At 65.5% G+C, this 55,954-nt stretch carries 52 protein-coding genes, 2 tRNA genes and 1 riboswitch (1 of these 55 running past the window's edge); of the genes, 30 read left to right on the top strand and 24 right to left on the bottom strand.

Annotated features, from left to right (window positions below; all coding sequences use genetic code 11):
- The first annotated feature begins 27 nt into the window (after positions 1–27).
- Together N2605_RS34460 and N2605_RS34455 are read left to right on the top strand one after the other, a co-directional pair.
- Positions 28–1,302 (top strand): PQQ-dependent sugar dehydrogenase, encoded by a 1,275-nt coding sequence (locus tag N2605_RS34460; protein ID WP_036024254.1) that lies wholly within the window; start codon positions 28–30, stop codon positions 1,300–1,302.
- Positions 1,303–1,494: 192 nt separating this feature from the next.
- Entirely contained in the window at positions 1,495–2,088 is a 594-nt protein-coding gene (locus tag N2605_RS34455; RefSeq protein ID WP_036024264.1) for a c-type cytochrome, read from the top strand.
- A gap of 86 nt (positions 2,089–2,174) precedes the next feature.
- On the opposite strand, the gene panE is transcribed toward N2605_RS34455, so the two are convergent.
- From panE to N2605_RS34435, 4 genes are all read right to left on the bottom strand, one after another.
- On the bottom strand, positions 2,175–3,098 hold the full coding sequence (panE, locus tag N2605_RS34450; RefSeq protein WP_260345152.1) for a 2-dehydropantoate 2-reductase: 924 nt from the start codon (positions 3,096–3,098) through the stop codon (positions 2,175–2,177).
- Positions 3,099–3,197: 99 nt separating this feature from the next.
- A complete protein-coding gene (locus N2605_RS34445; RefSeq protein ID WP_193374950.1) occupies positions 3,198–3,806 on the bottom strand; it encodes a 2-hydroxychromene-2-carboxylate isomerase in 609 nt (202 codons plus the stop codon).
- Positions 3,807–3,907: 101 nt separating this feature from the next.
- Positions 3,908–5,257, bottom strand: coding sequence for an MATE family efflux transporter (locus N2605_RS34440; protein WP_260345151.1), 1,350 nt, complete (start codon positions 5,255–5,257; stop codon positions 3,908–3,910).
- An 88-nt stretch (positions 5,258–5,345) separates the two neighbouring features.
- Positions 5,346–5,942 (bottom strand): DUF2239 family protein, encoded by a 597-nt coding sequence (locus N2605_RS34435; RefSeq protein ID WP_260345150.1) that lies wholly within the window; start codon positions 5,940–5,942, stop codon positions 5,346–5,348.
- Positions 5,943–6,093: 151 nt separating this feature from the next.
- Here N2605_RS34435 and N2605_RS34430 point away from each other — a divergent pair, with 151 nt between their 5' ends.
- A complete protein-coding gene (locus N2605_RS34430; RefSeq protein ID WP_036002974.1) occupies positions 6,094–6,759 on the top strand; it encodes a glutathione S-transferase family protein in 666 nt (221 codons plus the stop codon).
- 30 nt (positions 6,760–6,789) lie between these two features.
- Here the strand turns inward: N2605_RS34430 and ggt are convergent, their stop codons facing one another.
- Positions 6,790–8,541 (bottom strand): gamma-glutamyltransferase, encoded by a 1,752-nt coding sequence (gene ggt / locus N2605_RS34425; RefSeq protein WP_260345148.1) that lies wholly within the window; start codon positions 8,539–8,541, stop codon positions 6,790–6,792.
- 100 nt (positions 8,542–8,641) lie between these two features.
- Here ggt and N2605_RS34420 point away from each other — a divergent pair, with 100 nt between their 5' ends.
- Complete coding sequence (locus N2605_RS34420) at positions 8,642–10,027, top strand: MFS transporter (RefSeq protein WP_260345147.1); 1,386 nt, start codon at positions 8,642–8,644, stop codon at positions 10,025–10,027.
- A 121-nt stretch (positions 10,028–10,148) separates the two neighbouring features.
- Here N2605_RS34420 and purH read toward each other — a convergent pair whose 3' ends face one another.
- The 3 genes from purH to N2605_RS34405 form a co-directional block, all read right to left on the bottom strand.
- Complete coding sequence (gene purH / locus N2605_RS34415; protein ID WP_260345145.1) at positions 10,149–11,741, bottom strand: bifunctional phosphoribosylaminoimidazolecarboxamide formyltransferase/IMP cyclohydrolase; 1,593 nt, start codon at positions 11,739–11,741, stop codon at positions 10,149–10,151.
- Positions 11,742–11,765: 24 nt separating this feature from the next.
- A riboswitch (ZMP/ZTP riboswitch) is annotated at positions 11,766–11,847 on the bottom strand.
- A gap of 59 nt (positions 11,848–11,906) precedes the next feature.
- Positions 11,907–13,625 (bottom strand): heparinase II/III family protein, encoded by a 1,719-nt coding sequence (locus tag N2605_RS34410; protein ID WP_036002964.1) that lies wholly within the window; start codon positions 13,623–13,625, stop codon positions 11,907–11,909.
- 157 nt (positions 13,626–13,782) lie between these two features.
- Positions 13,783–15,129, bottom strand: a complete 1,347-nt coding sequence (locus N2605_RS34405) for an RsmB/NOP family class I SAM-dependent RNA methyltransferase (protein WP_109141989.1) — start codon at positions 15,127–15,129, stop codon at positions 13,783–13,785.
- Between the two features lie 188 nt (positions 15,130–15,317).
- On the opposite strand from N2605_RS34405, the gene N2605_RS34400 reads away from it, so the two are divergent.
- Entirely contained in the window at positions 15,318–15,527 is a 210-nt protein-coding gene (locus N2605_RS34400; protein ID WP_036024240.1) for a DUF1674 domain-containing protein, read from the top strand.
- A gap of 49 nt (positions 15,528–15,576) precedes the next feature.
- On the opposite strand, the gene cysN is transcribed toward N2605_RS34400, so the two are convergent.
- From cysN to N2605_RS34380, 4 genes are all read right to left on the bottom strand, one after another.
- A complete protein-coding gene (gene cysN / locus N2605_RS34395) occupies positions 15,577–17,472 on the bottom strand; it encodes a sulfate adenylyltransferase subunit CysN (RefSeq protein ID WP_260345144.1) in 1,896 nt (631 codons plus the stop codon).
- Positions 17,472–18,434 (bottom strand): sulfate adenylyltransferase subunit CysD, encoded by a 963-nt coding sequence (gene cysD / locus N2605_RS34390; protein WP_036024260.1) that lies wholly within the window; start codon positions 18,432–18,434, stop codon positions 17,472–17,474. Before cysD ends, cysN begins: the two co-directional genes overlap by 1 nt.
- Before the next feature lie 5 nt (positions 18,435–18,439).
- Positions 18,440–19,459 (bottom strand): sulfotransferase family protein, encoded by a 1,020-nt coding sequence (locus tag N2605_RS34385; protein WP_260345143.1) that lies wholly within the window; start codon positions 19,457–19,459, stop codon positions 18,440–18,442.
- 155 nt (positions 19,460–19,614) lie between these two features.
- The gene (locus tag N2605_RS34380) at positions 19,615–21,333 is read right to left on the bottom strand and encodes a methyl-accepting chemotaxis protein (RefSeq protein ID WP_057025815.1); all 1,719 of its coding nucleotides are present in this window, start codon (positions 21,331–21,333) and stop codon (positions 19,615–19,617) included.
- A 202-nt stretch (positions 21,334–21,535) separates the two neighbouring features.
- Here N2605_RS34380 and N2605_RS34375 point away from each other — a divergent pair, with 202 nt between their 5' ends.
- A complete protein-coding gene (locus N2605_RS34375) occupies positions 21,536–22,120 on the top strand; it encodes a thermonuclease family protein (RefSeq protein ID WP_260345142.1) in 585 nt (194 codons plus the stop codon).
- A gap of 53 nt (positions 22,121–22,173) precedes the next feature.
- On the opposite strand, the gene N2605_RS34370 is transcribed toward N2605_RS34375, so the two are convergent.
- The gene (locus N2605_RS34370) at positions 22,174–22,689 is read right to left on the bottom strand and encodes a L,D-transpeptidase (protein ID WP_036024233.1); all 516 of its coding nucleotides are present in this window, start codon (positions 22,687–22,689) and stop codon (positions 22,174–22,176) included.
- A 436-nt stretch (positions 22,690–23,125) separates the two neighbouring features.
- Positions 23,126–25,072 carry an acetate--CoA ligase gene (acs, locus tag N2605_RS34365; protein WP_225186444.1) on the bottom strand — a complete coding sequence of 649 codons (1,947 nt, stop codon included), beginning with the start codon at positions 25,070–25,072 and terminating at the stop codon, positions 23,126–23,128.
- A 392-nt stretch (positions 25,073–25,464) separates the two neighbouring features.
- Here acs and N2605_RS34360 point away from each other — a divergent pair, with 392 nt between their 5' ends.
- Positions 25,465–26,634: a DNA topoisomerase IB gene (locus N2605_RS34360; protein WP_225144193.1), complete on the top strand. Its 1,170-nt coding sequence runs from the start codon at positions 25,465–25,467 to the stop codon at positions 26,632–26,634.
- Between the two features lie 110 nt (positions 26,635–26,744).
- Here N2605_RS34360 and N2605_RS34355 read toward each other — a convergent pair whose 3' ends face one another.
- Entirely contained in the window at positions 26,745–27,200 is a 456-nt protein-coding gene (locus tag N2605_RS34355; RefSeq protein WP_036024228.1) for an SRPBCC family protein, read from the bottom strand.
- A gap of 101 nt (positions 27,201–27,301) precedes the next feature.
- Here N2605_RS34355 and N2605_RS34350 point away from each other — a divergent pair, with 101 nt between their 5' ends.
- The gene (locus N2605_RS34350; RefSeq protein WP_036002982.1) at positions 27,302–28,396 is read left to right on the top strand and encodes an adenylate/guanylate cyclase domain-containing protein; all 1,095 of its coding nucleotides are present in this window, start codon (positions 27,302–27,304) and stop codon (positions 28,394–28,396) included.
- Between the two features lie 92 nt (positions 28,397–28,488).
- On the opposite strand, the gene N2605_RS34345 is transcribed toward N2605_RS34350, so the two are convergent.
- The 3 genes from N2605_RS34345 to tsaD are packed head-to-tail and all read right to left on the bottom strand — an operon-like array spanning position 28,489 to position 30,955.
- On the bottom strand, positions 28,489–28,902 hold the full coding sequence (locus tag N2605_RS34345) for an EVE domain-containing protein (RefSeq protein WP_036002930.1): 414 nt from the start codon (positions 28,900–28,902) through the stop codon (positions 28,489–28,491).
- Between the two features lie 2 nt (positions 28,903–28,904).
- Positions 28,905–29,885: an NAD(P)H-dependent glycerol-3-phosphate dehydrogenase gene (locus N2605_RS34340; protein WP_225127928.1), complete on the bottom strand. Its 981-nt coding sequence runs from the start codon at positions 29,883–29,885 to the stop codon at positions 28,905–28,907.
- Positions 29,886–29,887: 2 nt separating this feature from the next.
- Positions 29,888–30,955, bottom strand: a complete 1,068-nt coding sequence (gene tsaD / locus N2605_RS34335) for a tRNA (adenosine(37)-N6)-threonylcarbamoyltransferase complex transferase subunit TsaD (RefSeq protein WP_193375182.1) — start codon at positions 30,953–30,955, stop codon at positions 29,888–29,890.
- 156 nt (positions 30,956–31,111) lie between these two features.
- On the opposite strand from tsaD, the gene N2605_RS34330 reads away from it, so the two are divergent.
- From N2605_RS34330 to N2605_RS34305, 6 genes are all read left to right on the top strand, one after another.
- Entirely contained in the window at positions 31,112–31,858 is a 747-nt protein-coding gene (locus tag N2605_RS34330) for a uroporphyrinogen-III synthase (RefSeq protein ID WP_225127927.1), read from the top strand.
- A 64-nt stretch (positions 31,859–31,922) separates the two neighbouring features.
- Positions 31,923–33,143 (top strand): COG4223 family protein, encoded by a 1,221-nt coding sequence (locus N2605_RS34325; RefSeq protein ID WP_036002917.1) that lies wholly within the window; start codon positions 31,923–31,925, stop codon positions 33,141–33,143.
- A 35-nt stretch (positions 33,144–33,178) separates the two neighbouring features.
- Complete coding sequence (locus tag N2605_RS34320; RefSeq protein WP_260345141.1) at positions 33,179–34,978, top strand: heme biosynthesis protein HemY; 1,800 nt, start codon at positions 33,179–33,181, stop codon at positions 34,976–34,978.
- A gap of 99 nt (positions 34,979–35,077) precedes the next feature.
- Positions 35,078–35,153: transfer RNA gene (locus tag N2605_RS34315), tRNA-Thr, on the top strand.
- A 143-nt stretch (positions 35,154–35,296) separates the two neighbouring features.
- Positions 35,297–35,689, top strand: a complete 393-nt coding sequence (locus N2605_RS34310) for a hypothetical protein (RefSeq protein ID WP_225142332.1) — start codon at positions 35,297–35,299, stop codon at positions 35,687–35,689.
- 149 nt (positions 35,690–35,838) lie between these two features.
- The gene (locus N2605_RS34305; RefSeq protein WP_036046927.1) at positions 35,839–36,993 is read left to right on the top strand and encodes an IS4 family transposase; all 1,155 of its coding nucleotides are present in this window, start codon (positions 35,839–35,841) and stop codon (positions 36,991–36,993) included.
- A 109-nt stretch (positions 36,994–37,102) separates the two neighbouring features.
- Here the strand turns inward: N2605_RS34305 and N2605_RS34300 are convergent, their stop codons facing one another.
- Entirely contained in the window at positions 37,103–38,158 is a 1,056-nt protein-coding gene (locus N2605_RS34300; RefSeq protein WP_036002909.1) for a polysaccharide deacetylase family protein, read from the bottom strand.
- Positions 38,159–38,410: 252 nt separating this feature from the next.
- On the opposite strand from N2605_RS34300, the gene N2605_RS34295 reads away from it, so the two are divergent.
- Positions 38,411–38,704, top strand: a complete 294-nt coding sequence (locus tag N2605_RS34295) for a hypothetical protein (protein WP_036002906.1) — start codon at positions 38,411–38,413, stop codon at positions 38,702–38,704.
- A gap of 166 nt (positions 38,705–38,870) precedes the next feature.
- Positions 38,871–39,086, top strand: coding sequence for a hypothetical protein (locus N2605_RS34290; RefSeq protein ID WP_036002903.1), 216 nt, complete (start codon positions 38,871–38,873; stop codon positions 39,084–39,086).
- A 134-nt stretch (positions 39,087–39,220) separates the two neighbouring features.
- Here N2605_RS34290 and N2605_RS34285 read toward each other — a convergent pair whose 3' ends face one another.
- Positions 39,221–40,909: an MFS transporter gene (locus tag N2605_RS34285; RefSeq protein WP_036024258.1), complete on the bottom strand. Its 1,689-nt coding sequence runs from the start codon at positions 40,907–40,909 to the stop codon at positions 39,221–39,223.
- Between the two features lie 137 nt (positions 40,910–41,046).
- Here N2605_RS34285 and N2605_RS34280 point away from each other — a divergent pair, with 137 nt between their 5' ends.
- The 7 genes from N2605_RS34280 to N2605_RS34250 all read left to right on the top strand — a co-directional run bounded on the left by N2605_RS34280 (position 41,047) and on the right by N2605_RS34250 (position 48,802).
- Positions 41,047–42,408 (top strand): hydrolase, encoded by a 1,362-nt coding sequence (locus tag N2605_RS34280; protein WP_260345140.1) that lies wholly within the window; start codon positions 41,047–41,049, stop codon positions 42,406–42,408.
- A 35-nt stretch (positions 42,409–42,443) separates the two neighbouring features.
- Positions 42,444–43,814, top strand: a complete 1,371-nt coding sequence (locus tag N2605_RS34275; protein WP_036002897.1) for a cytochrome P450 — start codon at positions 42,444–42,446, stop codon at positions 43,812–43,814.
- 49 nt (positions 43,815–43,863) lie between these two features.
- A complete protein-coding gene (locus N2605_RS34270; RefSeq protein ID WP_260345139.1) occupies positions 43,864–45,273 on the top strand; it encodes an adenylate/guanylate cyclase domain-containing protein in 1,410 nt (469 codons plus the stop codon).
- Between the two features lie 178 nt (positions 45,274–45,451).
- Complete coding sequence (locus N2605_RS34265; protein ID WP_036002890.1) at positions 45,452–45,973, top strand: tellurite resistance TerB family protein; 522 nt, start codon at positions 45,452–45,454, stop codon at positions 45,971–45,973.
- 188 nt (positions 45,974–46,161) lie between these two features.
- Positions 46,162–46,941 (top strand): SDR family NAD(P)-dependent oxidoreductase, encoded by a 780-nt coding sequence (locus N2605_RS34260; RefSeq protein ID WP_260345138.1) that lies wholly within the window; start codon positions 46,162–46,164, stop codon positions 46,939–46,941.
- 129 nt (positions 46,942–47,070) lie between these two features.
- Positions 47,071–47,865: a glutamine amidotransferase gene (locus N2605_RS34255; protein WP_260345137.1), complete on the top strand. Its 795-nt coding sequence runs from the start codon at positions 47,071–47,073 to the stop codon at positions 47,863–47,865.
- A gap of 124 nt (positions 47,866–47,989) precedes the next feature.
- A complete protein-coding gene (locus N2605_RS34250) occupies positions 47,990–48,802 on the top strand; it encodes an enoyl-CoA hydratase (RefSeq protein WP_225183568.1) in 813 nt (270 codons plus the stop codon).
- Between the two features lie 122 nt (positions 48,803–48,924).
- Here N2605_RS34250 and N2605_RS34245 read toward each other — a convergent pair.
- Positions 48,925–49,000 (bottom strand) — tRNA-Ala (locus N2605_RS34245).
- Positions 49,001–49,204: 204 nt separating this feature from the next.
- On the opposite strand from N2605_RS34245, the gene N2605_RS34240 reads away from it, so the two are divergent.
- Genes N2605_RS34240 through folD form a run of 3 tightly spaced genes read left to right on the top strand, consistent with a single transcriptional unit; the run spans position 49,205 to position 50,774 of the window.
- Entirely contained in the window at positions 49,205–49,495 is a 291-nt protein-coding gene (locus N2605_RS34240; protein WP_036002872.1) for a YggT family protein, read from the top strand.
- A 15-nt stretch (positions 49,496–49,510) separates the two neighbouring features.
- Positions 49,511–49,879 (top strand): DUF167 domain-containing protein, encoded by a 369-nt coding sequence (locus N2605_RS34235; protein WP_260345136.1) that lies wholly within the window; start codon positions 49,511–49,513, stop codon positions 49,877–49,879.
- Between the two features lie 10 nt (positions 49,880–49,889).
- The gene (folD, locus tag N2605_RS34230; RefSeq protein WP_260345135.1) at positions 49,890–50,774 is read left to right on the top strand and encodes a bifunctional methylenetetrahydrofolate dehydrogenase/methenyltetrahydrofolate cyclohydrolase FolD; all 885 of its coding nucleotides are present in this window, start codon (positions 49,890–49,892) and stop codon (positions 50,772–50,774) included.
- Between the two features lie 104 nt (positions 50,775–50,878).
- Here the strand turns inward: folD and ppa are convergent, their stop codons facing one another.
- Together ppa and N2605_RS34220 are read right to left on the bottom strand one after the other, a co-directional pair.
- Positions 50,879–51,415 carry an inorganic diphosphatase gene (ppa, locus tag N2605_RS34225; protein WP_036002867.1) on the bottom strand — a complete coding sequence of 179 codons (537 nt, stop codon included), beginning with the start codon at positions 51,413–51,415 and terminating at the stop codon, positions 50,879–50,881.
- A 179-nt stretch (positions 51,416–51,594) separates the two neighbouring features.
- Positions 51,595–52,104 (bottom strand): GNAT family N-acetyltransferase, encoded by a 510-nt coding sequence (locus N2605_RS34220; RefSeq protein WP_024338772.1) that lies wholly within the window; start codon positions 52,102–52,104, stop codon positions 51,595–51,597.
- Positions 52,105–52,377: 273 nt separating this feature from the next.
- On the opposite strand from N2605_RS34220, the gene N2605_RS34215 reads away from it, so the two are divergent.
- Genes N2605_RS34215 through N2605_RS34200 form a run of 4 tightly spaced genes read left to right on the top strand, consistent with a single transcriptional unit; the run spans position 52,378 to position 55,537 of the window.
- Positions 52,378–53,277 carry an alpha/beta hydrolase family protein gene (locus N2605_RS34215; RefSeq protein ID WP_225142340.1) on the top strand — a complete coding sequence of 300 codons (900 nt, stop codon included), beginning with the start codon at positions 52,378–52,380 and terminating at the stop codon, positions 53,275–53,277.
- On the top strand, positions 53,274–53,741 hold the full coding sequence (locus N2605_RS34210; protein WP_057025834.1) for a DUF2269 family protein: 468 nt from the start codon (positions 53,274–53,276) through the stop codon (positions 53,739–53,741). The genes N2605_RS34215 and N2605_RS34210 overlap by 4 nt, the downstream gene beginning before the upstream one ends.
- 8 nt (positions 53,742–53,749) lie before the next feature.
- The gene (locus tag N2605_RS34205; RefSeq protein ID WP_036002855.1) at positions 53,750–55,069 is read left to right on the top strand and encodes an SDR family oxidoreductase; all 1,320 of its coding nucleotides are present in this window, start codon (positions 53,750–53,752) and stop codon (positions 55,067–55,069) included.
- Positions 55,070–55,129: 60 nt separating this feature from the next.
- The gene (locus N2605_RS34200) at positions 55,130–55,537 is read left to right on the top strand and encodes a thiol-disulfide oxidoreductase DCC family protein (RefSeq protein ID WP_036024199.1); all 408 of its coding nucleotides are present in this window, start codon (positions 55,130–55,132) and stop codon (positions 55,535–55,537) included.
- 22 nt (positions 55,538–55,559) lie between these two features.
- Here the strand turns inward: N2605_RS34200 and N2605_RS34195 are convergent, their stop codons facing one another.
- Positions 55,560–55,954, bottom strand: the 3' portion of a protein-coding gene (locus N2605_RS34195) for a flavin monoamine oxidase family protein (protein ID WP_225148235.1). The gene runs 853 nt beyond the window's last position; 395 of the gene's 1,248 nt are visible here — the last part of the coding sequence; its start codon lies beyond the right edge, outside the window — the gene reads right to left on this strand; its stop codon occupies positions 55,560–55,562.

Raw genomic sequence — 55,954 nt, 5'->3', positions numbered from 1 at the left:
TGATGGCTGCCTTAGGGGAGTGATGCGATGACATCGATGTTCCATCGATCCGTGTTGGCGCTTGCAGCCGTGGCCCTTCTCGCGGGGACCGGCGCCGGCAACGCGCAGCAGCAGGACAAGAACAAGCCGCTGAAGAAATACGATTCCAGCACCAAGGAGTTCTGGACCCATCCGCCGGATGACTGGTTCCTCGGTGACGAGACCGAGGCGCAGAAGGGCCTCGCGCCGCCGTCGGGCCCGCCGACCGGCGCCTCCGACGCCGAGCTCGCCAACATCGTCAAGAAGATCAAGCTGCCGCCGGGCTTCAAGATCGAGGTCTACGCCTCCGGCGTGCTGGCCGCGCGGCAGATGGCCTGGGGTGACAAGGGCACGTTGTTCGTCGGCTCGTTCGGTCTCGGCAACGTCTATGCCATCAAGGACAACAACGGAAAGAAAGAGGTCAAGACCGTCCTCAAGGGCCTCAACATGCCCACCGGTCTCGCCTTCAAGGACGGCGCGCTCTATGTCATCGCCGTCGACAAGCTGATCCGCTACGACAACGCCGAAGCCAATCTCGACAATCTCGGCCAGGGCAAGGTCGTTTATGACGACATGCCGTCCTATGCCGCGCATGGCTGGAAGTACATCGCGGTCGACAAGGAAGGCTGGTTCTTCCTGCCGTTCGGCCCGCCCTTCAACATCGGCATTCCGCCGACCAGCGTGTCGCAGATCCGGCGCGTCGATCCCAAGACCGGCAACGCCGAAATCTGGGCGCTCGGCGTCCGCAACTCGGTCGGCGGCGACGTCGATCCGCGCACCGGCAAGCTCTGGTTCACGGAGAATGCCCGCGACTGGGTCAGCGATGATCTGCCCTCGGACAAGCTGAACATGATCAACCGGATCGGCGAGCATTTCGGCTATCCCTATTGCCATCAGGGCAATCTGCCTGACGACAAGTTCGCGATGGGCCACAAATGCTCCGAGTTCACGCCGCCCGTACTGAACCTCGGTGCCCATGTCGCACCGCTCGGCATGAAGTTCTACACCGGCGACCAGTTCCCCGCCGACTACAAGAACAACATCCTGATCGCGGAGCACGGCTCCTGGAATCGCCACAAGTACCAGGGCGCGCGCATCGTGCGGGTGATCGTCGGGCCTGACGGCAAGAACCCGAAGCGGGAGGTCTTCGCCTCCGGCTGGCTCGAGGGTGACCAGGGCTATCTCGGCCGTCCCAACGACATCATCATCGCCAAGGACGGATCAATCCTTGTGGCCGACGATTGGGCCGGCGCGATCTATCGCATCAGCTACAGCAAGAAGTAGCGCGATCGGACGCAGAGGCTGCGGCGGCCGGGAGGTGCCGCAGCCTCCTTAATTCTAAAATCTCATGCTGTCGTTCCGGATTGCGCGGTAGCGCAAGTCCGGAACCCATAACCCCGGCTCGTGGTTATGGATTCCGGGCTCGTGCTCCGCACGCCCCGGAATGACGAGCTCGATAGATCGGAATCCTTCCCCATGCGCCGGCAGTTCATTTCGCACGCAATCAGCGTGTTTGCGCTCCTGACGCTCGGCGCCTTCCCAGCCGAAGCCGCCGACAATGCCGCGATCAAGGAGAAGGCCGCCGCCTGCTCCGGCTGCCACGGCGAGAACGGCATTTCGCAGACCGAGAACATCCCCTCGCTCGCCGGCCAGCCCGATCAATTCCTGCAATGGCAGCTCGTGTTCTTCCGCGCCGGCGCGCGCAAGAACGATCAGATGCAGCCGATCGTGGAAGGGATCACCAACGAGGACATCCGCAATTTTGGCGCTTACTTCGCCTCGCTGGCGCCGCCGAAGGGACCCGAAGACGGGGATCCCGACCTGTCGAAGAAGGGGGCGCAGGTGGCCGCCGGCCGCCGCTGCGCCTCATGCCATACCGACAGCTATGCCGGCACCAAGGCGGTGGCGCGGCTCGCGGGGCAACGTGAGGAATATCTCGTCAAGGCGCTGCACGATTACAAGGCCGGCCAGCGCGTCGGCGGCGGCGTCGCCGCGATGGCCGACGTCGCCTATCACATGAGCGATGAGGAAATTACCGCCGTGTCGCACTATCTCGCGCATTTGAAATAGCGCTGAGCTGTTTCGGCAATCGCAGCTCGTCATCCCGGGCTCGCGCGGCGCGCGCCCCGGGACGACACCGAATGTGTGGTTACGCCCTAACCCGCCCGCTGCCTCTCATATGCCTTCAGATGCGTATACGCGATGCGCAGCTTCGGCACCGGCACCTTGGCCGCGTCGGCGCGCGCGATGAGATCGCCGATGACGTGGTCGGCCTCGACAGGCAGGCCCGCCTTGATGTCGCGGAACATCGATGCCGTCAGCGGCGAGCCCTCGGTGGTGAGATTGCCTTTGACGCGATCGAAGAACGGGCCGCCCGGCGGATAGCCGGACGCCGTGGCAATCGCGCTGGTCTCATCCAGCATGCCGAGCAGGAAATCGCGGCCGCCGGGCGCGGCGAGGATATTGCCGACGGACGTCCGCATCAGACTGGTGCTTGCTGCGAGCGAGGACAGGAACACCCACTTCTCCCACATGTCCTGCATGATGTTCTGGCTGGCGCTGGCGCCATTGATGCCGCTCTTGAAGGCCTCGTCGATCGCCTTCACCCGGTCCGACATCCCGCCGTCGCGCTCGCCGTAGCTGAGCGACTGCATCGGCTGGAGCTGCACCACCTCGCGCTTCTCGTTCAGCGTGGCCGCAATGGCGCAGAGGCCGCCGAGCACGCGCTCCTTGCCGAACCTCGTGTCCAGCGTGTCGAGATGCTTCATGCCGTTGAGCATCGGGATGATCGCGGTGTTCGGCCCCACCGCGGGGGCGAACGACTTGATGGCATCGTCGAGGTCGAATGCCTTGCAGCTGAGCAGCACGACGTCGAACGTGTCCTTGATTGCGTCGGCCTGAACCGCCGGCGGGTTCTTCAAGGTCACATCGCCGTTCGGGCTCTTGATAACGAGGCCGGCGCTCGCGAGCTCGTCGGCGCGGCGAGGCCTAACCAGGAAGGTCACGTCGCGGCCGGCCTGCAACAGCCTGCCACCGAAATAGCCGCCGATGGCGCCGGCGCCGACCACGAGGATGCGCATGGGAGAACTCCGCTTTTACTATTGGCGAATGGCGAATAGGGAGTAGCGAATAGTGGGCGCGATTTCCACTCGCTATTCGCTACTCGCCATTCGCGCGCTTCACTTTCCCGACACCATCTCCTCGACCTCGCGCAACTGCTCCTTGCCGAAGAACATTTCATTGCCGACGAAGAAGGTCGGCGAGCCGAAGGCGCCGCGGGCGACCGCCTCCTCGGTGTTCTTGATCAGCTTGGCCTTCACCTCGGGTTCCCCGGCGCGGGCGAACAGCTTTTGCGCATCGAGACCAGACGACGCCAGCGCCTTCGCCGCGATCTCGGGATCGTCCATCTTCTTCGGCTCGCGCCACATGTGGTGGAAGGTGGCCTCGACATATGTCTCGAACACGCCCTCGAGCTGCGCTGCGATCGCTGCGCGCATCAGGTTCAGCGTGTTGACGGGAAAGTGCGGATTCCAGACATAGGGCTGGACATGGAAGCGTTTGATGAAGCGCTCGGTCTCGACCTGCTGGAACTCCCGCTTGTTCTTGATGCCGGCGAGCGTCTCGGCCGGCGACTTGTTGTTGGTCGACTTGAAGATGCCGCCGAGCAGGATCGGCACATATTCGAACTTGACGCCGATCCGCTGTTCGATGGCTGGAATCGCCAGATGGCTGAGATAGGCGTTGGGGCTACCGAAATCGAACAGGAATTGCGGGGCGGTGCGGGTCAAAATCATTCTCCCTGGCCTGGCTTTCTGAGCGGCTTTTTCTCATTGTGGCGCAGGCCGCGCCACAGGTCTATCGTTTAATGACGGTCATAATACTTTGACCGTCAGATCAGGCGCTGCATCGCCCGCTTGCGCCACACCAGATGGTAATAGCCCATCTGCAGAATCAACATGGCGCAGAACACGATGGGATAGGCGGCCCACACGCCGGTCAGGCCGACCGTGTGGCTGAGGATGATTGCAGCCGGCAGCTCGATTGCGGCGATCGCGAAGATCGACAGCAGCATCGGCGTCAACGCGACGCCGGCGCCGCGCATTGCGCCCGAGAACACCGTGGCGAGCCCGAACGGCACCGAGCTCCACAAGGCGATGTTGAGCAATCCCTTCGCCAGATCCAGCACGGCGCCGTCGGTGATGAAGATACCGAGCACCGCGCGTGGCGCGAGGTAGATCAGCGCCGCCAACCCGCCGGTCAGGACGATATTGAACGCAAGGCCCATCCGCACGATGCCGTCAAGCTGGGCCCGGTCGCCGCCGCCGACGGCCTGCGCGCCGAGGATCGAGACCGCGATCGAAATCGACATCGCCGTGAACTGGGTGTAGCCCATCACCTGGTTGACGGCGCCATAGGCCGCGGTGGCGTTCGAGCCGAAGCCGTTGACGAGGCCGAGCAGCACAAGCTCGGCGATCGCCATCACCACCATGCCGATCGCGCTCGGCAGGCCGATGCCGAGGACTTTGCCGAGCACGGCGCCGTTTAGTCGGAGGTGACGCAGCAGCGTCGCATCCGGCGCGAGCGCGTGCTTTCTCCGCAGCAGATAGGCAGCCAGCACGATCAGCGTCAGCGTGTTCGAGATCGCAGCCGCCCAGGCAGCACTGGTGATGCCGACGGCCGGCAATCCGAACGTGCCGCGGATCAGCATCGGCGTCAGGATCAGGCCGATCGCCGTCGACAAGGCCAGCGCCAGCAGCGGCGTCAGTCCATCGCCGACGCCGCGGATCATCGCCGTCATCAGCAGGAAGATGAAGCCGAGCGGCATCGTCAACAGCATGATGCGCGCATAGGCGCTGGCTTCATCGAGAATGTCCGCGGGCGTGGCGAGCATCACCATCAGGGGCCGGCTGAAGATCCCGCCAACGAGTGCAATCGCTATCGAGAGCAGCAGGCCGACGGCGAGTGTCGTGCCGACGATGATCTTGATCCGGCCATGCTCGCCGGCGCCGAAGGCCTGGCCGATCAGCACGGTGGCGCCGGTGCTGAGGCCCATGACGAAGGCGAACAGGAAGAACATCACCGGGAAGAACGCCGAGACCGCGGCGAGCGCGCCGACGCCGACCATCTGGCCGAGATAGACGTTGCTGACGGTGCCGAACAGCGATTGCAGCGCGTTGCTCAGCATCAGGGGTGCGAGAAAGCGGAGGAATGTGGTCCAGAGCGGCTTTGCGGCAGACATGGCATTGGCCTTTCATCAGGGCGTGCGAAGCCGTTGCCGCGCAATGCGCGGCTCGGCCGTCGATGGGGCGTGAGAAGCGGCGCGCGGTTTAAGCGCGGTCGCTGTAGGCGAGCTTGACGATGTGGTCGCGGATGTCGGTCGGCCAGTCGGCGATCAGGCCGGTGAAGCGTCGCCGGTCATCCGCGAACAGGGCGCGCGAGGCTTCCTCGAACTGCGGCAGATCGCCGGCCATGGTCGACATGAAGTGGTAGGCCGCATCGCGCGCCTGCCGCTCGCGGTCCTTGTCGCCGCTGGCGCGCCTGGCTTCGTCGACGAGCTTGCGCAGCGCGACCGAAGCGCCGCCGGCCTGTGCGTTGAGCCACTCCCAGTGCCGCGGCAGCAAGGTCACCTCGCGCGCGACCACGCCGAGCTTCGGCCGGCCGCGACCGCGCGGCTCTGCGGGTGCTTCGGTCGCCTCAGCCGACGGCGGGACAAGCTTCGCCAAGCGCGCCAACACCTCGCGATCTCCACCACGCAGATCGAAGTCGATCGATCGGCCCGTGGCGTCCTCGAAGATGATGATTGGCTCGTCCGGCTGTGACGCCACCCGCTTGACGACCAGCGCAACCTCTCCAGCCGGCCCGGACACCAGGCGGCGTTGTCCCTGGAAAGCGGTGAAAAATTTCTGCATTGGAATCAGCGCCATTTTGACGATGCTGGGTTTCTTAATACCCGGGTAAATTACTCGCGTCAATATACCCGGATAAAAATATCAGCAGCGACGGCTCGACAATGTGTTCCCGGGCTGGCACCAACGGCGCGGCCGATGACCACGACCAAGCCTTGAGGACCCCGCGATGCTGACCGTTCACCACCTCAACAATTCCCGCTCGCAGCGCGTGCTGTGGCTGCTCGAGGAGCTGGGCGTTCCCTACGAGATCGTGCGCTATCAGCGTCAGCCGGACATGCGCGCGCCGAAGGAGCTGCGCGCCATCCATCCGCTCGGCAAATCGCCCGTCATCACCGACAACGGCAACACCATCGCCGAATCAGGCGCGATCATCGAATATCTCATCGCCACCTACGGCAACGGGCGGCTGATCCCGCCGCCGAACACGCCGGAGCGGCTGCGCTACACCTATTGGCTGCACTATGCGGAAGGATCCGCGATGCAGCCGCTGCTGCTCAAGCTGCTGTTCACGCTGATGCCGAAACGTGCGCCGGCCTTGCTGCGCCCGCTGGTGCGCAAAGTCTCCAACCAGGCGCTGACCGCGCTGGTCAATCCGCAGCTGAAGCAGCACATGGACTATTGGGAAGGCGAGCTCGGCAAGAGCGAATGGTTCGCCGGCAGCGAGTTCACCGCGGCTGACATCCAGATGAGCTTTCCGCTCGAAGCCGCCCAAGCTCGCGGCGGCCTCGAGCAGGGCCATCCCAAGGCGATGGCGTTCCTGGAGCGCATCCACGCCCGGCCTGCATATGCGCGCGCGCTGGAGAAGGGCGGGCCGTATCAGGTCGGGCGGTAAGCTCCCTTACCCCGTCATTCCGGGAGCAGGTTACTGCGCCGCCGCCTCCGCGCCGCGCGTGCGCGGATCGGCTGCGCCCAGCGTTCCGTTCGGCGTCACCAGAATCGAGTTGGCAGATGTCTGGCCCATCGGCTCGACGACGAGGTGCCCCATCGCCTTCAGCTCGAGCAGCACGCCCTCGGGAAAGCCGCGCTCGACGCGCACTTCATCCGGCAGCCATTGATGGTGCAGCCGCGGCGCTGCGACCGCGGCTGCAACATCCATCTCGTAGTCGAGCACGTTCACGATCACCTGCAGCACGGTCGAGATGATGCGGCTGCCGCCGGGCGAGCCCGTCACCAGCACCGGCTTGCCGTCCCTCAGCACGATGGTCGGTGACATCGACGACAGCGGCCGCTTGCCGGGTCCGGGAAGGTTCGCTTCGAAGCCGACGAGGCCATAGGCATTGGAGGCGCCGATTGCCGCGGTGAAATCGTCGAGCTCGTTGTTGAGCAGCACGCCGGTGCCGTCGGCGACGAGGCCGACGCCGTAGCTGAAGTTCAGCGTGTAGGTGTTGCTGACGGCATTGCCGCGGGTGTCGACGACGGAAAAATGCGTGGTGTTGCTGCCCTCACGTGGCGCGGCAGGAGAGGCCACGAGCTCTTTTGACGGCGTGGCGCGTTCGGGGGAAATGTGCGCGCGCAGCTTCGCGGCATAGTCCTTCGCAATGAGGGTCTCGATCGGCGCGTTGACGAAGGCGGGATCACCGAGATAGCGGGCGCGATCGGCATAAGCGCGCTTCATGGCTTCGATCAAGAGATGCAGCGACGCCGCCGATCCCTGCTTCAGATCGGCCAGAGGGAAGCCCTCGAGGATGTTGAGCGTCTCCATCAGCACGACGCCGCCGGATGAGGGTAGCGGCATCGACACGATGTCATAGCCGCGGTAGCTGCCACGCACCGGCGTGCGGATGACCGGCTGATAGGCCTTGAGGTCCGCCGGCGTCATGATGCCGCCGGCATCGGTCACGGCCTTGGCGAGTTTCTCGGCGACCGGCCCCTCGTAGAATCCCCGCGGCCCCTGTGCAGCGACGGCCGCCAGCGTTTCGGCGAGATCGCCCTGCACCAGCCGATCGCCTTCGCCCAGCGGCGTGCCGTCCGGTCGCGAGAAGATCCTGGCCGAAGAAGGCCAGCGTGCCAGCCGCCGGTGCCAGCTCGGCAACGTATCGGCCATGTCGTCGCTGACGATGAAGCCATCGCGTGCGAGCCCGATCGCGGGCGCCAGCAATTGCGCCAGCGTGAACTGACCCGAGCCGTATTTCTCGAGCGCGAGCGCAAGGCCGGCGACGGTGCCGGGCACGCCGATGCCGAGCGCGGAATCCCGTGACTTCGTCGCGTCGGGCTTGCCGTCGGCGCCGAGGAAGATCTGCGGCGTGGTCGCGGCCGGCGCGGTTTCGCGATAGTCGATCGTGATGTCTTCATTGCGATCGGCGGAATGGATCACCATGAAGCCGCCGCCGCCGATATTGCCGGCACGCGGATAGGTCACGGCCATCGCGAAGCCGGTCGCGACCGCAGCGTCGATGGCATTGCCGCCGCGCCGCAGGATGTCGGCGCCGATCTGCGCGGAGATCTTCTCCTGCGCCACCACCATGCCGTGCTCGGCGGCGACGGCGCGCACTGCCTCGCGTGCGGGCGGAACATAGCCCTGCCGTGCATCCTGAGCGGTCGCAGGGGCGAGACCGAGCACCAGGACGGCAATGGCGGCTAAAAATCTCCGCCGTGTCGAATATGACGACATCATCGAATTCCCGCCGTGGCGTTGCACCGGTTCACACCCGTCACTGTAATGCTATACCGTTTGCTCTAAGAGAGGCAAAACTGTTCGTGATGGGTGCTGCGTGATGACGACAATCGCTCCGGATGCGCGCATGGCCGGCGTGGCGCGGACCTATCCGCCGCGCGCCGCCGTCGTGAGTTGGATCTTCTTCGATTGGGCCGCGCAGCCATATTTCACGCTGATCACGACCTTCGTGTTCGCGCCCTATTTCGCGACGGCCATTGCGCCAAATCCCGCCGCCGGTCAATCCTTGTGGGGCTTTGCGATGGCGGCCGCGGGCCTTGCGATCGCGCTGTTGTCGCCGGTGCTCGGCGCCATCGCCGACGCTTCGGGCCGCAGGAAACCGTGGATCGCAGGTTTCGGTACGGTGCTTGTGCTGGCGTCCTGCACGCTCTGGATCGGCAAGCCCGGCGATCATGCCGTCATTCCGCTGGTGCTCACCGCAGTTGCGCTCGCCAGCGTCGGTGCGGAATTTGCCACGCTCTTCAACAACGCGATGATGCCGACGCTGGTGCCGCCGGAGCGGATCGGTCGTCTCTCCGGCACCGGCTGGGCCACGGGCTACATTGGCGGCATCGTCAGCCTGATCATCGTGCTCGGCCTGCTCGCCGCCAATCCCGAGACCGGCCGCACGCTGCTCGGCGTCACGCCGCTCTTCGGCCTCGATCCCCTCACACGTCAGGGCGATCGTGCCGCGGGGCCGCTGACTGCGCTGTGGTTCATCATCTTCGTGACGCCGATGTTCCTGTTCACGCCGGATTATCCGGCGAAGCGCCCGCTGGGCGAGGCGTTGCGCGAAGGCCTGTCGGAGCTGAAGCAGTCGATCAAGAGTCTGCCGAGGCAGAAATCGCTCGCGGCATTCCTGCTCGCCAACATGATCTACACCGATGGTCTGGTGTCGCTGTTCGCCTTCGGCGGCATCTATGCCGCGGGCACCTTCGGCTGGCACACCATCCAGATCGGGACGTTCGGCATCATGCTCGCGATCGCCGGCGCGCTCGGCGCCTGGTTCGGCGGCAAGCTGGATGATCGTCTCGGGCCGAAGCGCGTCATCGCCGGCAGCCTGCTGGTCCTGCTGCTGTCGGTGGCCGCGATTCTCCTCGTCGACAAGGACAGCGTCCTGTTCGTCAAGACCGCGCCGCCGCAAGCGGGCGCTGCCCTGTTCTCGAGTACGGCCGAGCGCGCCTATCTCGTGCTGGGCTGCCTGATCGGTGCAGCCGGCGGCCCGCTCCAGGCCGCTTCCCGCACGCTGCTGATCCATCTCGCGCCGGAGGATCGCATCGCGCAATATTTCGGCCTGTTTGCGCTGACGGGAAAGGTGACGTCCTTCATCGGCCCGCTCCTGATCGGCCTGGTCACCGCGCTGACCGCCAGCCAGAAGGCCGGCATGGCCGTGCTGGTGGTGTTCTTCGTTGCGGGATTGGGGCTGTTGATGCGGGTGCGGGATTAGCCCGCATCATGCAACTCTATCCTCGTCATTGCGAGGAGCACTTGCGACGAAGCAATCTAGACCTTCCTTGCGGAGACAGACTGGATTGCTTCGCTTCGCTCGCAATGACGAGTCAATGGACTCAATGCCTGAAGTGCCGCGTTCCCGTGAACACCATGGCGATACCGTGCTCGTCGGCGGCCTTGATCACCTCGTCGTCGCGCATGGAGCCGCCGGGCTGCACCACGGCGGTGGCGCCGGCTTCGATGCAGGCAAGCATGCCGTCGGCGAACGGGAAGAACGCATCCGAGGCCACCACCGAACCCTTGGTGAGCGGTTCGGCGAGCTTCAGCTCGGCCGCCGCATCCTGCGCCTTGCGTGCGGCGATCCGCGCTGAATCCACCCGGCTCATCTGACCCGCGCCGATACCGACGGTGGCGAGATCCTTGGCGTAGATGATGGTGTTGGACTTGACGTGTTTTGCCACCCGGAACGCAAACTTCAGATCACGCATCTCCGCATCCGTCGGCGCGCGCTTGGTGACGACCTTGAACGTCATGTCGTCGACAACGGCGTTGTCGCGGCTTTGCACCAGCAGGCCCCCGGCCACCGTCTTGGCGGTCAGGCCCGGCGCACGCGGATCGGGCAGGCTGCCGGCGAGCAGCAGGCGCAGGTTCTTCTTGCCGCCGATGATGGCGATCGCCTCTTCGCTGGCGTCGGGCGCGATGATGACCTCAGTGAAGATCTTGGTAATCTCGCGCGCGGTATCGGCATCGAGGGCGCGGTTCATCGCGATGATGCCGCCGAAGGCCGAGGTGGAATCGCAGGCCAGCGCCCTGCGATAGGCCTCGACGAGGTTCGGCCCTTCGGCGACGCCGCAGGGATTGGCATGCTTGACGATGACGCAGGCCGCGGTGCGCTTGGCGTCGAACTCGCCGATGCATTCATAGGCGGCATCGGTGTCGTTGATGTTGTTGTAGGAGAGCTCCTTGCCCTGGAGCTGCCGCGCGGTCGAGACGCCAGGGCGCTTGTCCGGCGTCGCATAGAATGCGGCGGTCTGGTGCGGGTTCTCGCCGTAGCGCAACGACTGGATCAGCCTGCCGCCGAAAGCGCGGAAGTCGGGCGCGTCGATCTCGAGCTGACGGTTGAACCAGTTCGAGATCGCGGCGTCATAGGCCGCAGTGCGGGCATAGGCCTTCGCGGCGAGCCGCCGGCGCAGCTTTAGCGTGGTCGCGCCCTTGTTGGCGGCAAGCTCGTCGAGCACGGCCTGATAGTCCTGCGCCTCGACCACGACGACAACGTCGTCGTGATTCTTGGCGGCGGCGCGGATCATCGCGGGGCCGCCGATGTCGATGTTCTCGATGCAATCCTCGAAGCCCGCGCCTTTGTCGACGGTCGCCTCGAACGGATAGAGATTGACGACGAGCAGGTCGATCGGCGCGATGCCGTGCGCTTTCATCGCCTCCGCATGGTCCTTATTGTCGCGGATCGCGAGCAGGCCGCCATGCACCTTCGGATGCAGCGTCTTGACGCGGCCGTCCATCATCTCGGGGAATCCGGTGAGGTCGGAGACGTCCTTCACCTTAAGGCCGGCCGCGGCGATTGCTTTCGCGGTGCCGCCGGTCGAGACCAGCTCGACATCGTGCGCGGCGAGCGCCTTGGCGAACTCGATCAGGCCGGTCTTGTCGGAGACGGAGAGAAGGGCGCGGGTGACGCGGCGGGGACGGTCAGTCATGAGCAAGATCCTCTGTTCAGGGAGTGTCTATGCCCAGGCGCGCGGCTTATATGTCCCGCGCTTCCCGATGGTGCTCCATCCAAGGTCGCCAGTCGCGCGAGCGAGCGCTCGATAGCAGCTTTTGGCGTCGCTCTCAACGGGTAGATAGGGCCGGATCGCGCCTGTTTACAACGGAAGTTCCGGCTCGCGCCGGGCGTTGCGGCGGGCATTGGTCACTGCGGGCGAGGCGGTGGAGCGGACAAAGCTCCAGCGGATCGACGGCGCCTGGCGGGCGTTCTGACGGATCACGATCTGGGCGGTGCGGCGCGGGCCGTCATTGCCGGCCAGGAACACGCTGTCCTCGAGATCGACCTTGTCGTCCAATGCCTCGAAGGTCCAGACGTCGCGGTTCGGCAGCACCAGCATGACGCCGCGCGCATCCGACAGCCGGCTTGCCTTCACTGCGGGATGCAGATGGAAGCGCAGCGCGAAATCGGCATCGGCGCCCTTGAAGCGTCCGCCCTGCGGCGGCGACAGCGCGTCCTCGCCGTCGATGCGCGCGCCGTCATTGGCGATCATCAGCACGCGGCGGTGGATCGCGCCGAACTTGGCGAGATAGCCGTCATGTGAGGTCGTGAGCAGCGTGCCGTTCTGCACGACCTCGCGATAGCTCTCGACCTCGACCGGGCCGCTGGTGACGGGCGCGCCGTGCAGGAGCCGCTTCATCGCCGACATCTCGACGAACTGGCATGACGACGACTCATGATAGGTCAGCGTCGAATGCGCCGCCGTGCTGCGCGCGAACGGCCGCCAATTGTCGCGGCCGGTGGTCGGCATGCCGCAATTGGTGACGATGCGGCTGATGCCGGACGACAATTCGAACGAGAGGCAGCCGGCATGGGCGTCGTGACTGACGCCGGCCGGCGGCGGCGGGCCGGTGTCGATGATCACAGTGGTCTGGCCGGCATCAAGGCGCTGAAAGCCGGTATGCGGCATGTTCGCCATCGGTGCGCCGTGGGTGTCGTCATAGGCAAGCAGCGTGGCGAGCAGGTCGGACGAGGTCGCGCTCATGCCGTTGAACAGGGCGAAATTGCCGTCGCCGTGCCGGAAGAAGCGCAGCATCGGCATCATGCGGTCGATCGCATTGAGCAGGGCCGGCGGCGGCGCGATATTGCGCGCGGCAAAAGTCTGCCGCAGCGGCAAGAGGTCGATCAGGAGCTCGATCAGCGCGCCCGGATTGCGCGAGATGTGGCCGCCATCGGGCAGGATCTGCCGCTGCAATTCGTCGGACAGCTTCTTGGAGGCGCTGCGGATGTGACGCGTCTGGTTGGCGAGGCACAGGGACGCATAGCACAGCGCGATCAGCACCTGCAGCTTCGGCACCCCGTCCGGAATGTCGACCATGGTGTAGCGCAGGAAGCGGATCTCGCGCGCCAGCGCCCGCAAGTAACGGCGGTAGAACTTGTTGTCGGTCTCGCTCAGCACCAGCGGCGCCTGCGAGAGCAGCGAAATCACGCGCCTCGCCAGTACGTCGGCGCGGCGCGCGACGGGGCGGCGCTTGTTGGCGGGATTCGAGATCCAGTCCTCGATCAGCGCGCGCGCATTCGCCCGCGTCAGCGCCGTATCGGCGGCGCGCAAGTGCCGCAGCCAGCCGAAGCCGAGCAGCGCAACCTCCCAATCCTCCGACGGCGGCTCGAGGTCGAAGATCGAGCGGCCATGGCAATTGACGATCTTGCCGGCGAAGACGAAGCGACCGGCATAGATCTCGGCAGCGCGAGTCGCATCCGCGGTCCGCAGGTCATGCGGCGCAATGATCAGCCGGTCGGTGCGGCCGGGCCAGACTCGCGACAGCACAACTGAACCGCCGCTCGCGCGCGCGAGCATGTTCCGCGCGAAGCGGTTCATGACCAGCGTCGAGATACGTCTGCGTTGAGCGACCGACACGCCTTGCCTTGATGGGGGAGAGGATCAGTGACGAATCCTTATTAATCCCAAAATCGGACGCCTGACACCACCTTGAACGGCGCGAATCAGGGTCGTGGTCGCAAAATCCAGTGCAAAATCAGGATTTAACGAGCCGGGCCGCGAAAAATCCGTCGAGCCCGCCGAGCCTGGGATCGGCGTTCGGCAGATGGCAGGGCAGGGTGCGCAGGTCGCCGTCCCCGTTGAGGATTTCGTCGAGGCCCGCAACCTCCGATGCCACGATCGGAGCGCGGCGAAGCGCGGGCTCGGCGGCGAGCAGTGCGGCCACCGCCTGCTCGCCCTCCTCGGGTTCCAGCGAACAGGTGCAATAGACCAGCGTCCCGCCCGGCTTGAGCAGCGACACCGACTTGCGCAGCAGCCGCTGCTGGAGCGCGGCCAGGGTCGCGATGTCGGAGTCCTGCCGCAGCCATGCGACGTCGGGATGCCGGCGGATCGTGCCGGTGGAGGTGCAGGGAGCATCGATCAGAATACCGTCGAAGGCCTCGGCCGGGCCGGCCCATTCCACGGCGTCAGCGACGACGGTCTCGGCCTGCAGCGACAGCCGGGCCAGGTTTTCGCGCAAACGCGCCACCCGTGCCGGCGAGCGGTCGATCGCCGTGACCTGCGCGCCCGAGAGCACCAGCTGCGCGGTCTTGCCGCCAGGGGCGGCGCAGAGATCGGCAATGGACTTGCCTTTGACATCGCCGAACAGCCGGGCGGGCAACGCGGCGGCGGCGTCCTGTACCCACCATTGTCCTTCGGCGAAGCCGGGCAGCATGGTTACCGCACCATGCAGCAGCATCCGCACCGTTCCCGTCGGCAGCATCTCACCATGCAGGCGGCTTGCCCATTGGGCGGGATCCGATTTCACCGTGAGATCGAGCGAGGGCTCGTGGCCGAGCGCCGATGCCATGTCTCGTGCGGTCGCCTCGCCATAATGAGCGCTCCAGCGCGCGAGCAGCCATGGCGGCAGATCCAGTGATTGCGTCGCGACCTCCTCGACCAGCGCCTTGCCCTCGCGCGCACAGCGGCGCAGCACGGCGTTGACGAGCCCGGCATAGCGCGCGGCGCGGCGGTCGGATTGCACGAGGCGGACGGAGAGATCGACCGCGGCGTGATCCGGCACGTCCATCCAGAGGATCTGGGCGGCGCCGATCAAAAGTGCGCTCTGCGCGCGTGGCGCGTCGGAGGGAACGCCCTTGTCGAGCAGGCGGGACAGCACATGGCCGAGCGTGCCGAGCCGGCGCAGCACCGTGGCGACCAGGCGCCGCATCAGCGCGCGGTCGCGGTCGGCCAGCGTCTTCAGTCCGGGATGGGCACCGCCGCCGTCGAGCTGGTCGTCGAGCGTGCGGTGCTTGTGCAGCACGCCGTCGACGATGTCGGCGGCAATCCGTCGCGCCGCAAGGCCGGGCACTTCGGACGGAGGGACGAAACGTTGAGATGGCATGCGGAAGCAAGGTTCTGAACGAGCGGCAGTTCCGCCGCGATGGGCGCATGCCTTGAGAAGGCGATCTCTGACACGCGAATATGCCAAATGTAAGAATCGCTTGCGGGTTTTTCAGCGCTCCGAGCCGATTTCAGGAATGCGTTATTGGGCATCGCGTTGTGCCCGGTCCTGCGCTAGAAAGCGCGGCGATGAGTGACCCCGTTCCCGATCGCAAGCCGCTGTCGCCGGCCGCCCAGCGCGCGCTGGCCGAGGCCGAGGCGCGCCGGCAGGCTGCGGCCGCCAAGGCCAAGGATGAGGCCAAGAACAAGACCAAGGCGAAGGAGCTGCAGGGGCCGAAGGGGCCCGAGCCCACCCGCTACGGCGATTGGGAGCGCAAGGGCATCGCTTCCGACTTCTGAGCTTGCAGTCGGAGCGGCTGGATAACGCCGGCAGATCTCGTCCCGGTCGTCACAGGTAGTTGTGCGCTCGCAAGTAGCGGATGATGCGTTCGCAGGCCGCCTCGCTCGACAGCTCCGAGGTGTCGATGGTGATGTCGGGCGCCAGCGGCGCTTCGTAGGGGGCATCGATGCCGGTGAATCCCGGCAGCTGGCCCGACCTAGCCTTGCGATAGAGCCCCTTGGGATCGCGGCGCTCGCATTCGGCAAGCGGCGTCGCGACATGGATCTCGATGAACTCGCCCGCCTCGAGCCGCTGGCGCGCCAGCTGGCGCTCGCTGCGGAACGGCGAGATCAGCGCCACCAGCGCGATCAAGCCGGCATCGACGAACAGCCCCGCGATCTCCGCGACGCGCCGGACGTTCTCCGTTCTCTCCGCGTTGGAAAAGCCGAGGTCGCGGTTGATGCCGTGACGAAGATTGTCGCCGTCGAGCAACGCGGCATGGCGCCCGAGCTCGGCGAGCCGGCTGTCGACGAGATTGGCGATGGTCGATTTGCCGGCGCCGCTCAGCCCCGTGAACCAGAGCACGCAGGGCCGTTGCTGCTTCAGCCGGGCTCGCACGGATTTGTCGACCGCAAGCCGCTGCCAATGAACGTTGGTGGCGCGGCGGAGCGACATGTCGATCATTCCCGCCGCCGCAGTGCGATGGCTGATCGGGTCGATCAGGATGAAACTGCCCATCTCGCGGTTGTCGCGATAGGCCTCGAACACCAGCGGGCGGTCGAGATCGAGATGGACATAGCCGATCTCATTGACGTCGAGCGTGGCGGCGCTTTCCCGCGCCATGGTGTCGATGGCGATCCGGTGCTTGAGTTCCGTGATCACCGCGCCGGTCGAGGCGGTACCGCACCGGAGCAAATAGCGCCGGCCGGCGACCATGGCCTCGCCATCGAACCAGACGAGATGGGCCGCGAGCTGATCCGCCACCGGCGCTGCAGATCCGGCGGTCAGCACGTCGCCGCGGCTGACGTCGATCTCGTCGGCGAGCGTGAGGGTGATGGACTCGCCCGACCTTGCGTGATTGCGCTCGCCGGCGGGCGTGAGAATGCGCGCGATGCGGGTCTGGTGTCCCGACGGCTGCGCGCGAACGGCATCGCCCACTGCGATCGTTCCACTCGCGATCCGTCCGCAGAAGCCGCGAAAATCCGCATGCGGCCGACTCACCCATTGCACCGGCAGCCGGAACGGCTGCTGCGAGGCGTCCCCGGCCACGTCCACGGATTCCAGATAGGCCGTAACGGTCGGTCCCTCGTACCAGGGCATGCGCGTGCTCGCGGCGACGATGTTGTCGCCGTCGGGCGCCACGACCGGGATGCACTGGACCTGAGAGATCCCGAGCTGACCGGCCAGAGTCAGGTATTCGGCGGTGATGGCAGCGAAGCGATCGCCGTCGAATCCGATCAGGTCCATCTTGTTCACGGCGAGCACGACGTGGCGGATGCCGAGCAGCGACAGGATGTGGCTGTGACGCCGCGTCTGCGTGATCACGCCCTTGCGGGCGTCGACCAGCACCACGGCGAGCTCAGCATTGGAGGCACCGGTCGCCATGTTGCGCGTATATTGCGCATGTCCCGGCGTGTCGGCGACGATGAAGCGGCGCAGCTTCGTGGCGAAGAAGCGGTAGGCCACGTCGATGGTGATGCCCTGCTCGCGCTCGGCCTGCAACCCGTCGACCAGCAGCGCGAAGTCGAGGTCGCCGCCGGTGGTGCCGGCGGTCCTGCTCTCCGAGGCGAGCGCGTCGAGCTGGTCGTCGAGCAGCGTCTTCGAATCGTAGAGCAGCCGACCGACCAGCGTGCTCTTGCCGTCGTCGACGCTGCCGCAGGTGACGAAACGCAACGTCGGGCGATCGTCTTGCTCGAGCTGCGGCGCATCGGCGGCGGCGATCGCCGGTGCCTCGTGATAGGACATCAGAAATAACCTTCCGCCTTCTTGCGCTCCATCGATGCGGGACTGTCCCGGTCGATCATGCGTCCCTGTCGTTCGGAGGTGCGCGACGCCATCATCTCCTGCACGATCTCGGGCAGGGTTGCCGCCGTCGAGCTCGTTGCACCGGTGAGGGGATAGCAGCCGAGGGTGCGAAACCTGACTGAGCGCGATTGCGGCTCCTCGCCGGGCTGCAGCGGCATCCGGTCGTCGTCCACCATGATCAATGCTCCGTCGCGCTCGACCACGGGGCGCGACGCTGCGAGATAGAGCGGAACGATCGGGATGTCCTCGAGCAGGATGTAGTCCCACACGTCGATCTCGGTCCAGTTCGACAGCGGAAACACCCGCATGCTCTCGCCGGGCGCGAGCCTCGTGTTGTACAAGCCCCACAGCTCCGGCCGCTGGTTCTTCGGATCCCAGCGATGCGCAGCGCTGCGGTGTGAGAACACGCGCTCCTTGGCGCGCGACTTCTCCTCGTCGCGCCGCGCGCCTCCGATCGCGGCGTCGAAGCCGTGGAAGTCCAGCGCCTGTCGCAGCGCTTGCGTCTTCATCACGTCGGTGTAGCGGGCCGAGCCGTGGGTGAAAGGGTCGATGCCCTGGCTCAATCCGTCATTGTTGGTATGGACGATCAGGTCGAGGCCGAGCTCGCGCGCGCGTCGGTCCCGAAACGCGATCATCTCGCGAAACTTCCAGGTCGTATCGACATGCAGCAGCGGAAACGGCGGCTTGCCGGGATCGAAGGCCTTCATCGCCAGATGCAGCAGCACCGAGGAATCCTTCCCGATGGAATACAGCATGACCGGCTTGCGGAACTCGGCCGCCGTCTCTCGCAGGATGTGGATGCTTTCCGCCTCCAGACGGCGGAGGTGGCTGGCGACGTGACGCTGCTTGCCGCCAGCACCTTCACGGAGTGCGGAATCGGCTCCGGTGGGAACGTCCAGCATGACCATCACGCAGCCGCAGCAAACCAGTCGCCGAACAGACGTTGCGACAGTGCCGCATTCAGGCCGAGATCGCGAACACAGGCGGCGACCGCGACGCGATAGGCATCATTGACCCCGCAGCGCTCCAGAGCCTCGCGTTGCGCTTCGCTCAGAGAGGCCGTCGCACGGCGCTGGTAGCGATAGGCACTGTCGGAGGTGTGCAAATTGGGCACCTTGTAGATCGTCGCTTCGCTCGGGAAGATGACGCGCGCATTGTTCGCGTGCGAGTCTCCCGGCTCACGCCAGGACGTCACGGCATTCTCGTTGAAGCTGCCCGAAAGGCCGATCCGTTCGAACAGGACACGAACCGAGGACACGGCCTCCTTGCTCACCTCGTAGACGTAGTGAGTGACGGCAACGCCCTGTCGCTGGGCGTAGCTTGCGACTTGAGCCGCGCTGAGCGCGGCGACGACATAGTGCCGCAGCAATACATCTTCAGGCGCGCGCGAGATCAGCTTGTCGAGCCACGATGCCAGTGAACTCGCCGGCTCACGGTCGAGCATGATGAGATGCAGCCGGTGCCGCGGATAGCCCGCCTCGATCAGCAACTTGAGCGGATTGAACAGGCTCTCGGCGAGCACGTAGGGCCCGATCGTTTCCTTGCTGAAGATGTGCGGCTCGTCGTCTGCCGACGGCACGGCCCACGGCGCCGGCCTCTTGCCGACGAGCGCATCGCGCAGCATGGCCTTCAAAGGCTGATAGTAGGAAGGCATCCCGGTCATGCCGAACAGATTGCTCAGGGCCGTCGATCCGACGCGCGCCTTGCCGCATGCAAAATAGAGCATGGGAAAGTCTTGCGGCGAGCGATGCCGGAAGCCGTCCGCCAGGCACTCCGTCACCTCGCGCATCAGTGTTTCGAGCGCGACGGTCCTGGTTTGGAACCCCTCCACCGGCGGAAGCAGCGTGGTGTCGAGAGAACTATCTTGCTGACGAACGAGTTCGGCGATTCGCTCGAGCGAATCGGAGGACGACGCATCGATATTCATGGCGGGGGACTCGCTGAACAAGTTCCGCAAGCGAGTTGCTTACGGCTCAATGTTCAACCTAGTGTTGATTACGACCCCGGTCAAACCCGGGAAATCCCGGGGGCTTCATAAATGTCCGGCGAGCACGGCAATCGTGCTCGCCGCTCCGTTGCGCATTACGCGGCGCGCACGGTGCTGAGGAACTTCTCGACCTCGGTCTTCAGGAGGCTGCTTTCGCTCGACAGCGAACGCGCCGACGCCAACACCTGTCCCGACGCCGCGCCGGTCGCGCTCGCGCCATGGCTGACCTGGGCGATCTTGTCCGCGACTTCGACCGTTCCCTTGGCGGCTTCGCTGACGTTTCGCGCAATCTCGGCCGTCGCTGCGCCCTGCTGTTCGATCGTCGCGGCAATGGTCGTGGAAATATCGGAGATGCGGCCGATGGTCGTTCCGATTTCCTTGATCGCTCCGACGGAGTCCTGCGTTGCCGATTGCATGCCGGCGATCTGCGCGCTGATTTCCTCGGTCGCTCGCGCGGTTTGCGCCGCGAGCGCCTTGACCTCGCTCGCCACGACCGCAAAGCCGCGGCCTGACTCGCCGGCGCGCGCCGCCTCGATCGTTGCGTTTAGCGCCAGGAGGTTGGTCTGTTCGGCGATCGCCGTGATCAATTTGACGACGTCGCCGATGCGGCCCGCCGCCTTGAGCAGCTCGTTGATCCGGGCATCGGTGCGCTCGGCCTGCTTGACCGCATCGCCGGCGATACGGCTGGAATCGTGCACCTGACGGCCGATCTCGACGACCGACGTGCTCATTTCCTCGGCCGCGGACGCCACGGCCCCGACATTGGTCGAGGCTTCCTCCGAGGCGGCGGCGACCATTCCGGAGAGCTGCTGGGTCTGTTCGGCCGTACCCGACAACGTGCCGGCCGCGGATTCGAGCTCCTGGGATGCGGCTGACACCGAGTTGATGATGCCGCCGACCGCAGTTTCGAACGCGTTGGCAAGCCGCGTCATCTCCTGCTTGCGCTGAGCGGCCGCAGCGGCTTGATGGTTCTTCTGCTCGGCTTCCATCTGCTCGATGCGGATCAGATTGTCCTTGAAGGTCTGTGCCGCGCGGGCGTTGTCGCCGACCTCGTCGCCACGGCGGGTGTAGGGAATTTCGATCGCCTTGTTGCCTCCGGCGAGCTGCAGGAGCACATCGCCGATGCGACGGATCGGACGGGCGACGTTCAAGACGGAAAAGACTGCGGAGCCGACCAACGTCAGGACGACGAATAGGCCGACGATCAAAGCGAAATTGGCGACGCGGTCCAACTCGGCCAGCATCTCGCCCTTGCGGCGCGCGGCGAATTCGTTGGCGACGCCGACGAGATCGTCGATGCGCTTGCTGACTTCCTGCGCTGCCGGACGCATATGCTCTGCGAGAATACTTGCCTTGGCCGACTCTGCTGCAAGCTTGGCGCCACCCGCGGGGGCGGCGATGACCGCCTTTTGCGCCGCGGCGAGCTCGACGCCGCTGGCCAGATACGCATCGACGAACTTCTTGGCCTCGCGGTAAGCGTCCTGTGTGACCTTGCGGGTCGCCCGCTCTCTCGCGGCATCGATTTCGGTGCCGGCTTCGCCGGCCCGGGTACGGAGAAGCTCGAGGAGCCTGTCGACCTCTCCGGCTGACGGTGCCGAGCCGAGTTCGAGAGCGGCGAGCTGCGCGCGTGCCATCGCCGTCTGAGCCGCCTGCGCATTGCCCTTGTTGAGATAGTTGATCGTGACGAGGCGATTGGATTCGGCAATGGAGCGGTTGCCGAGCATCTGATTGGTCAGCATGCCGCCGACCAGCACGACGCTCACGCCCGTCACGATGCCGAGCTTTGTTCCAATGCGAAACCTGAATGACCTCACGGCAATCTCCCCTCGGTTTGTCGTATAACAGCTATTCGCAACCAATGATTGAGATTTGGAAAATATTCGCGGATCCCCAGTAGAACTACGGCTAACCTCTTTGACAGACGGAACTTTCGTGCATGGCCTCCGGCGCATTCGACGTCGTTTATGGACACGCTCGTGCTTGTGAGTTCCCCCGACTCAGACATAGCGTGAGTTGATGCGTTTCCAGGATCGCCCCAATTCCTACCGGCCGCAGTTCAGCGGCTCGCCGTTCGGCCGCCGCCTCTCCGGCCTATTGCCCTGGATGTTCGTGGTGGGCATCGCGCTGGCCGTCGTGCTCACATTCAGTCATGGAACGCACTGGCTTGTTCGCGATACCGATCGCAATGGAGATGCCGAGATCGTTCTTCAGCAGACCGGCCACGCGGATGTGCGTCCGGTCGAATTCATCCGCGCCATCGATGGCGACACTTTTCTCGCCCGTGTTCGCCTGCACGAGGGACGCGATCCCGTGGTCCGCATTCGGCTGCGCGGCATCGATGCGCCCGAACTGAAAGCATCCTGCCAGGAGGAGCTGGACAAGGCCGAAGCTGCGGCCCGTGCCTTGCGCGATCTGCTCGGCCAGGGCGGCGTGACCATCACCAATCTCGCTCCCGACAAATACGGCCGAGTCCTCGCGGACGTCGCGACCCGGCGGACTGCGAACGTCTCGGCGGCACTGCTCGCCGGCGGCTTCGTGCGCAGCTACAATGGCGGCCATCGCGACGGCTGGTGCGCGCGCGGCTGGCGGTTCTGGCAATAAAAAGGCCGCGTCGAAGACGCGGCCTTTCATTTCATCTCGGCTGATTCAGGCGATCAGCGCGTCACGACCACCGTCGTGCCGACGGAGACGCGGCCGTAGAGATCGGTGATGTCGTCGTTGAGCATGCGGATGCAGCCATAGGAGACGAAGCCGCCGATCGAGCCCGGCACGTTGGTGCCGTGGATCGCATATTCGCCGCCGGCGAGCGTCATCGCCGCAACGCCCATCGGGTTGCGCGGCGAGCCGCCCGGAATGACGTCCGGGATACCAGGCTTGTCGCGCTTCACCTCGGCGGGCGGCGCCCAGGCCGGATTGAGATATTTGCCGTCGATCTTCGTGGTGCCGGCCCACTGCTTGCCGGCTTTGCCGACGCCGACCGGATAGCGCACGGCCTGGCCGTTCCCGAGGATGAGATAAAGCCGCCGCTCGCTGGTTTTGACCACGATGGTGCCCGGCGAATAGTCGGCCAGGTGCGCCCCCACCATTTCCGGCCGCGCCTGCGCCGCCGTCGACGTCAAGGCCCCAGCCGCGATGGTGGCGGCCAGCGCCACCGCAATCCTCATCGACATCGATGCTTCCCCTTGCCCAAAACGGATCGTCCAAAATGACGCAGAACCGGCAATCGTCGCCGCACCAAGCCCTCGTCGATGCTCATTCTTAACCGCGCTCGTTAACCCAATGGTTTCGACGCGCGGCTGCCGAGGGCAGGCCAGCAGGGGGAACAAAGGAAATGTTCGAAATAAAGTAAATGACCAGAAAACAACACTCGACGGGAAAGATGCAGGCGCGCTGCCGCGCCCGCTGACAACAGCGTGAGGGTGTGAATGGCCGTTGGTTGAGAGGGCGCGCTGACGCGAAAACTAATCGCGTGTCCCGGATGCGCTGCAGCGTGAAACGCTGCTGCGCAGAGTCCAGGAAGCTACACGTTCTGACGTTTAGATGGGCCGCGGCTCAGCAGCGCACCGCTGAAGGAGCGCTGCGCTGCGTCCGGGGCACGAACTCGCCTTACGCCGACTTCTTGTTCTGCCGGTTCTTGACGAGATCATCGACAACGGCGGGATCGGCGAGCGTCGAGGTGTCGCCGAGGCTGCCCGGCTCGTCCTCGGCGATCTTGCGCAGGATGCGGCGCATGATCTTGCCGGAGCGGGTCTTGGGCAGGCCCGGGGCGAACTGGATCTGGTCGGGCGAGGCGATCGGGCCGATCTCCTTGCGCACCCAGGTCACGAGCTCCTTGCGCAACTCGTCGCTCGGCTGCACGCCGGCCATCAGGGTGACATAGGCGTAGATGCCCTGACCCTTGATGTCGTGCGGGAAGCCGACGACGGCGGCTTCCGACACCTTCTCATGCGCGACCAGCGCGCTCTCGACTTCGGCGGTGCCCATGCGGTGGCCGGAGACGTTGATGACGTCGTCGACGCGGCCGGTGATCCAGTAATAGCCGTCGGCGTCGCGGCGGCAGCCGTCGCCGGTGAAGTATTTGCCCTTGTAGGTCGAGAAGTAAGTTTGTTCGAAGCGGGCGTGGTCGCCGTAGACCGTGCGCATCTGGCCGGGCCAGGACCGCGTCAGGCAGAGATTGCCTGATGTTTCGCCTTCCAGCACCTTGCCGTCGGCATCGACGATCTCAGGCACCACGCCGAAGAACGGTTGCGTCGCCGAGCCGGGCTTCAGCTTGGTCGCGCCCGGCAGCGGCGTGATCAGGATGCCGCCGGTCTCGGTCTGCCACCACGTGTCGACGATCGGGCAGCGGTCGTCGCCGACGACGCGGTGATACCACTCCCAGGCTTCGGGATTGATGGGCTCGCCGACCGAGCCGAGCAGGCGGAGCGAGGCGCGCGAGGTCTTCTTCACCGGTTCGTCGCCGGACTGCATCAGCGCGCGGATCGCGGTCGGCGCGGTGTAGAAGATGTTGACCTTGTGCTTGTCGATGACGTTCCAGAACCGCGAATTATCCGGATAATTCGGCACGCCCTCGAACATCAGCGTGGTCGCGCCGTTGGCGAGCGGCCCATAGAGAATGTAGCTGTGGCCGGTGACCCAGCCGACGTCGGCGGTGCACCAGTAGATGTCGCCGTCGTGATAGTCGAAGACGTATTGATGCGTCATCGAGGCGAACACGAGATAGCCGCCGGAGGTGTGCAGCACGCCCTTGGGCTGGCCGGTCGAGCCCGACGTGTAAAGGATGAACAGCGGATCCTCGGCGTGCATGTGCTCGACCGGGCATTCCGTGGTCACCATCGCCGCGGCCTCGTGGTACCAGAGGTCGCGCGTGGGGTTCATGTCGACCTTGGCGCCGGTGCGCTTGACCACGACGACCCAGTCGACGCCGTCGGCCTTGCCAAGCGCCGCATCGACATTGGCCTTCAGCGGCACCTTCTTGCCGCCGCGTAGGCCTTCGTCCGCGGTGATGATCACCTTGGATTGGCAGTCGTTGATGCGTTGGGCGAGGCTGTCAGGTGAGAAGCCCGCGAACACCACGGAGTGGATCGCGCCGATCCGCGCGCAGGCCAGCATTGCATAGGCGGCCTCGGGAATCATCGGCAGGTAGATGGTGACGCGGTCGCCCTTCCCGACGTTGCGGGTGCGCAGGATGTTGGCCATCCGGCAGACCTCGTCATGCAGCTCTTTGTAGGTGATGTGCTTGGACTGCGAGGGATCGTCGCCCTCCCAGATGATCGCGGTCTGGTTGGCGCGTTTGGCGAGATGCCGGTCGATGCAATTGTAGGCGACGTTCAGGATGCCGTCCTCGAACCATTTGATCGAGATGTTGCCCGGCGCGAACGAGACGTTCTCGATTTTCGTCGGCGCCTTCATCCAGTCGATGCGCTTGGCCTGCTCCGCCCAGAAACCGTTCGGGTCCGAGATCGAGCGGGCGTACATCTCTTTGTACTTGGCCTGGTCGATCCAGGCGCGCTTCGCCCACTCCGCGGGGATATCGTAGATCTTCTCGGACATGCTTCCCTCCACATGCGGCAAGCTAAGGCAATGCCGACAGCATCATTTGATGGATTATGCGTCGGGCTAACCGGACCCGACAAGGAGCACAAGCTGGACCTTCGACGGGCAGCCGGCCATGCGGAGAATCAAGCTCCGGAAGGCCCGCTGTCGCAAATCTGAAACAGGGCCGACGAGCACTTTCCGGCTCTTCACCCAAACCGCCAGAACAGAGACCGCAGAGCCCCCATGCGGCGAGGAGAGGTATTTAGTAACCTCTTCTCACTGATTCGGGACTCGCAATCGTGTTCGGAACACCCTAAATGGCCAACCCGGGTCCAAAGAGACCCCTTGGAACAAAAATCACAACAGCGGCATTGATCGACAACAGGACAGGGCTAAGGCGTAAGACCATGATGGATCAGCAGAATCTCGGGACGATACGGCCCGCTTCAGCCGATCCTGCAGCCATTGCCCTAGCCAAGGCCCTCGGACAATGGCCGAAACCGGGTGGATTCAGGCGCCCGAGCCCCAAGAAGACCTACGACACGGCGCCTGCGGCGACGGTCGAGGCCCTCGCCAAGGAGCTCGGCTTGCGGCTCGGCGACCAGAACGAGCTGACCATCCGTCGTATCAGGCGCGGCAAGGGCTATTCCTTCGTCCGCCCCAACGGTGCGCATATCCGCGACGCCCGCACCATCCGGCGGCTGCATTCCATGGCGGTGCCGCCGGCCTATCGCGAGGTGCGCTACTCCGCCGACCCGAACTCGCATCTGCAGGCCGTCGGCCGCGATGCCGCGGGCCGGCTGCAATACCGCTACCACGCCGACTGGGAGAAGGTCCGCGAGCAGCGCAAGGCGCATCGCCTGGCAAAGCTCGTCGGCGCGCTGCCGAAAATCCGGCGCAAGGTCTCGGCGTTCCTGTCAGGGGACCAGCCGACGCGCGAGTTCGCGCTCTCGGCCGTGATCGAGCTGATCGCGCGCACCGCGATCCGCCCCGGCAACGAATCCTACGCCCGCCTCAACGGCACCCGCGGCGCGACCACGCTGCTGAAGTCAAACGTCACGCTGGAAGACGATTGTTTCGTGCTGACCTTCAAGGCCAAGGGCGGCAAGGCGGTGCGCAAGGAGTGCGACGCCGCCAAGCTGGTGCGCGCCATCGGCATTTTGCAGAGCGTTCCCGGCAAGCGCATGTTCCAGTATCGCGATGCCTCCGGCATCGTGCGCGCGGTCAGCACCACCCAGGTGAACGCGTTTCTGCGCGAGATCGCCGGCATCAAGATTTCCCTGAAGGATTTCCGCACGCTGATGGCGTCCGCCGTCGTGGTGGAATCGCTGTCGCGGATCACGCCGGCGAGCAGCCAGCGCGGCCGCAAGAAGCAGGTGCTGGATGCGATCCGCGCCGCCGCCGACCAGCTCTCCAACACGCCGGCGATCTGCCGCAAGAGCTACGTCCACGACACCATCGTCACCGCCTTCGAGGAGGGCATCCTCGAGCGCTTCGCCGCGACCATGACGGGTCAGCGCTCGCAGGCCAGGCGCGAGCAGCTGCTGGCGCAGGTGGTGGCGACCGCGGCAGTGTAACGAAGCGCCGCTCTCGTAAGGTGGGCAAAGCGAAGCGTGCCCACCATTTGCCCATGGTGACGGGTGGTGGGCACGGCGCGAAGAGCGCGCCTTTGTCCACCCTACGAGAGCTACTTATTATCTGACACACCTATGTCAGGACCGGGATCGCCGCCTGCGGCTGCGATCGTGAGCCGCTTAAGGTAGTGCGCCCAACCCGTTGCATGAGCGGCCGCCTGCGCTTCGTTCGGCAGGCCGCTATGGGTCATGCGCAGCAGCGTGCCGCCGTCCTGCTCGATCAGGTCGATCTCGATCAGGCTCGAGCCGGGCGGCACTTCCTGACCGCCCTCCCACCCGAACGTATAGGCCAGACGATGCACCGGCACGACCTCGCGGAACGCGCCGCGGGCGGCGGCGCCGTCCGGGCTGACGCCCTTGAGCAGGTAGAGCCCGCCGGGATAAGGCTCCGTGGTTGCGTCGGAGCCCATCCAGCTCAGGATCTTTTCGGGGTCGGTGAGGTAGGCGAAGACAGTGGCGCGCGGGGCCGCGATCTGGGTCTCGCGTCGCACTATGAAGGGTTCGGGCATCGGCAATCATCCCTGGTCTGACGATGGGACATGGCGGCGGCCCTGCGCTCCGTCAAGGATTGCCCGTGGCAAAGACGGCCCTGTTTCGCCATGATCGCCTCATGCAGCTCTCCCCGACCCTCGCCTGGCTCCTCGACGCGGCCTCGGATTGTCGCGGGGCCGACCACCTGCTCGCGGAGCTCGGCGCGCATCTGGCCGCCGATGGCGTGCCGCTCGCGGCAGGCGCCCTGACGCTGGAGGTGCCGCATCCGCTGATCGCGAAGCGGACCTGGCTGTGGCGTGCCGACAGCGGCCAGGTGATCGAAGCGCTCGGCTTCGCGCCGGGCGGCCTCGCGCCCGATCCACCCGACGACGCCGGCCGCCGTTGGCTGCGCGATATCGCCGGCGGCGATGTGCATGAAGATGTCGCCGGACGGCCCGATGGCCCGCTGCTCGGCTGGATCGGGCCGCGTCCGTTCACGGCGGATGAGATCGAGCAATTGCGTCAGGCCGCGCGTTTCGCCGCAACGCCGCTGGCCGTGCTCGCCGCGCGCGCCACCTTGCGGGCAACGCTCGATGCATACCTTGGCACGCGCAGCGCGGAGCGGGTACTGGCGGCGCCTCTGCGCCGCGATCTCGGCGAGACCATCCAGGCCGCACTGCTCTATGCGGATTTGCGCAATTTCACGACCCTGTCGGAGACGACACCGCCGGCCGATGTCATTGCGGCGCTCGATGCCTGGTTCGATCGCATCGCCGGCGCGGTTCACGCCTTCGGCGGCGAGGTGCTGAAATTCATCGGCGACGGCGTGCTCGCGATCTTTCCGGTGCTCGAGGCGTCCCCGCGCCGCGCCTGTGACGCTGCTTTGCGCGCGGCAAGCGCAGCCGAAGCCGGGATGGCGTATCTCAACAAGGAGCGCCGCGCGCAAGGGCTGCCGCCTTTGTCGTTTGGCGCCGCGCTCCATCTCGGCGAGATGCTCTGGGGCAATATTGGCGCCGCGAACCGGCTCGACTTCACCGCGATCGGCCCCGCCGTCAACCTCGCCAGCCGTCTGGAGGGATTGTGCAAGCCGCTGGGCCGGACGGTGCTGGTGTCGGGCGCGCTCGCCGCCGAGACAGAGATGCCGCTGGTTGCGCTTGGGACGCATGAGCTGCGCGGCATTGCCGCGCCGTGCGAGGTGTTTGCGCTGGAGGAGTCGCAAGCCCGGATATCGTAGCCCGGATGGAGCGAACCGTAATCCGGGATCGGGCTTCAATCGAGACTTTCCCGGATTGCGCTGCGCTCCATCCGGGCTACGAAACGACGTAACTACATCCCGCCCATCTTGCAGACGAGCTTCCACTCCTCTGCCGTCACCGGCTGCACGGAGAGGCGCGAATATTTCACCAGCGCCATATCCGCGAGCTTCTTCTCCGCCTTGATCGCGGCCATCGTCACCGGCGTCTTCAGGGGCTTGTCGGCCTTGATGTCGACGCAGACGAATTTGCCGGTCTTGTCGGTTGGATCGGGATAGGCCTCCTTGATGATCTCGGCGATGCCGACGATCTCCTTGCCCTCGTTGGAATGATAGAAGAACGCCTTGTCGCCCTTCTTCATGCTCACGAGGTTCTGACGGGCGGTGAAATTGCGCACGCCGGTCCAGGCCTCGCCCTTGGCGCCCTTCGCAACCTGCTGGTCCCAGGACCACACCGACGGTTCGGATTTCACGAGCCAGTACGCCATGCTTATTCCTCTGCCTTGAAGGGGCGCGTCATCAGCGCCGAGATCGCGGCATCGATCGTGCTTTTGCCGCTCAGGATCGATGCGACCGCCTCAGATACCGGCAACTCGATGTTTTGCGAAGCGGCGAGCTCGATCAGCACGGGGGCGGTGAACTCGCCCTCGGCGAGCTTGCCGGCGGGAGGCTGCTCGCCGCGGCCGAGCGCGAGGCCGAGCGCGAAGTTGCGCGATTGCGGGCTCGAGCAGGTCAGAATGAGATCACCGAGGCCCGACAGGCCGGTGAGCGTCTCGCTGCGTGCGCCGAGCGCACGGCCGAGGCGCGTCAGCTCGGCAAAGCCGCGGGTCGTGAGCGCCGCCTGCGCGGAGGCGCCGAGCTTGCGCCCGACCGCAATGCCGACCGCGATCGCCAGCACATTCTTGGCGGCGCCGCCGATCTCGACGCCGCGAATGTCGGTGGAGTGATAGGGGCGGAATGTCCGCGAGCCCAGCGCCTGCACCAGGCTGCTGGCGAGCGCCTCATCGCTTGCCGCCAGGGTCACTGCCGTCGGCAGGCCGCGTGCGACGTCGTCGGCAAAGCTCGGCCCCGACAGGATCGCCGGCTGCGCGTGCGGCGCGGCCTCGGCGATCACGTCGGTCATGAACTTATGGGTGCCGTGCTCGATACCCTTGGCGCAGGCGACGATCGGCACCGCCTTCGTGATGTGCGAGGCCAGCATGTTGACCGCACCGCGCAAATGTTGCGCCGGCGTCGCAATCAGCAGCATGTCGGCACGCGCGGCGAGCGCCAGATCGCTCGTCACGACGAGCTCAGGCACGATCCGAATCCCGGGCAGCCGCGGATTGTCGCGCGTCGATGCGATCCGCGCGGCGTGCTCGGCATTGCGTGCCCACAGCGTCACGCTTCGCCCTGCTCGCGCCGCCACCGTCGCCAGCGCCGTACCCCAGGCGCCCGCGCCGATCACTGCGACGGATTGGAACGCGGTCATCCCTAGAATCCCGCCCGAGTCTTGCCGTAGCCCGCGGGCGCGGTCGCGTTGGCATCGAGCAGCCAGCGTGCGCGCGGCTGCGCGTCCATCGTGTCGGTCAGGCCAAGCGCCAGGCGCTCGGCGCCGGCCCAGGCGATCATGGCGCCGTTGTCGGTGCACAGCGCGGGCGGTGGCATGATCAGCTGCGTCCCGGCCTGCTTCGCGACATCGTCAAGCGCGCCGCGGATCGCCTGATTGGCGGCAACGCCGCCGGCGGCGACCAGCGCGCGCGGTGCGCCGAACTGCTCGCGGAAAAGCTTCAGGCCGACGCTCAGCCGGTCGGCCGTTGAATCGAGCACGGCGGCCTGGAAGCTCGCGCAGAGATCGCTGATGTCCTGCGGCATGAGCTCGGCCAGCCGGCTCGCTTCGGTGCGCACCGCCGTCTTCAGTCCCGACAGCGAGAAATTGGCATCGGGGCGCCCCTGCATCGGCCGGGGAAACGCAAAGCGCGTGGCATCGCCGCCTGCCGCCGCGCGCTCGACCTGCGGGCCGCCGGGATAGGGCAGGCCCAGCATCTTCGCGACCTTGTCGAAGGCCTCGCCGATGGCGTCGTCGACCGTGGTGCCGAGCCGCACATACTGGCCGACACCGGTGACTGCGACGATCTGGGTATGGCCGCCGGAGGCGAGGAACAGGCAATAGGGAAATTCGATGCCGTCGGTGAGACGCGGCGTCAGCGCATGCGCTTCGAGATGATTCACCGCGACCAGCGGCGTGTCGTGCACCATCGCGATCGCCTTCGCGGTGGTGAGTCCGACGATGACGCCGCCGATCAGCCCGGGCCCCGCGGCCGCCGCGACGCCGTCGAGCTGAGCATAATCGATGCCGGCCTCGTTCATGGCGCGGTCGATGATCCCATCGAGCACGTCGACATGCGCGCGCGCGGCGATCTCCGGCACCACGCCGCCGAAGCGGGCATGCTCCTCGATCTGCGACCGCACGATGTTGGACAGGATCTTGCCCTTGCCGTCGGCCGCGCGTTCGATCACGGCCGCGGCGGTCTCGTCGCAGGTGGTTTCGATGCCCAGCACCAGCATTGGCGAATGTTATCCAATTTGCGCCCTTGCGCTCATCCATAAAGCAGAGTTCTGGTACGTCCGGTAGCATCCCGGGGTCGGCTTGCGCAATCGTCACGCGCAGCGGTTCTGGTCAATGCGTCACCGCCAAATGGTCCGGGAACAGCAGCGATGTCCATTCTTGTCACACGGCCGCATCCCGACAATGCGGCGACGGCGGACAATCTGCGTACGCGCGGGCATACGGTACTGCTTGCGCCGGCGCTCAAGCTCGAGCCGGTCGCCTTCCAAGGCGAGAGCGAAGTTTCTTATGATGCCGTTCTCGTCACCTCGGCCAACGCGATTCGCGCCATAGCGCCGCAATTGCCGGACCTCGGTCTGCTGGAGCTGCCATTGTTCGCGGTCGGCGAACATACGGCTGCATCGGCGCGAGAGGCTGGTTTTGCCAAGGTGATCGTCGCCGGGGGCGACGCCGCGTCCTTGCGCGACAAGGTGATGCAGAGCGCGCGCGACAAGGTGCTGAAGAAAAACAGCACGCTGCTGTATCTCGCCGGCGCGGATCTGTCGCGCGACCTCGGCGGCGAACTCGGGGCGGAAGGTTTCCGCGTGGTGACGCAGACGACCTACCGCATGGCGCCGGTGAAGCATCTGCCGCGCGAGGTGTGCGAGGGCTTTGCCGCCCACGGGATCGAGGCGGTGCTGCACTACTCCCGGCGCAGCGCACGTGCGTTCCTCGATGCGGCGCGGGACGAAGGTGTCGAAATTTCGGCGCTGGCGATCCCGCATTGCTGCCTGTCCGAGACCGTTGCGGGCGTGCTGCGCGATGCCGGCGCGCCACAGGTTCTGGTGGCCGCAACGCCGGACGAAACTGCCTTATTCGACACCTTGGAGCGTGCGTTGCGGACCCGTTTGGCGTAAAGGTCGGGCCGAATCCGACGCAATCTAATCCATCCCTGGTATGAAAGTGTGAGGAACCGTCACGATGGCCGACGACAAGCCTGAAGACGCTGGATTGGCGCCCGATCCGGGTCGTGCCAAGCGCACCCCGCCCACCATCGACCTCGAGGCGACGGAAGTCTCGACCCAGCCGCAGCAGGTCGCGGGCGAGCCCGAGGCATCCGAGCATGTCGCGCAGGAGCAGGCCAGGGTGGAAGAGCCCGGCTCGGAACAGGTCAAGGCCGAGCCTCAGTCCGAATCTGCAGAGCAGCAGGCCTCCGCGGCGGTGCCTGTATCGGCGCCGATTTCGCCCTGGGTCATCGCGCCGTTCTCCGGCGTTGCCGCGGCTGCGGTCGTGATCGCAGTCGGCTGGATGCTGGGCTGGCCCGCGGTGCAGGCCCCGCCGGCCGCGCCGCAGGTCACCAGTGCGACCGTCGATGCGCTGAGCGGACGCGTTGCCGCGGTCGAAGCCAGGGCCGCGAGGCCGGCGGCCGATCCGGCCCAAGTCGCGCGGATCGACGCGTTGGAGAAAGCGGCGAGCGCACTGCGCGGCGACATCGCCAATTTGCGCGCACAGTTCGATAAGACGGCGAGCGCGCTGAACGATGCGAAATCCGCGCCGCCGAGTGCCGCGCCCGATCTTGCCGCGCTCACCGACCGCATCGCCCAGCTCGAGCGCGCGAGCAAGACCGAGCGGGCCGAGCTTGCGCAGCAGGGCGAGAAGATCGCCGAGGCCAAGACGATGGACGACAAGCCGCTCCGCTATGTGGTCGCGGCGTCCCTGCTCGACGTTGCCGTTCGCCACGGCGATCCCTATCAATCGCAATTGGCCGCGGCGCGGTCGCTGGCGACCAAGCCCGACATGCTCAAACCGCTCGAGGCGTTTGCATCGTCCGGTATCCCGACATCGGCGGCGCTGAGCCGCGAGCTCCTCAATATCGTGCCGAAGCTGTCGCCGCCGGCTGAAGCTCCGTCGAGCGAAGCCGGCATTGTCGAGCGGCTCCAGGCGGGTGCGTCAAAGCTCGTGCGGATCGAGCGCACCGATGGCGTCGGCAACGATCGCGGCGCCATCGTGACGCGCGTCACGGCGGCGGCGCTCCGCAGCGATTTCGCCGAAGCGCGGCGCGAGCTGAAGACGCTGCCCGAGGCTGATCGTGCTCCGGCGCAGGCCTGGCTCGACAAAGCCGACGCCCGCGACGCCGCGCTCGCCGCGTCCCGCAAATTCGCCGACGATGCCATGGCGGATCTCGCCAAATCTACTCAATAAGATTCGCGCAACAATCGGCGCGTATAGGGATCGCCATGCTTCGCATCGTCCTCTTTCTCGTCTTGATCGCACTGGCGGCGGCCGGCGCGGCCTGGGTCGCCGACCAGTCCGGCGACCTCGTCCTGACCGCGGGCAGCTTCCGCATCTCGACGACGCTGCCGAGGTTCGTGTTCTTGCTCGGCCTTTTCGCCGCTTCCGTCGTGCTGGTCTGGAGCATCCTGACGACGATCTGGCGCATGCCAGGGCGCTTGCGCCGCCGCCGTCATGACAAGCGTCATGCCCGCGGCCGTCATGCCATCACCCATGGTCTGCTCGCGATCGGCCACGGCGATTCCGCGCTCGCGCGCCGGCACGCCGAGGCGGCGCGGCGGCATGCACCGAACGATCCGCTCGCACTGCTTTTGCACGCGCAGTCGGCGCAGCTCGAAGGCAATCGCGACGAGGCGCAACGCGTCTTCCGCGCCATGGCCGAACGCGAGGACACGCGGCTGCTCGGCCTGCGCGGTCTCTTCATCGAGGCGCAGCGCGCCGATGATGCGGTCGGCGCCGTGATGATCGCGGAGGAAGCGATCAAGCTGTCGCCGTCCGCGACCTGGGCCTCGCACGCGGTGCTCGGCTTCCGCTGCGCGCGCGGCGACTGGAGCGGCGCGCTCGCGATCCTCGATTCGAATCTGTCCGCGGGCCTGATCGACAAGCAGACCTATCGCCGGCAGCGCGGTGTGCTGCTCGCCGCGCGTGCGCTGGAGCTGGAAACGATGGACCGCGACGTCGCGCGCGAGAGCGTGCTGGAGGCGGTCAAGCTCGCGCCGACCCTGGTGCCGGCGGCCGTGCTCGCGGCAAAATTCGAGAGCGAGGCGCATCAGGTGCGCCGCGCCATGAAGCTGGTGGAAGCCGCCTGGCTCGCCAATCCGCATCCCGATCTCGCGGACGCCTATGCGCATGTGAAGCTCGGCGATTCCGCATGGCACCGCTTGCAGCGGGTAGAAACTCTCGCCGCGAAGACCCCCGCCGACAAGCCCGGTTATGTCGAAGGGCAGCTCGCGATCGCGCGTGCTGCGATCGAGGCCTCCGAGTTCGCCCGCGCGCGCGAGGTGCTCGCGCCTTATCTCAAGGATCCGACCCAGCGCGTCGCGCTGCTGATGGCCGAGATCGAGCGCACAGAGCATGGTGACGGCGGCCGCGCCCGCGCCTGGACCTTGCGCGCGGTGCGCGCCCGGCTCGATCCCGCCTGGACCGCGGACGGCTATGTCAGCGACCGCTGGCGTCCGGTCTCCCCGGTCACCGGCCGCCTCGATGCGTTCCAGTGGCAGGCGCCGGTCGCGAGCCTGCCCTCGGACAAGGGCCCCACGCTCGAATCCTCGGCCTTCGAGGAAGCCATGCTGGCCGCTCCGCCGCCGAAGCGGGTGACCGCCGCTCCCAGCGAAGCCGCGGTGGAACCGCCGGAGGTGGCCCCGCTGCCGGCACCGGCCGCGCAGGACAATTCACCCCCTCAGGCCAAGGACGCCGCGAAGGAGGCTACCAAGGAAGTGGCCAAGGAGACTGGGGAGCAAACTGCGAAGGTCGACGAGCCGGTCGTCACGCCCGCCGAGCCGGCGAATCCGGCTCCGGCGCCCGCCGAATCATCGCCGCCGGCGCCGACGCCGGTCTTCCGGACCCGGGCCGACCTCAGCAAGCCCGCATCGGCGCCGACCCAGACCGTCATCCCGATCGTCCGCGCACCGGACGATCCCGGGATCGACGACGACGGCCCAAGCGACGAATTTACGGAACAAATCGGCACGCCCAAAGCCCAGGCGGGCGGCTGGCGCGGATTCTGGTCCCGCTGGGGCGCGTGAGCGGTATTTCGCCTCCCGCTTGTCCTTGCCAATTCGGGCCATGCCCGATATCAGGGGCGCGCGTATCGGGGCCGGCATTGCTTTGGTCCCGGCAGGTTCGCCGCAATAGCTCAGTCGGTAGAGCACGTCATTCGTAATGACGGGGTCGGGGGTTCGAATCCCTCTTGCGGCACCAGCGCCCCGGTTCATCCGACCCCAAGCGCTCCGATGACCAGGCATCAGCCTGCATCAGGGCTCGCTCGGCTGCGTGATCGCGATCACATAATCGCAGACATGGCTCCCCTAACGTCCTGTCACGCCAACACGGGGAGACTTCACATGCGCAAGATCATTCTGATTGCCGCCATGCTGCTGGCTTCGGCCTCCGCCCAGGCAGGCGGCTCCCGCGGTCTGTCGCTGGCGGCGGCAGGCGAACAGACCTCCACTCCGCAAACCACGACATCGGCGAGCACCGTGACGGCGCAGGTGAGCGAAGCCGCGCCGGCCACCGAGGTTCAGAAATATCATGATCGTCCGCCGGCGGTGTCGCTCTCCGCGCCGACAGCGGCGACCACTCCGACGGTCACCACACCGGCGACGGCCTCCGCGCCGGTCACGACGCCCAAGCCCGCCGCCAAGACCACGGCAAAGGCGGACAAGCCGAAGCCCAAGCGCAGCTGGACCGAGCGCCGCATCATCAGCGAGCTGCATCGCCACGGCATCTATTGGTGAGGCGCCGACCTGTACCCTGATCTCGCCGTCATGCCCGGGCTTGACCCACGGCTGTCCGGTTTAATTTTCATGGACAGGGCGCATGGCGTGGATTCTTCTACGGTCTTGAGCATCGCCAAATGTTCGAGACACGCCAGGAGAGTCCCGCCATGCGCCACCACAATACAGTATTTCACGGCATTCTGAACTTGGTGCCGTGGGGTGTTCTGGATCGGCTTGTGGACAGGTACCAGGCCAATAAGCGGGTGCGGCGGCTCAGCACACAGGATCAGTTTGTTGCGATGCTGTACGCGCAGCTTTCGGACGCCCAAAGCCTACGATCGATCGAAGCATCCTTCGAGAGCCATGCCGCACGGCTTTACCATCTCGGAACCAAAGAGCTGTCGCGATCGACTTTGGCTGACGCCAACGCCAAGCGGTCCAGCGCGGTGTTTGCCGAACTGTTGGCGGCGCTGATGGGCCGCTGCGAACGTGATCTTGCCGATAAAGTGGCCGAAGCGGTGTATCTGGTCGATTCGACCGGCTTTCGGCTGAACTCTCTGAGTTCCGATTGGGCGCGGTTTTGCTCCGGCGTGCATGGGGTCAAGCTGCATATCGTCTACAATCCGGACAGTGAGCGTCCGAGCTTCGCCGAGCTGACGCCCGCCAATGTCAACGACATCACCGTCGCCAAGGCTATGCCGATCCGCCCCGGGGCCACCTATATCTTCGACCTCGGCTACTACGACTATGGCTGGTGGGCTGAGCTCGACGCTGCGGGATGCCGCCTGGTGACCCGGCTCAAGGTCAACACGCCCCTGAGCGACATAGTTGAGAACAAGCTGCCTGAAGGCTCCTGCGCGCTCTCCGACCGCATAGGTCTGTTGCCTGCACGGCAGGCAAAGTCCCGCAAAAACCCCTTCAGGGATCCGGTGCGCGAGATCACGGTTCGCACCGAGACTGGCAAGATCCTGCGCATCGTGACCAATGATCTCGATGCCCCGGCCGACGAAATTGCTGAACTCTACAAGAGGCGCTGGCAGATCGAGCTGTTCTTCCGCTGGGTCAAGCACACTCTCAAAATCCGTCACTTCTTCGGCACGTCCGAGAATGCCGTGCGCATCCAGATCGCCATCGCGCTGATCGCCTTCCTGCTCTTGCGTTCGGCCCACAAAGCGCAACAAAGCGTCGAGAACCTTCTGATCTTCACCCGTCTGGTCGCTCAAAATCTCATGCAGCGGCGCCGGATCGATCACCTTCTCGACCTACCGCCCCCGATTATCAAAAATGACCGCCAGATGAGCCTAAGACTATGCCAAATTTAAACCGGACAGCCGTGGGCTTGACCCGGGCATCCACGTCGTCGCGCCTGATCCTAAAACGTGGATGGCCGGGACAAGCCCGGCCATGACGCAAGAGTTTTGGATTTGGCGCTTATTGCGAGATCGTTTGCACGACGCTCGCGATCGGACGGGAGTTCGTGCCTGCGGTCGGCACCTTCATGTCCTTCATCAGCGCCTCGTCATATTCCGGCAGCGTCTGGAGGCTCGTCTTGGCCTTCATCTGCACGACCTTGTAACCGCCGGCCTTCAGCCGCGCGAGCAGCGTCGGCAGGGCGAGGCCCGTGTTCTTCTGGAAGTCGTGCATCAGGATGATGCCCTTGCCGAGCTTGTCCAGCCTCGTCATCACGGTCTCGACGATCTTCTCCGGCGTCGCGCCCTTCCTGAAGTCGAAGGAGTCGATTTCGGTCGAGAACATCGCGACGTTGCGGGTGCCGAAATAGCTCACCATCGCGGGATTGTGCTGAAGCTGCGGAAAGCGGAAGAACGGCGCCGGGTTGGTGCCGAGCGCGAATTTCACTGCGCTGAAGCCCTTCTCAACCTCGTCCTTGACCTGCTGCTCGGTCAACTTCTTGCTGTTCAGATTGACATGCGACCAGGTGTGCGTGCCCACCGTGTGGCCCTGGGCCAGCACCTGCTTCAGGATCTCCGGATGGTAGGTCGCGTGCTTGCCGACCGAGAAGAACAGGCCCTTGGTGCATTCGTCCGCGAGCGCCTTCAGCACCGTGGGCGTGTTGACCGGCCACGGACCGTCGTCGAAGGTCAGCACGACCTCCTTCTCGGTCAGGAAGTCGAACTGCTTGAAATGCTCGAAGCCGAAGCCGGGGCCGCCCGTCGTGTCGATCTCGACGACGCGGGACACGCCCAGCGCGTTCGGATTGGCGCAGGCCTGCTTCGGCTGCATCGGCATGACCGGCACGGGGGCAGGTGCTGGAGCTGCTGCGGCCGGCTTGGCCGCGACGGCCGCGGTGGTCTCGACGTCGTCCTTGGCGGCGAGCTTCGCCTGTGCCGGCAATGGGTCGGCGGCACGGGCGGCAACTGTCTTGGGAGCGCCCTGGTCGGCGCGCGCGGAATAATAAAACCAACCGCCGGCGGCGATCACGACCGCCGCAACTACACTGGCCAGCATCAGGCCCAACGCATTACGCATCGTTACTCTTTCCAATTACGCAACCAAACCGGCGGAATTTCCCGCGCGACGAGCCATTAATGCGAAGTAAGAGTTAACGTGACACCAACACGACAGCGGTTGCGAAGGAATTTCAGTGGGCTGCGTCTGAGTGACTGAGATCACAGAGGACGGGTCTCCCGTGAGCGTCATCACAGTGGAAACGGTTTTGCCGGAGCATCGTAGCTCCCATCGACAACGGGCCCGCTGTGGCGGCGCCAACGGGAGCTTCAAATGACCAAGTCGTTTACCGGCAAGATCCGCGACGCCAGCCTGGCCCTGGGCTTTGCCGCGATCGTCTCCATCGCTTCGACGGGCGCGAGCTTCGCCTTCTCGGCCGAGGCGCAGCAGATGTGCACGGGCGATGCCTTCCGTCTTTGCTCGGCGGAGATCCCCAATATCCCGAAGATCACCGCGTGCATGATCAAGCATCGCTCGGACCTCAGCGCCGGATGCCGCGCGGTGATGGACAAGACCCTCGCCAAGGGCGCCTCGCGCAAGGTCGCTGACGCTCAGGACACACAGTAACCAAGACGCCGGCGGTTGCGCCGGCAGCTCCCCTCGCCATGTCCCCTGGCATGAAGCCGGGGTGATGGCGGCGGCGCGCTGCAGCTAGTCAACAAAGCCGTTGCAGGTGCGGGATCGTCGCACTAGCTTCGCCCGCACGTCTTTCCGGGTAAGAGGCAATTGCGCGATGACCAGACTGCTTTTCGTTATTTCCTTGCTCCTGTGCGCATCGAGCGCCTCCGCGCAACAGCAGCCCGGCCATGATGCCTGCGCGCGCGACGTCACGCGCTTCTGCCGTCCCGTAATGGACAATGGCGACGGTGCCGTGCTGGCATGCCTGAAGCAGAACCGCACCAAGCTGAGCAAGGCCTGCGACAAGGTGCTGACCCAGCACGGGCAGTGATCGTCATTCCGGGGCGCGCGAAGCGCGAACTATGGTGCGCAACTGCGCACCTGAGAATCCATCGCGCGACCAACTCCTGCGATAAATGGATTCCGGGTTCGCACCTTACGGCGCGCCCCGGAATGACGAGAGGCCTACGTACTGCTTCCCGCCGCGGTCGCGACCACCGGCAGCACCTCGCTGTTGGCGCGGTCCGGCGTGTCGTCCTTCCAGCGCACCGAACCGAAGGGGCGCTCCAGCATGCGGCGGATTCGCACCGGCTCGGGACCGATGTGGAAATCGATCGCCTGCTGATGCAGCGCGCGTTCGGACTGGGTCGCACGGTTGCGCTGACGCAAATAGTCGAGCCAGGTCGGGCAGTGATAGCGCTCGGTCCACAGCTCGGGGTCGGCGATGTCGCGCGCGATCGACCAGCCATAGGCACCGTTGCGCTGGCGCGAGAGCTGCACGTCCTGCATCACGTTGTGGAACGCGCGCGCATTCTCTTGCGCAACCCGATATTCGATCTCGACCACGAGCGGGCCGCTGCGCCCTGTCAGCGACAGCCTCACCTCGGGATCGGCCAGCATGTCCGCATCCTCGTTGCGGGCGCCGACACGCGGCATCGTGAGCCAGATGCCGAGCAGCGGCGAGATCAGCATCAGGCCGGCCGAGGTCAGCAATGCGATCTCGACGCCGGCATAGTCGGTGAGATGGCCCCAGCCCCATGCGCCGATCGCGATGCCCCCGGCGATCGCGGCCTGGAAGGCTGCGAGCGAGCGACCGGCGACCCAGCGCGGGGCCGAGAGCTGCACGCCGATATTGAACAGCGCGATCGCCGCCATCCAGACTGCGCCGCCTAGCACCAGCGCGGCCGCCGTCAGCACCGGCTCCGTGCTCAAAGCGAGGGCGGCCATGGTGAAGGCCATCGTGATGGTGCAGGCGCGGATCGCGGCCTCGCCGCTCATGCGCTTGCGCAATTCGTGGATGTTGAGCGCGCCGATCACCGCGCCCATGCCGAAGGCGCCGAGCATGATGCCATACATCTGCGCGCCGCCATGCAGGAGGTCGCGCGCGACCAGCGGCATCAGCGCCATCACCGCGCCGCCGATCAGGCCCATCACCAGCGTGCGCAACAGCACGATCTTGATCGGCGGCGAATTGGTGATGTAACGCACGCCCGAAACCATGGCGCGGTTGAGCTTCTCCCGCGGCAGGCGCGACGGCTCGGTGCTGCGGCGCCAGAGCAGCAGCACCACCAGCAGCGGCAGATAGAGGATCGCGTTGCAGGCAAACGCGGCCACCGCACCGAGCGCAGCGACGATGACGCCGCCGACCGCCGGACCGAAGCTGCGCGCGATGTTGTAGCTGATGCCGTTCAGCGCCACCGCGGACGCCAATGCCTCGGGCGGCACTTGTTCGCTGACCGAGGACTGCCAGGCCGGACCGAACAGCGCATTGCCGCTGCCGACGATGAAGCAGAAGGCGAGCAGCAATTCCGGGGTGATCAGGTTGAAGCCGGCCAGCACGGTGAGCACGCTCGCGCCGATCAGCGCGATCGACAGCGAAATCACACTGACGATGCGGCGGTCATACATGTCGGCGATGGCGCCGGCCGGCATCGAGATCAGCATGATCGGCAGCATGAGCGCGGTCTGCACCAGGGCCACCTTGTCTGCCGAGGCCGCCATCTGCGTCATCGCCCAGGCCGCACCCACGCCCTGGATTAGGAGGCCGAGATTGGAGAGCAGGCTGGCGAGCCAGATCCGCCGGAACACGGTGTACCGCAGGGGCGCAGTGATGCCGTCGGCGGCCAATTTCGGGCGGTTCGGCTGCTCGGTCATATCCCCTTCCATGTCGGATGGCAGAAGTGGTCGTGGTGATTCCGGCCAATTCAGTGATGCCCGCGAAAGTCCTTCGCTGTCCAGTGCTTAGGCCGGTATAAGCAGTGCAAAGAGCTAGGTTTGCCGGGGAGGAACAGATGAAGCTGTCGCGACGGACGATCTTGCAAGGGGCTGCGAGCGTGCCTTTCGCACTTGCGAGCTTGCGGACGGGCGCGCTGGCGCAGACCGCGCCCGCCACGGAGCTGCCGCCGATTCTGTTCGTCCACGGCAATGGCGATTACGGCGCGCTCTGGATGACGACGCTTTGGCGGATGGAGTCCAACGGTATCGCGCGCGATCGCATGATGGCGATCAATTTCACCGACCCGCTGGCGCGCAACGACGACAAGGTCGAGCAGGCGGGTCGCTCCTCGACCGAGGACCAGCGCCTCGAGCTCGCTGCCGCCATCACCGAGCTGAAGCGCCGCACCGGCGCAGCCCGCGTGGCGCTGGTCGGCAGCTCGCGCGGCGGCTACGCGATCCGTAACGTCATCAAGAACGGCGGCGCCGGTGATGTCAGCCATGCGGTGCTGTGCGGTACGCCCAATCACGGCGTGTTCGCAACAGACGACCAGCCGAACAACGAATTCAATGGCCGCGGCACGTTCCTGCGCGGACTGAACGAGGGCGAGAGTGAGGTGACGCCGGGAGTCGCTTTCCTCACGCTGCGCAGCGACGGTCTGGACAAATTCGCGCAACCCGACGGCCGCTTTATCGGCAAGCCCGGCATGCCGACCAATGTCACCGCCGAAGGGCCGGAGCTGAAGGGCGCCACCAATCTCGTGCTCGGCGCGCTCGACCATCGCGAGGTGGCGTTTCACCCGCGCGCGTTCCGCGAGATTTACAAGTTCATCGCGGGGCGCGAACCTGCGCGCATCGCGATCGTGCCGGAGACCAGCGTGAGATTGAGCGGCCTCGTCACGGGTACGCCCGGCGGCGTGCCGACCAATCGTCCGGTCGCGGGTGCAATCGTCGATGTCTTCCGTGTCGATCCTGATACCGGGGAGCGCAAAGACGGTGCGCTGTACAGCTCGACAACAGGCTCAGATGGCCGTTGGGGGCCGGCGCAGGTCGATCCCGCCTGGTCGCTCGAATTCGTGCTGACCTCGCCGGATGCGCCGACGACGCACATCTACCGCTCGCCCTTCCCGCGCTCGTCCGAGGTTGTGCATCTGCGGCCCGCGCGGCCGCTCGGGCCGGCCGACAAGGCCGCCGGCGCCGTAGTGATCATGTCGCGCCCGCGCGGCTATTTCGGCCTGCCGCGCGACGTGGTGCTGCTCGACGGCAAGGAGCCGGCCGACGTCAAGCCGGGCGTGCCCACGGATGCGGCAGCCACCCTGCGGCTTCCCGCCACCGAGGTTGGCCGTAACATCGTGGCCCAATTCGGCGAAGAACGGATTGTGGCACGCGCCTGGGCTGCGTCCGAGAACCGGATTGCCATCGCCGAGCTGACTTACTAGCTATTTACCTGCGTCCCACCTTGCGGGAGAGAGCCATGAATATCGCCAGCGTGCGTCGGCCCATCACCCCTCCGGCTCCTCCGCGAGCGCCCGACGATATGTCGTTCTTCGGCCGGCTCGCGGTCATCAGGCAGAATATGATCGCGACCTGGGGTCAACGCGCCTACGAGGAAGAGGTCATTTCTGGCCGCTTCTTCTTCCGCAATAGCTTCATCCTGAACCAGCCGGACGCGATCCGGCACGTGCTGCTCAGCAATTACGAGAACTACACGCGCACGCCGGCCGGCATCCGCATGCTGCGCCCCGTTCTCGGCGACGGCCTTCTGATCGCGGAAGGTCATTCCTGGACGTTTCAGCGCCGCACGCTGGCGCCGGCCTTCACGCCGCGCGCGACCGCAAACCTCGTTCCGCACATGACGGCCGTGCTCGACGAAACCATCGCCAAGCTGGACGCGCAAACCGGTGAGCCGGTCGACCTGCGCGCGATCATGCAGCGCATGACGCTTGAGATCGCCGGTCGCACGATGTTCTCGTTCGGCATGGACCAGCACGGCGCAACCCTGCGCAACTTCATCATGGAATATGCCGCGCGGTTGGGGCGTCCGTACTTCCTCGACATGGTGCTGCCGGTGTCCTGGCCGAGCCCGATGGATTTTGCCCGCGCCCGTTTCCGCAAGCGCTGGACCGAGTTCGTGGCCATGCTGATCGCCGAGCGGCGTAAGGCGGGCAAGAAGGACGGTGCGCCGCCGCGCGATTTGTTCGATCTCATGGACGAGGCACGCGATCCCGAGACGGGCCAGGGCTTCTCCGACGAGCAGCTGGTCGACGAGGTCGCGACCATGATCCTCGCCGGTCATGAGACCACGGCGACGGCGCTGTTCTGGGCGCTCTACCTGCTCGCGCTCGATCCCGATACGCAGGAGGAGGTGGCGTCCGAGACCCGCGGCGAGCATCTCGACAGCATGGCCGACATCGATCGCCAGAAATTCACCCGCGCGGTGATCGACGAAACCATGCGGCTCTATCCGCCGGCCTTCCTGGTCGCGCGTGCCGCGCGCGATAGGGACAATGCGGCGGGCGTCGAGATCGGCAAGGGCGACATCATCATGATCGCGCCCTGGCTCTTGCACCGGCACGAGAAGCTGTGGGATCAGCCGAACGCATTCATTCCAAAGCGCTTCATGTCGCAGGAGGCGCCGGACCGTTTTGCCTACCTGCCATTCGGCGCAGGTCCGCGCGTCTGCATCGGCGCACCGTTTGCCCAAGCCGAATCCGTGCTGGCGCTGGCGCGGCTGATCGGAGCGTACCGAATCGAGCTTGCCGACCCCGCGACCCCCGTAATTCCGCTCGGCGTCGTCACCACCCAGCCGGACCATTCACCCCTGTTCCGCATCACGCGTCGGTGACAGGCTCGCGTCTGGCCGCTGGCGTGACCCAGCTACATAGAGTTCCGCCATGAGCGACATCCAGGCCCAACTCTCCGTTCTGAAGCAGACCGCCGATTCCGTTGTGGTGGAGGCCATCGCGCAGCTGATCGCCAACGGTCATGATCGCGATCTCAACCGGATCAATGCGCTGGATTTTGCCGACCGGACCGGGCTCGACCAGGAGAAGGTCATTTCCGGCTTCCTGCACGCCTCGCGGCTCGGCCTGTTCGACATGAGCTGGAACGTGCTGTGTCCCGGCTGCGGAGGCGTGCTGGGCGCGCACGCCACACTGAAGTCGTTGAAGCACGACGACTACAATTGCGCGCTCTGCGCCGCCGGATACGAGGCCTCCGTCGACGAGATGGTCGAAGTGGCCTTCACCGTCAGCCCGCGGGTCCGCCGCATCGGTGCTCATGATCCCGACACGTTGCCGATCTGGGAGTATGTGCGGCAGATGTTCTGGAGCTCAGGCGTCGACATCAACGACGAATCCTTTTCCCGCCTGATCAACCAGGTAACGCTCGAAGCCCTCGAATTGCCCGCCGGCGAGAAGGCGATCCTCTCACTCAATCTGCCGAGCCAGTTCATCATCGTGTTCGAGCCGGTCACCCATTCCGCCCATTTCCTGGACGTTCAGGGTGAGCCGACCAGCGAGCGTCAGCAGCTGTCGATCATGTTCAACAAGCTGGAGGCGCCGACGGGGACCACCGTGATGCGCCCCGGACCGTTGCGTCTCATGCTCGAGAACCAATCGGACAGTCGCGTATTGCCCTCAGTCTGGATTGCCGACCACGCGTTGCACGAGATGATCGGCAAGCGCAAGCCGATCCTGACCGCCAAGCGCATGCTGTCCAACCAGACGTTCCGCGACGTGTTCAAGGCCGACAACCTCAATGTCGACCAGCGACTGAAGATCACGTCCCTGACGTTCCTGTTCACCGACCTGAAGGGTTCGACGGCGCTGTATGAGCGGGTCGGCGACCTCAATGCCTTCGATCTCGTGCGGGCGCATTTTCGCGCGCTGCTGGAGATCATCGCCGCCGAGAAGGGTGCGGTCGTGAAGACGATCGGCGATGCCGTGATGGCGACCTTCGTCAGGCCCGAGCACGCCATCACCGCGGGACTGCGCATGCGCGCCGCGATGGACGAATTGAACAAGCAGCGCGGCGCCAACGACCTCATTCTCAAGATCGGGATCCACGAAGGCCCCTGCCTCGCAGTCATGCTCAACGAGCGGCAGGATTATTTCGGCCAGACCGTCAACATCGCCGCCCGCGTGCAGAGCCTGTCGACCGCGCAGGAGATCCACATCACCGGCCCGGTGCTGGATGCTCCCGCAGTCGCCGAGGTGCTCGAGCAGCGCGCCATCAAGCCGATCCAGAAGCAGGCCGCGCTCCGTGGCATCGCCGACAAGATGGTGGTGTACGAGATACCGTGAGGCACCATTCGTCATTCCGGGTTCGATGCTGGCGCATCGCCCCGGAATGACGGTGAACAGATTGCCGAAACGTAATACGCGCGCGGAACTGACGCACGTTGCGCCGGTTGGGTTTCTTGCTCATATAATGCTGGTAACGGCCGCGCTCCTTGCGGCGTCATCAATCTCGGTAGGACCTATGCTCGACGGCTTGCGCCAATTCATCGCCGACATTGTCGGTCCCCAAGCCCAGGACCGCGCATTTGGCGACAGCGATTACCGGCTGGCCGCGACCGCGCTGCTGGTCCATGTGGTCTCGCTGGACGGCCAGCCGAGCGCGGCCGAGCAGCGCAAGCTGCACAGCTTGATCGAAAGCCATTTCGGGCTCGACCGCGGCACCGCTGACCGTCTCATCGCCGACGCCACCCAGGTCGAAGGCGAGGCCGTCGACCTCTATCACTTCACCAGCGTCATCATGCGCTCGCTCGACGAAGCGGGTCGCAAGCGGATCGTGCAGATGATGTGGGAGCTGGTCTATGCCGACGGAGAGGTCAGCGAGTTCGAGGACAATGTGGTCTGGCGCGCGTCCGACCTGCTCGGCATCTCCCAGCGTGACCGGATCGAGCTGAAGCACGCCATTGCGGAGCGTGCCGGTGGCCAGGTCAAGGATCGCGCCGTCGGACCGGTCCCCGGCGGATTGCCTGGCCTGCGAGCCACATGACGAAACTTTAATATAAGCCCGGCGGTCCCCCGCTTCTGCTGATTCGACTGCAAATACCGGTCTTTCCTGCTTCCACTGTCGCTCTCACAAGCAGCCATGCTGCCAGCGCCGCTTGCCTGGCGCGCACGGCTTATGCTCTCGTTCTGGTATTGCCGGGACCACAGACTTCGATTCAAGAGACTTCGATCGTGACTGAGCGGGTAACGTTGATCACCGGTGCCTCGGCGGGCATCGGGATGGAGCTGGCGCGTGTGTTTGCCGCCAATGGACATCGCCTCGCATTGACGGCGAGACGGGTGGATCGGCTCGAAGCGCTCGCGAACGAGATCGCCGCCAAGGGTGGCAAGAAGCCGATCGTGATCGCCTGCGATCTCGAGGACCCGCATGCCGGTGAGAGGATCGCCGCGGCACTTGCCGCCGAAGGCGTCGAGCTCGATCATCTCGTCAACAATGCCGGCTTCGGCGTATTCGGCGATGCCATCGAGCGCGATCGCGTCGCGCAGCTCGGTATCGTCGATGTCAACGTCCGCGCCCTGACGGATCTGTCGCTGCGCTTCGCCGATCAGCTCATCCGGAACAAGGGCGGTCTTCTCAATGTCGGCTCGGTCGCAGGCTTCCTGCCCGGCCCCGGCATGGCCGTGTACTACGCATCCAAGGCCTATGTGATTTCCTTCACCGAAGCATTGCGGGCGGAGCTCGCTCCCCGCGGCGTCCGTGTCACCGTGCTTTGCCCGGGCCCGGTCCCCACGGAATTCCAGGCCCGCGCCGGCGTCGGCTCGCAACATGACACGGCCTTTCTCAACGTCTCAGCTGCCGAGGTTGCGCGGGAGGCGTATCGCGCTCTGATGGCCAACAAACGGGCAGTGCTGCCCGGCCTCGGCAACAAGATTGTGCCGTTCGCGCTGCGCTTCTTCCCACGCGGCTTCATCCTGGCGGCCACTAGCCGGTTCCAGCGGCAGCGGCGCTGAACGCCGCCGCCCGCGTCCGTAGTGGCCCGGAGCTTGCTTCCAGACGTGCGCGTGTGTGCGCAAACTCACACGATGTTAACCATCGCTTAGCTATGCTGGCGGTCTGAACCGATAGCACTCGCAGAGGCCATGTCGTTCCGGACGGACAGGTTTGGTGGCGCAGAGGTGGTCGCCTTCCCACAGAGGGCGGCGAGCGTCGCCGCCGCTGAAACCCGGCTGCCGGTTCTGATCGTCCTGCATCAGGAATGCTCGACACCCGGCCGCGTCGGCAATGCGTTGCGCGCGCTCGGCCACCGCCTCGACATCCGCCGTCCTCGCTTCGGCGATCCCCTGCCCGAGACGCTCGATCAGCATGCCGGGGCCGTGATCTTCGGCGGGCCGATGAGCGCCAATGATTCCGACGACTACATTCGCCGTGAGATCGACTGGATCGAAATTCCGCTCCGCGAGCAGCGCCCGTTGCTCGGCATCTGCCTGGGGGCGCAGATGCTGGCGATGCAGCTCGGGGCCCGTGTCGCGCCGCATGCGCAGGCGCTGACGCAGATCGGGTACTACCCGATCAGGCCGACCGCCGCGGGCCGCGCGCTCTGCCCGCACTGGCCGGCGCAGGTCTATCACTGGCATCGCGAGGGCTTTGAGCTGCCTGAAGGCGCCGACTTGCTCGCCGAAGGCGATGATTTCCCGGTGCAGGCGTTCCGCACGGGCAATGCTTTCGGCGTGCAGTTCCACCCCGATGTGACCTATGCGATGATGTGCCGCTGGACCACGCGCAATTACGACGGCTTCAGCGCGCCCGGTGCACGGCAGCGGCATCATCATTTCGCGGATCGCGCCGTCTACGATGTCGCCGAACGCGCCTGGCTCGATCATTTCCTCGACGGCTGGTTGGAGCGCCGGCCGATGCTGGCGCAAGCCGCCGAGTGATCGCGGCTTCGCGCAAGTCCTTGGCGCAGGTCCTTGGCGCAAGTCCTTCTCCCATCCCGGGGTATGCTAGGCTCGCTTCTAACGAGCGCGTGCGAACGCGTGCCGGCAAACAAGGGAGAGCGTCATGGCCTACGAACACATTCTCTATGAGGTGAGCGACAAGATCGCGACCATCACGCTCAGCCGCCCCGATCGCATGAATGCATGGACGCCGGTCATGGAGCGCGACGTGCGCAACGCGATGGAGGCATCGAGCGCCGACGACAATGTCCGCGTCATCGTCCTCACCGGCGCGGGCCGCGCCTTCTGCGCCGGCGCCGACATGGATGCGCTGAAGGGCCTCGATCCCAACGACGTCAGGCGCGCCTCGAACCTGCCGCCGTTCGACATGAATCGCCGGCCGGACTGGCAGACGCGGTACGGCTATTATCCTTCCATCAAGAAGCCTGTGATCGCCATGCTGAACGGCGCGACGGCAGGCATTGGACTGGTGCATGCACTCTATTGCGACCTTCGCTTTGCCGCCGACAACACCGTGTTCACCACCGCCTTCGCGCGGCGCGGCCTGATCGCCGAGCACGGCATCAGCTGGATGCTGCCGCGCATCGTCGGCCACGCCAATGCGCTGGATCTGCTGCTCTCGGCGCGGCGCGTGTCGAGCGAGGAGGCACTGCGGATCGGGCTGGTCAACCGGCTCTGTCCGCCGGAGAAGCTGCGTGAAGAGACGTATACTTACGCGCGCGATCTCGCCGATTTCGTCTCGCCGAGCGCGATGGCCGTGATCAAGCGCCAGCTCTACGAGGTGCCGTTCCAGACGCTGGCCGAGGCGACGATCGAGGCCAACAGGGAGATGATGGTGGCGCTGAACGGGAGTGATTTCAGGGAGGGCGTGGCGAGCTTCATGGAGAAGCGGCCGCCAAGGTTTACGGGGAGGTAGGGGGAGTTCACGGAGAGGGTCCGCCGTCGCCCTTCGGGCTATGGCGGGACAGCCTTCGCTCACTTCGCTACGAGAGAGCACGGCTGGCTTGCCTAGCCGTAGCTCGCGAAGCGAGCGAAGGCTGGTGGAGCCAGGCGGGATCGAACCGCCGACCTCGTCATTGCGAACGACGCGCTCTCCCAGCTGAGCTATGGCCCCTTTGCTGGCCGCTCTGGTGAACGCGGCCGACAACCGGGCGCCATTTAAGTCCCCGCCAAGGTCAAGTCAAGGACGGGCGTAACCCGGTTTTAGCTCTCAGGGTGCCGACTTCCCTTGTTTGGGCCTGACGGAACCGATATCTAGCAAACGGGGCGTCAATCCCGACCGAGCCAGAGTTTCCAAAAGCCAGAGGCCTCATAAGCCATGCGTGCCGTTCTCGACATCGTCATCATCGTGCTCGACCTCTACGTCTGGCTGCTGATCGCCTCCGCGATCCTGTCCTGGCTGATCGCCTTCAACGTGGTGAACACGCGTAACCAGTTCGTGTCGGCGGTGGCGGAGTTCCTCTACCGGATCACCGAGCCTCTGCTGGCGCCGATTCGCAATTTCCTGCCCAGCCTCGGCGGTCTCGACATCTCGCCGATCATCCTGATCCTGATCATCATGTTCATCGAGCGGGTGATCCTGTACTACATCTACCCGAACGTGGTCTAAGCGGGCGGGAGCGCCTTGGTTGCCAACAAGGAGCCTTGTTGTCAGGAGCCTTGCCCTAAGGACCCTTGGCGCTACTCGGCCGCAGGAATCAGCATCGCGCTGCGGGTGACGCCGCGCGGCGGCCGCGACGACATCGACGGGATCGAGCAGCTTTCGGATGGCCGCAGCGTGCTCAAGGTGCGGGTGCGCACCATTGCCGATGGCGGCGAGGCCAACAAGGCCGTGCTGGCGCTGCTGGCGAAATCGCTCGGCGTGCCCAAGAGCAATGTAAAGCTGCTATCCGGAGCCACGTCGCGGCTGAAGCAGATCGCGGTCGACGGCGGCGATCCGGCGCGTCTCGGCGAAACCCTGCGCCAGCTCACATCGGCCAAACCGACAGATTGAGAGAACGGACATGACCGCTGATATCATCGATGGAAAAGTCATTGCGGCGGAACTCCGTGGCCGCGTCGCCGAGGAGGTCGCCCGCGTCAAGCGCGAGCACAATCTGGTGCCGGGCCTTGCAGTGGTCCTGGTCGGCAACGACCCCGCCAGCGAAGTCTATGTCCGTTCAAAACACACCCAGACCCAGGCCGCGGGCATGGCCTCGTTCGAGCACAAGCTGCCGGCCGACGTCTCGCAGGCAGATCTGCTGGCGCTGGTCGCAAAGCTCAACCGGGATCCCTCCGTGCACGGCATTCTCGTGCAATTACCGTTGCCGAAGGGGCTGAACACCGAAGCGGTCATCAACGCCATCGACCCCGCCAAGGATGTCGACGGGCTGCATCCGAACAATGCCGGCCGGCTCGCTGGCGGCTTCGAGGCGCTGTCGCCCTGCACCCCGCTCGGCTGCATCATCCTGACCAAAAGCGTGCACGCCTCGCTCGAAGGCATGAACGCCATCGTCATCGGCCGCTCCAACCTGGTCGGCCGCCCGCTCGTGCAATTGCTGTTGAACGAGAACGCCACGGTGACGATCGCGCATTCGCGCTCGCGCGACCTGCCTGGCCTCGTGAAGAAAGCGGACCTCGTCTATGCAGCAGTGGGCAAACCAGAGATGGTGCGCGGCGACTGGCTGAAGCCGGGTGCGACCGTGATCGATGTGGGCATCAATCGCATCCCCAAGGAGGACGGCAAGACGCGCCTCGTCGGCGATGTCGCCTATCAGGAAGCGCTTGCCGTTGCCGGCGCGATCACGCCGGTGCCGGGCGGTGTCGGCCAGATGACGGTGGCGTGCCTGTTGGTGAACACGCTCCGCGCGGCCCGCGCGATCGCCGGCCTGCCGAAGCCGGCGGTGTAGTTGAGCGTCATTCCGAGGCGGCTCGCAGAGCCAAACCCGGAATCTCGCGCCCCGACCTCTGGATTCCGGGTTCGCTCTGACGCGCCCCGGAATGACCGTGCGGATCAGCCCTTCTTCTTCTTCTCGCGCTCGATGCCTTCTTGGATCAGCTGGTGCGCTTCCTCCGGGCCGCCCCAGCGCAGGATCTTCACCCACTTGCCTTTTTCGAGATCCTTGTAGTGCTCGAAGAAGTGCTGGATCTGCTGCAGCGTGATGTCAGGCAAATCGGAATACGACTTCACCTTGTCGTAGCGCTGCGTCAGCTTGGACGACGGCACCGCCAGGATCTTCTCGTCGCCGCCGGCTTCGTCCTCCATGAACAGCACCCCGACCGGACGCACGCTCATGACGGCGCCGGGGATGATGGCGCGGGTGTTGATGATCAGCACGTCGCAGGGGTCACCGTCATCCGACAGCGTATGCGGGATGAAGCCGTAATTGCCGGGGTAACGCATCGGCGTGTAGAGGAAGCGGTCGACCACCAGCGTGCCGGCCTCCTTGTCCATCTCGTACTTGATCGGTTCGCCGCCCACGGGGACCTCGATGATGACATTGACGTCGTGGGGGACGTTCTTTCCGATCGAGACCGCATCGATACGCATTCAAGGCTCCGTTGTTGCCGAGGATAAATCGCGCCCGGCAGCGATTTTGGCGCTGTCATACGCGGGCTTGGCCCGCTGATCCATCGCGTTTTTGTGAAATAATGAATCCGGCGATCACCGGCGCAAGCGGCCTGCGGTATCGACGGATGGGAACGCTGCCCGGCTAGGGTTTCAGCAGCTCAATTGGTCCAAGCGAAGGCAACCTTGTCGAGCGCCTTCGGTCCGAAACGCTCCGACGAGCGCGCCACCATGCGACCACCCAGGGCGCGGTAGAACTCGGTAGCGGGATCGTTGTCCGAGAGCGCCCACACCACCATGCTCTTCAGCCCGCTCTGCATCAGGTCGCGGCGGGCGGCGGCAAACAGGCGGCGGCCGAAGCCGAGGCCCTGAAACTCGGGCCGCAGATAAAGCTCGTAGATCTCGCCGTCGAAATGCAGGCTGCGGGCCCGGTTGCGGCCGTAATTGGCATAGCCGGCGATCTTGTCACCGAACACCAGCACGCTGACACGGCTGCCCTTGCGGATCGCGCTGTCCCACCACTGCGGACCGCGGCGGTTGATCAGCTTCTCCAGCTCGGCGCCGGGAATGATGCCCTGATAGGCCGAACGCCAGGCTTCGTCATGGGTCGACGCCACCGCAGTTGCATCTGCGGCTTTGGCCGGCCGGACCTCGATCAGGGTTGTGCTCATGGACGCGATCAAACCAAGTCGCCGCGCCGGCGGCAAGACCTATCGTTAATTATCGGTTAACCTGTGGACTTTCTGCATCAGTATTTCAACCGAGTTGTGCCGAAAAAAGACAGGACGGCAACTCCGAGGGCACCTGCGTGCGTGCCGTCGGTGCAAAACTCCTGTTGCTTGCGGCAACGAAGGAACGGCAATGGGCACCGCAGAAAGTCCGCTCATTGTGATTCGTTCCTACTAGTGTGCCTGTCGCTGTTCTTGTTCGCCCTCGGCAAATTCATGCGGCTCCTCAATACCATCGCGCTCCTGCCTCTGCTGGCCTTGCTGACCGCGCCGCCTCTGTCCGCAGAGGTCAGGTTCGGTCCATCGGGAGAGGAGGGCGAACCGTTTCGTCGGCAGGAATGGCGCGTGCCAACGCCGGATACCGATCTTGCTGCGCATGCCCTGCTGTTTCGCCCCTCGGGCCCAGGTCCGTTCCGGCTCGCGGTGATCGCACACGCCTCGACGCAGAACACGCTACGTCGGGTGCAAATGCCGCAGCCGGAATACCGCCCGCTCGCCGGCTATCTCGTCGCGCGCGGCTTTGCCGTGCTGGTGCCGGAGCGGCCAGGCCATGGTGCCACCGGCGGCCGCTACCTCGAGGATCAGGGCGGCTGCGGCGAGCCCGACTACACGCGCTCGGGCCGCGCAACGGCCGACGCAATCAAACTGGCGCTGGTCCAGCTGCAAAAGCAGGATTTCATCCGCAAGGATGGCGCGATCGTGATCGGCCATTCCGCCGGCGGGTGGGGTGCGCTGGCGCTCGCCGGTGCCGATCCGAAGGTGATCTCCGCCATCACCGTGTTTGCACCGGGACGCGGCGGCCATGCCAATGATGAGCCGAACCGAATCTGCGCGCCGCACACCCTGCTCGCCGCCGCAGCGGAATTCGGCAAGACCGCGCGCATTCCCGTCACCTGGCTCGTTGCGCCCAATGACAGCTATTTCGCGCCGGCATTCTCGCAGAAACTCGTCGATGCGTTTCGCGGCACGGGCGGCAAGGCTGAGTTTCGCCCGCTGCCGGCCGTCGACAGCGAAGGCCATTGGATGATCGAAACCGAAGCCGGCGTCAAAGCCGCCAGCGGCGAGCTCGCGCGGGCGCTGAACCCGCCCAAGCCTATGGCGACCAAGAAGCCATGACGCTGTATTTCCTGTTCAAATTTGTACACGTCCTCGGCGCCATCGTCATTCTCGGCACCGGGACCGGCATCGCCTTCTTCATGCTGATGGCGCATCGCACGCAGGACCCGGAGTTCATCGCCCGCACCGCTTCAGTCGTGGTCATCGCGGATGCGATCTTCACGCTGTCGGCCGTGATCCTCCAGCCGGTCAGCGGCGGCGTGCTGATGATGCTGTCGGCGACCTCGATCACGGAGCGCTGGCTGCTGGCCTCACTCGCGCTCTACGCGATTGCCGGCTTGTTCTGGGTGCCGGTCGTGTTCATGCAGATCGAAATGCGCGACCTCGCGCGCAAGGCTGCTGCGCAGCGCAGTGCGCTCCCACAGCGCTATTTCGTGCTATTCCGCCGCTGGTTCGCGTTCGGCTTCCCCGGCTTCGGCGCGACGATGGCCATCCTGTGGCTGATGATCGCGAAACCGTTTTGAGAGAAGCGATGAGTGAGCGAACCGTTTTGGTGCTCGGCGCCTCCGGCCTGATCGGCCGCTTCGTCACCGACGATCTGCGCACGCGGGGCTTTCGCGTCGTCGGCGTGGCGCGGAGCCTGTCGCCGGCGCAGAGGATGAGCGCGCTGGACATCGAGCTGCCGATCCTCATCCTCGACACGGCCGCGCTGACGCGTCTCCTCAGCGAGCACGCGGTAGACGTCGTCGTGAACTGTCTCGGCGTGCTCCAGGATGGCCCCGGCAGCAACACGAGCGCGGTGCATCGCGATTTCGTCGCGCGACTGCTTCGGGCGATCGGCGGCAGCGGCCGCGCAATCCGGCTGGTGCACATCTCGATCCCCGGCTCCGCGGAGGCGGACCGCACCGCCTTCGCTACGACCAAACGCGAGGCCGAGCGCCTGATCGGGGCTAGCGGCATTCCTCATGCCATCCTGCGGCCCGGCTTCGTGGTCGCACCGTCAGCCTATGGCGGTAGCGCCATGCTCCGCGCGCTTGCAGCCTTTCCGATCGATTTGCCGGCCAAGGACATGGCAACGCCATTTCAGCCCGTGGCGATCGAGGATATTACGGCGACCATCGCCTGGCTCGCCGCGCGCGACATCGACGATGCCTCGTTGAGGGCGGTGAGCTGGGACCTGATGCAGGCCGAACCGATCACCATGGCCGGCGTCATCAAGCCGTTTCGCCATGCGTTCGGCACGGACGGCTGGCCGCGCATCGCGATGCCCCGCTTCCTGCTCGATCTCGGCGTGAAACTCGGCGATGTCGCCTGCTATCTCGGCTGGACGCCGCCGATGCGCTCGACCGCCATTGCCGAGCTGCGTCGCGGCGTGACTGGCGATCCGTCAGCGTGGAGCGCCGCGACGGGTATCGCGCCGAAGCATCTGGCTGAGGCGATCGGACGCCATCCTGCCAGCATCCAGGACAAATGGTTCGCGCGCCTGTTCCTGGTCAAGGCGCTGATTTTCGCAAGCCTGGTCGCGTTCTGGGTCGTCTCCGGTTTCATCGCCTTGTTCGTGTCCTACGGTGCCGCCGCCGGCATTTTGACCGCGCACAACTTTCCGCCCGCGCTGGTTGATCCCATCACCATCGGCACCAGCCTGATGGACATGAGCATCGGTGTCTTGATCGCCTTCCGCCGAACGGCTGCGATCGGCTTGGTCGCGGGTATTTTCGCTTCGCTCGGCTATATGCTGGGCGCGGCGATCCTGACGCCCGACCTCTGGATCGAGCCGCTTGGCGCGCTGGTGAAGACCGGGCCGGCGATCGTCTTGATGGTCGTCGCGCTCCTGATGCTGGATAACCGATAGCGTTTTCGAGCGAAGTGGATTCCGGTTCGCGTGAAGAAAACGCGTCAAAAAGAGAGTCTGATGCCCAAATGGCCTGAGGACGACGTCATTCTGTTCGACGGCGTCTGCATCTTCTGCTCACGCTGGGTCCGCTTCGTCGCCAAGCGCGACACGGCGAGGCAGTTTCGGTTCACGCCGATCCAGTCGGATTATGGCGCCCGGCTCGCGCGCACGTTCGGCATCGACCCCGATGATCCCGACACCAACGCGGTTGTCCACGGCGGCGAGGTGTTCATGAAGTCGGATGCTGTGCTGACGGTGCTGTCGCAACTCCCAGGCTGGCGCTGGGTGCGCGCATTATTCGTGTTGCCGAAGCCGCTGCGGGATGCGGTCTACAGCCTCGTCGCGCGCAACCGCTATCGCATCTTCGGAAAGTATGACGCCTGCTTCGTGCCAGATGCGGATTTGCGAGCGCGAGTGATCGAGTAGCCCGCAATGACGGAGCTTGCAGCTAAGGCTTGCCCAGAGCCGCCAGCACTTCCTTCGCCGCCCGCTCGCCGCTGTCCCGTGCACCATGCGCGGTCGTGAAGAAGGTCGGCGACGTCGCCTCGCCCGCGAAGAACAGACGTGCATCCACCGGCGCAGCCAGCACGGCACGGTCGCCGGCATGGCCGGGCAGCGCATGCGAATACGACCCCCGCGCAAAGGGATCGCGGGCCCAACGCGATTCATACAGCGGCTTCAGCTTGCGGCGGATATCGTTGCCGAGAAAACCCGCGATCTCGCTGATGGCTTGGGCGGCGATGGCACCGTCGCCGGCATCTTCCAGCGCGCGGGCAAAGCTGCCGCCGAAAAAGCCCTCGATGCAGGGCTGGCCGAACGGGCGGATGTGATAGGTGCCCATCT

This window comes from Bradyrhizobium yuanmingense, assembly GCF_025200905.1.
GTDB classification, from domain to species: domain Bacteria; phylum Pseudomonadota; class Alphaproteobacteria; order Rhizobiales; family Xanthobacteraceae; genus Bradyrhizobium; species Bradyrhizobium yuanmingense.
Note: the sequence above shows the minus strand (reverse complement) of the source record. Positions and strands in the feature narration are given on the sequence as shown.

Bases quoted from the DNA above. Each gene is read 5' to 3' on its own strand.
- N2605_RS34370 (WP_036024233.1), bottom strand. From the start codon at position 22,689: ATGTCGATGAGGATTGCGGTGGCGCTGGCCGCCACCATCGCGGCTGGG.
- ppa (WP_036002867.1), bottom strand. From the start codon at position 51,415: ATGCGTATCGATGCGGTCTCGATCGGAAAGAACGTCCCCCACGACGTC.
- N2605_RS34210 (WP_057025834.1), top strand. From the start codon at position 53,274: ATGACGCTGTATTTCCTGTTCAAATTTGTACACGTCCTCGGCGCCATC.
- N2605_RS34355 (WP_036024228.1), bottom strand. From the start codon at position 27,200: ATGCCCGAACCCTTCATAGTGCGACGCGAGACCCAGATCGCGGCCCCG.
- N2605_RS34330 (WP_225127927.1), top strand. From the start codon at position 31,112: ATGTCCATTCTTGTCACACGGCCGCATCCCGACAATGCGGCGACGGCG.
- N2605_RS34420 (WP_260345147.1), top strand. From the start codon at position 8,642: ATGACGACAATCGCTCCGGATGCGCGCATGGCCGGCGTGGCGCGGACC.
- N2605_RS34325 (WP_036002917.1), top strand. From the start codon at position 31,923: ATGGCCGACGACAAGCCTGAAGACGCTGGATTGGCGCCCGATCCGGGT.
- N2605_RS34340 (WP_225127928.1), bottom strand. From the start codon at position 29,885: ATGACCGCGTTCCAATCCGTCGCAGTGATCGGCGCGGGCGCCTGGGGT.
- N2605_RS34240 (WP_036002872.1), top strand. From the start codon at position 49,205: ATGCGTGCCGTTCTCGACATCGTCATCATCGTGCTCGACCTCTACGTC.
- N2605_RS34410 (WP_036002964.1), bottom strand. From the start codon at position 13,625: ATGAACCGCTTCGCGCGGAACATGCTCGCGCGCGCGAGCGGCGGTTCA.
- N2605_RS34275 (WP_036002897.1), top strand. From the start codon at position 42,444: ATGAATATCGCCAGCGTGCGTCGGCCCATCACCCCTCCGGCTCCTCCG.
- N2605_RS34205 (WP_036002855.1), top strand. From the start codon at position 53,750: ATGAGTGAGCGAACCGTTTTGGTGCTCGGCGCCTCCGGCCTGATCGGC.
- cysN (WP_260345144.1), bottom strand. From the start codon at position 17,472: ATGTCCTATCACGAGGCACCGGCGATCGCCGCCGCCGATGCGCCGCAG.
- N2605_RS34310 (WP_225142332.1), top strand. From the start codon at position 35,297: ATGCGCAAGATCATTCTGATTGCCGCCATGCTGCTGGCTTCGGCCTCC.
- acs (WP_225186444.1), bottom strand. From the start codon at position 25,072: ATGTCCGAGAAGATCTACGATATCCCCGCGGAGTGGGCGAAGCGCGCC.
- N2605_RS34220 (WP_024338772.1), bottom strand. From the start codon at position 52,104: ATGAGCACAACCCTGATCGAGGTCCGGCCGGCCAAAGCCGCAGATGCA.
- N2605_RS34215 (WP_225142340.1), top strand. From the start codon at position 52,378: ATGCGGCTCCTCAATACCATCGCGCTCCTGCCTCTGCTGGCCTTGCTG.
- panE (WP_260345152.1), bottom strand. From the start codon at position 3,098: ATGCGCATCCTCGTGGTCGGCGCCGGCGCCATCGGCGGCTATTTCGGT.
- N2605_RS34280 (WP_260345140.1), top strand. From the start codon at position 41,047: ATGAAGCTGTCGCGACGGACGATCTTGCAAGGGGCTGCGAGCGTGCCT.
- N2605_RS34345 (WP_036002930.1), bottom strand. From the start codon at position 28,902: ATGGCGTACTGGCTCGTGAAATCCGAACCGTCGGTGTGGTCCTGGGAC.
- N2605_RS34435 (WP_260345150.1), bottom strand. From the start codon at position 5,942: ATGGCGCTGATTCCAATGCAGAAATTTTTCACCGCTTTCCAGGGACAA.
- folD (WP_260345135.1), top strand. From the start codon at position 49,890: ATGACCGCTGATATCATCGATGGAAAAGTCATTGCGGCGGAACTCCGT.
- N2605_RS34200 (WP_036024199.1), top strand. From the start codon at position 55,130: ATGCCCAAATGGCCTGAGGACGACGTCATTCTGTTCGACGGCGTCTGC.
- N2605_RS34405 (WP_109141989.1), bottom strand. From the start codon at position 15,129: ATGCCATCTCAACGTTTCGTCCCTCCGTCCGAAGTGCCCGGCCTTGCG.
- N2605_RS34430 (WP_036002974.1), top strand. From the start codon at position 6,094: ATGCTGACCGTTCACCACCTCAACAATTCCCGCTCGCAGCGCGTGCTG.
- N2605_RS34460 (WP_036024254.1), top strand. From the start codon at position 28: ATGACATCGATGTTCCATCGATCCGTGTTGGCGCTTGCAGCCGTGGCC.
- ggt (WP_260345148.1), bottom strand. From the start codon at position 8,541: ATGATGTCGTCATATTCGACACGGCGGAGATTTTTAGCCGCCATTGCC.
- N2605_RS34305 (WP_036046927.1), top strand. From the start codon at position 35,839: ATGCGCCACCACAATACAGTATTTCACGGCATTCTGAACTTGGTGCCG.
- N2605_RS34455 (WP_036024264.1), top strand. From the start codon at position 1,495: ATGCGCCGGCAGTTCATTTCGCACGCAATCAGCGTGTTTGCGCTCCTG.
- purH (WP_260345145.1), bottom strand. From the start codon at position 11,741: ATGACTGACCGTCCCCGCCGCGTCACCCGCGCCCTTCTCTCCGTCTCC.
- N2605_RS34250 (WP_225183568.1), top strand. From the start codon at position 47,990: ATGGCCTACGAACACATTCTCTATGAGGTGAGCGACAAGATCGCGACC.
- N2605_RS34375 (WP_260345142.1), top strand. From the start codon at position 21,536: ATGCGTTTCCAGGATCGCCCCAATTCCTACCGGCCGCAGTTCAGCGGC.
- N2605_RS34300 (WP_036002909.1), bottom strand. From the start codon at position 38,158: ATGCGTAATGCGTTGGGCCTGATGCTGGCCAGTGTAGTTGCGGCGGTC.
- N2605_RS34440 (WP_260345151.1), bottom strand. From the start codon at position 5,257: ATGTCTGCCGCAAAGCCGCTCTGGACCACATTCCTCCGCTTTCTCGCA.
- cysD (WP_036024260.1), bottom strand. From the start codon at position 18,434: ATGCTGGACGTTCCCACCGGAGCCGATTCCGCACTCCGTGAAGGTGCT.
- N2605_RS34295 (WP_036002906.1), top strand. From the start codon at position 38,411: ATGACCAAGTCGTTTACCGGCAAGATCCGCGACGCCAGCCTGGCCCTG.
- N2605_RS34285 (WP_036024258.1), bottom strand. From the start codon at position 40,909: ATGACCGAGCAGCCGAACCGCCCGAAATTGGCCGCCGACGGCATCACT.
- N2605_RS34265 (WP_036002890.1), top strand. From the start codon at position 45,452: ATGCTCGACGGCTTGCGCCAATTCATCGCCGACATTGTCGGTCCCCAA.
- N2605_RS34360 (WP_225144193.1), top strand. From the start codon at position 25,465: ATGATGGATCAGCAGAATCTCGGGACGATACGGCCCGCTTCAGCCGAT.
- N2605_RS34320 (WP_260345141.1), top strand. From the start codon at position 33,179: ATGCTTCGCATCGTCCTCTTTCTCGTCTTGATCGCACTGGCGGCGGCC.
- N2605_RS34290 (WP_036002903.1), top strand. From the start codon at position 38,871: ATGACCAGACTGCTTTTCGTTATTTCCTTGCTCCTGTGCGCATCGAGC.
- N2605_RS34270 (WP_260345139.1), top strand. From the start codon at position 43,864: ATGAGCGACATCCAGGCCCAACTCTCCGTTCTGAAGCAGACCGCCGAT.
- N2605_RS34255 (WP_260345137.1), top strand. From the start codon at position 47,071: ATGTCGTTCCGGACGGACAGGTTTGGTGGCGCAGAGGTGGTCGCCTTC.
- N2605_RS34400 (WP_036024240.1), top strand. From the start codon at position 15,318: ATGAGTGACCCCGTTCCCGATCGCAAGCCGCTGTCGCCGGCCGCCCAG.
- N2605_RS34350 (WP_036002982.1), top strand. From the start codon at position 27,302: ATGCAGCTCTCCCCGACCCTCGCCTGGCTCCTCGACGCGGCCTCGGAT.
- N2605_RS34385 (WP_260345143.1), bottom strand. From the start codon at position 19,459: ATGAATATCGATGCGTCGTCCTCCGATTCGCTCGAGCGAATCGCCGAA.